The 56,817-nt window shown below is 70.7% G+C and carries 50 protein-coding genes, 1 tRNA gene and 2 pseudogenes (1 of these 53 running past the window's edge); 30 read left to right on the top strand and 23 right to left on the bottom strand.

All coding sequences use genetic code 11. From position 1 onward, the window contains the following. Positions 1-105, top strand: partial view of a TIGR03668 family PPOX class F420-dependent oxidoreductase gene (locus IEY93_RS18730; protein WP_268241568.1) — the 3' portion only. Its footprint begins 399 nt before the window's first position; only the last 105 of its 504 coding nucleotides appear in the window; the start codon falls outside the window, past its left edge; it ends in the stop codon at positions 103-105. Positions 106-129: 24 nt separating this feature from the next. Here the strand turns inward: IEY93_RS18730 and IEY93_RS18725 are convergent, their stop codons facing one another. Together IEY93_RS18725 and IEY93_RS18720 are read right to left on the bottom strand one after the other, a co-directional pair. Further along, on the bottom strand, positions 130-762 hold the full coding sequence (locus IEY93_RS18725; RefSeq protein ID WP_189164379.1) for a response regulator: 633 nt from the start codon (positions 760-762) through the stop codon (positions 130-132). Continuing rightward, positions 759-1,931 (bottom strand): sensor histidine kinase, encoded by a 1,173-nt coding sequence (locus IEY93_RS18720; RefSeq protein ID WP_189164378.1) that lies wholly within the window; start codon positions 1,929-1,931, stop codon positions 759-761. The genes IEY93_RS18725 and IEY93_RS18720 overlap by 4 nt, the downstream gene beginning before the upstream one ends. Positions 1,932-2,056: 125 nt before the next feature. On the opposite strand from IEY93_RS18720, the gene IEY93_RS18715 reads away from it, so the two are divergent. Then, a complete protein-coding gene (locus tag IEY93_RS18715) occupies positions 2,057-2,596 on the top strand; it encodes a hypothetical protein (protein ID WP_189164377.1) in 540 nt (179 codons plus the stop codon). 73 nt (positions 2,597-2,669) lie between these two features. Here IEY93_RS18715 and IEY93_RS18710 read toward each other — a convergent pair whose 3' ends face one another. Then, positions 2,670-3,242, bottom strand: coding sequence for a sensor histidine kinase (locus IEY93_RS18710; RefSeq protein ID WP_189164376.1), 573 nt, complete (start codon positions 3,240-3,242; stop codon positions 2,670-2,672). A gap of 327 nt (positions 3,243-3,569) precedes the next feature. Between IEY93_RS18710 and IEY93_RS18705 the strand changes: the two genes are divergently transcribed. Continuing rightward, positions 3,570-3,803, top strand: a complete 234-nt coding sequence (locus tag IEY93_RS18705) for an RNA-binding S4 domain-containing protein (protein ID WP_229691251.1) — start codon at positions 3,570-3,572, stop codon at positions 3,801-3,803. A gap of 140 nt (positions 3,804-3,943) precedes the next feature. Continuing rightward, a tRNA-Arg gene (locus IEY93_RS18700) sits at positions 3,944-4,019 on the top strand. Between the two features lie 611 nt (positions 4,020-4,630). On the opposite strand, the gene kilB is transcribed toward IEY93_RS18700, so the two are convergent. The 3 genes from kilB to IEY93_RS18685 form a co-directional block, all read right to left on the bottom strand. Further along, positions 4,631-5,035, bottom strand: a complete 405-nt coding sequence (gene kilB, locus IEY93_RS18695; RefSeq protein ID WP_189164375.1) for a plasmid transfer protein KilB — start codon at positions 5,033-5,035, stop codon at positions 4,631-4,633. A gap of 113 nt (positions 5,036-5,148) precedes the next feature. Then, on the bottom strand, positions 5,149-5,499 hold the full coding sequence (locus tag IEY93_RS18690; protein WP_229691250.1) for a helix-turn-helix domain-containing protein: 351 nt from the start codon (positions 5,497-5,499) through the stop codon (positions 5,149-5,151). Then, positions 5,496-5,804: a putative quinol monooxygenase gene (locus tag IEY93_RS18685; protein WP_189164374.1), complete on the bottom strand. Its 309-nt coding sequence runs from the start codon at positions 5,802-5,804 to the stop codon at positions 5,496-5,498. Before IEY93_RS18685 ends, IEY93_RS18690 begins: the two co-directional genes overlap by 4 nt. Positions 5,805-5,815: 11 nt before the next feature. Here IEY93_RS18685 and IEY93_RS18680 point away from each other — a divergent pair. The 4 genes and pseudogenes from IEY93_RS18680 to IEY93_RS18665 form a co-directional block, all read left to right on the top strand. After that, a pseudogene (locus IEY93_RS18680) lies at positions 5,816-6,355 on the top strand (IS30 family transposase); the annotation flags it as partial. A 59-nt stretch (positions 6,356-6,414) separates the two neighbouring features. Then, a complete protein-coding gene (locus tag IEY93_RS18675) occupies positions 6,415-7,110 on the top strand; it encodes an NUDIX hydrolase (RefSeq protein WP_189164461.1) in 696 nt (231 codons plus the stop codon). Between the two features lie 7 nt (positions 7,111-7,117). Further along, complete coding sequence (locus tag IEY93_RS18670) at positions 7,118-8,257, top strand: 5'-methylthioadenosine/S-adenosylhomocysteine nucleosidase family protein (RefSeq protein ID WP_189164373.1); 1,140 nt, start codon at positions 7,118-7,120, stop codon at positions 8,255-8,257. Beyond that, a complete protein-coding gene (locus tag IEY93_RS18665) occupies positions 8,254-10,245 on the top strand; it encodes a hypothetical protein (protein ID WP_189164372.1) in 1,992 nt (663 codons plus the stop codon). The genes IEY93_RS18670 and IEY93_RS18665 overlap by 4 nt, the downstream gene beginning before the upstream one ends. 98 nt (positions 10,246-10,343) lie before the next feature. On the opposite strand, the gene IEY93_RS18660 is transcribed toward IEY93_RS18665, so the two are convergent. Both IEY93_RS18660 and IEY93_RS18655 read right to left on the bottom strand, forming a co-directional pair. Then, positions 10,344-10,601, bottom strand: coding sequence for a hypothetical protein (locus tag IEY93_RS18660; RefSeq protein WP_229691249.1), 258 nt, complete (start codon positions 10,599-10,601; stop codon positions 10,344-10,346). A 28-nt stretch (positions 10,602-10,629) separates the two neighbouring features. Continuing rightward, positions 10,630-11,058, bottom strand: a complete 429-nt coding sequence (locus IEY93_RS18655; RefSeq protein WP_189164371.1) for an NUDIX hydrolase — start codon at positions 11,056-11,058, stop codon at positions 10,630-10,632. Between the two features lie 73 nt (positions 11,059-11,131). Here IEY93_RS18655 and IEY93_RS18650 point away from each other — a divergent pair, with 73 nt between their 5' ends. The 3 genes from IEY93_RS18650 to IEY93_RS39365 all read left to right on the top strand — a co-directional run bounded on the left by IEY93_RS18650 (position 11,132) and on the right by IEY93_RS39365 (position 13,518). After that, on the top strand, positions 11,132-11,917 hold the full coding sequence (locus tag IEY93_RS18650; RefSeq protein ID WP_203968698.1) for a GntR family transcriptional regulator: 786 nt from the start codon (positions 11,132-11,134) through the stop codon (positions 11,915-11,917). 598 nt (positions 11,918-12,515) lie between these two features. After that, complete coding sequence (locus IEY93_RS18645; protein ID WP_189164369.1) at positions 12,516-13,025, top strand: hypothetical protein; 510 nt, start codon at positions 12,516-12,518, stop codon at positions 13,023-13,025. Between the two features lie 358 nt (positions 13,026-13,383). After that, a complete protein-coding gene (locus IEY93_RS39365; protein ID WP_268241567.1) occupies positions 13,384-13,518 on the top strand; it encodes a hypothetical protein in 135 nt (44 codons plus the stop codon). A 237-nt stretch (positions 13,519-13,755) separates the two neighbouring features. On the opposite strand, the gene IEY93_RS18640 is transcribed toward IEY93_RS39365, so the two are convergent. From IEY93_RS18640 to IEY93_RS18630, 3 genes are read right to left on the bottom strand one after another with little or no spacing between them, the layout of a single operon-like run. Beyond that, entirely contained in the window at positions 13,756-16,632 is a 2,877-nt protein-coding gene (locus IEY93_RS18640) for a type 2 lanthipeptide synthetase LanM family protein (protein WP_189164368.1), read from the bottom strand. Between the two features lie 19 nt (positions 16,633-16,651). Next, on the bottom strand, positions 16,652-16,837 hold the full coding sequence (locus IEY93_RS18635) for a DUF6229 family protein (protein WP_189164367.1): 186 nt from the start codon (positions 16,835-16,837) through the stop codon (positions 16,652-16,654). A gap of 43 nt (positions 16,838-16,880) precedes the next feature. Continuing rightward, positions 16,881-17,072 (bottom strand): DUF6229 family protein, encoded by a 192-nt coding sequence (locus IEY93_RS18630; protein WP_189164366.1) that lies wholly within the window; start codon positions 17,070-17,072, stop codon positions 16,881-16,883. Between the two features lie 906 nt (positions 17,073-17,978). On the opposite strand from IEY93_RS18630, the gene IEY93_RS18625 reads away from it, so the two are divergent. Together IEY93_RS18625 and ybiA are read left to right on the top strand one after the other, a co-directional pair. Then, positions 17,979-19,679, top strand: a complete 1,701-nt coding sequence (locus IEY93_RS18625; RefSeq protein WP_189164365.1) for a glycoside hydrolase family 6 protein — start codon at positions 17,979-17,981, stop codon at positions 19,677-19,679. Positions 19,680-19,882: 203 nt separating this feature from the next. Next, positions 19,883-20,386: a riboflavin biosynthesis intermediates N-glycosidase gene (ybiA, locus tag IEY93_RS18620; protein ID WP_229691268.1), complete on the top strand. Its 504-nt coding sequence runs from the start codon at positions 19,883-19,885 to the stop codon at positions 20,384-20,386. 143 nt (positions 20,387-20,529) lie between these two features. Here the strand turns inward: ybiA and IEY93_RS18615 are convergent, their stop codons facing one another. Continuing rightward, positions 20,530-21,039: a hypothetical protein gene (locus IEY93_RS18615; RefSeq protein ID WP_189164363.1), complete on the bottom strand. Its 510-nt coding sequence runs from the start codon at positions 21,037-21,039 to the stop codon at positions 20,530-20,532. Positions 21,040-21,414: 375 nt separating this feature from the next. Further along, the gene (locus IEY93_RS18610) at positions 21,415-21,810 is read right to left on the bottom strand and encodes an OsmC family protein (protein WP_189164362.1); all 396 of its coding nucleotides are present in this window, start codon (positions 21,808-21,810) and stop codon (positions 21,415-21,417) included. A gap of 451 nt (positions 21,811-22,261) precedes the next feature. On the opposite strand from IEY93_RS18610, the gene IEY93_RS18605 reads away from it, so the two are divergent. Together IEY93_RS18605 and IEY93_RS18600 are read left to right on the top strand one after the other, a co-directional pair. Beyond that, entirely contained in the window at positions 22,262-23,077 is an 816-nt protein-coding gene (locus tag IEY93_RS18605; RefSeq protein ID WP_189164361.1) for a hypothetical protein, read from the top strand. Continuing rightward, positions 23,074-23,451: a GntR family transcriptional regulator gene (locus tag IEY93_RS18600; RefSeq protein WP_189164360.1), complete on the top strand. Its 378-nt coding sequence runs from the start codon at positions 23,074-23,076 to the stop codon at positions 23,449-23,451. The genes IEY93_RS18605 and IEY93_RS18600 overlap by 4 nt, the downstream gene beginning before the upstream one ends. Before the next feature lie 124 nt (positions 23,452-23,575). Here the strand turns inward: IEY93_RS18600 and IEY93_RS18595 are convergent, their stop codons facing one another. Continuing rightward, positions 23,576-25,156 (bottom strand): PQQ-dependent sugar dehydrogenase, encoded by a 1,581-nt coding sequence (locus tag IEY93_RS18595; RefSeq protein WP_189164359.1) that lies wholly within the window; start codon positions 25,154-25,156, stop codon positions 23,576-23,578. Positions 25,157-25,733: 577 nt separating this feature from the next. Between IEY93_RS18595 and IEY93_RS18590 the strand changes: the two genes are divergently transcribed. From IEY93_RS18590 to IEY93_RS18565, 6 genes are all read left to right on the top strand, one after another. Continuing rightward, entirely contained in the window at positions 25,734-26,984 is a 1,251-nt protein-coding gene (locus IEY93_RS18590; RefSeq protein WP_203968697.1) for a glycoside hydrolase family 11 protein, read from the top strand. A gap of 174 nt (positions 26,985-27,158) precedes the next feature. Next, complete coding sequence (locus tag IEY93_RS18585) at positions 27,159-28,097, top strand: cyclase family protein (RefSeq protein ID WP_189164358.1); 939 nt, start codon at positions 27,159-27,161, stop codon at positions 28,095-28,097. A 108-nt stretch (positions 28,098-28,205) separates the two neighbouring features. Then, positions 28,206-29,315 carry a winged helix DNA-binding domain-containing protein gene (locus IEY93_RS18580; RefSeq protein WP_203968696.1) on the top strand — a complete coding sequence of 370 codons (1,110 nt, stop codon included), beginning with the start codon at positions 28,206-28,208 and terminating at the stop codon, positions 29,313-29,315. A gap of 481 nt (positions 29,316-29,796) precedes the next feature. After that, positions 29,797-30,642, top strand: coding sequence for a peptidoglycan-binding domain-containing protein (locus IEY93_RS18575; protein WP_189164357.1), 846 nt, complete (start codon positions 29,797-29,799; stop codon positions 30,640-30,642). Between the two features lie 66 nt (positions 30,643-30,708). Further along, positions 30,709-31,602, top strand: a complete 894-nt coding sequence (locus tag IEY93_RS18570; protein WP_189164356.1) for a peptidase inhibitor family I36 protein — start codon at positions 30,709-30,711, stop codon at positions 31,600-31,602. 34 nt (positions 31,603-31,636) lie between these two features. Continuing rightward, positions 31,637-32,584 carry a SpoIID/LytB domain-containing protein gene (locus tag IEY93_RS18565; RefSeq protein ID WP_189164355.1) on the top strand — a complete coding sequence of 316 codons (948 nt, stop codon included), beginning with the start codon at positions 31,637-31,639 and terminating at the stop codon, positions 32,582-32,584. 62 nt (positions 32,585-32,646) lie between these two features. Here IEY93_RS18565 and IEY93_RS18560 read toward each other — a convergent pair whose 3' ends face one another. Next, a complete protein-coding gene (locus IEY93_RS18560) occupies positions 32,647-33,678 on the bottom strand; it encodes an NBR1-Ig-like domain-containing protein (protein WP_189164354.1) in 1,032 nt (343 codons plus the stop codon). Positions 33,679-33,865: 187 nt separating this feature from the next. Here IEY93_RS18560 and IEY93_RS18555 point away from each other — a divergent pair, with 187 nt between their 5' ends. Both IEY93_RS18555 and IEY93_RS18550 read left to right on the top strand, forming a co-directional pair. Then, entirely contained in the window at positions 33,866-34,600 is a 735-nt protein-coding gene (locus IEY93_RS18555; RefSeq protein ID WP_189164353.1) for a Type 1 glutamine amidotransferase-like domain-containing protein, read from the top strand. A gap of 52 nt (positions 34,601-34,652) precedes the next feature. After that, the gene (locus IEY93_RS18550) at positions 34,653-35,453 is read left to right on the top strand and encodes a GNAT family N-acetyltransferase (protein WP_189164352.1); all 801 of its coding nucleotides are present in this window, start codon (positions 34,653-34,655) and stop codon (positions 35,451-35,453) included. 63 nt (positions 35,454-35,516) lie between these two features. On the opposite strand, the gene IEY93_RS18545 is transcribed toward IEY93_RS18550, so the two are convergent. Next, entirely contained in the window at positions 35,517-35,879 is a 363-nt protein-coding gene (locus tag IEY93_RS18545; RefSeq protein ID WP_189164351.1) for a nuclear transport factor 2 family protein, read from the bottom strand. Positions 35,880-36,265: 386 nt separating this feature from the next. On the opposite strand from IEY93_RS18545, the pseudogene IEY93_RS39930 reads away from it, so the two are divergent. Continuing rightward, positions 36,266-37,309: pseudogene (locus IEY93_RS39930) on the top strand (AfsR/SARP family transcriptional regulator); the annotation flags it as partial. A gap of 2,016 nt (positions 37,310-39,325) precedes the next feature. On the opposite strand, the gene IEY93_RS18535 reads toward IEY93_RS39930, so the two are convergent. Both IEY93_RS18535 and IEY93_RS18530 read right to left on the bottom strand, forming a co-directional pair. After that, a complete protein-coding gene (locus tag IEY93_RS18535; RefSeq protein ID WP_189164350.1) occupies positions 39,326-40,162 on the bottom strand; it encodes an ABC transporter permease in 837 nt (278 codons plus the stop codon). Further along, positions 40,159-41,184 (bottom strand): ATP-binding cassette domain-containing protein, encoded by a 1,026-nt coding sequence (locus IEY93_RS18530; protein ID WP_189164349.1) that lies wholly within the window; start codon positions 41,182-41,184, stop codon positions 40,159-40,161. The genes IEY93_RS18535 and IEY93_RS18530 overlap by 4 nt, the downstream gene beginning before the upstream one ends. An 84-nt stretch (positions 41,185-41,268) precedes the next feature. Here IEY93_RS18530 and IEY93_RS18525 point away from each other — a divergent pair, with 84 nt between their 5' ends. The 3 genes from IEY93_RS18525 to IEY93_RS18515 all read left to right on the top strand — a co-directional run bounded on the left by IEY93_RS18525 (position 41,269) and on the right by IEY93_RS18515 (position 44,281). Further along, the gene (locus IEY93_RS18525) at positions 41,269-41,940 is read left to right on the top strand and encodes a hypothetical protein (protein WP_189164348.1); all 672 of its coding nucleotides are present in this window, start codon (positions 41,269-41,271) and stop codon (positions 41,938-41,940) included. Positions 41,941-41,961: 21 nt separating this feature from the next. Continuing rightward, positions 41,962-42,444 (top strand): hypothetical protein, encoded by a 483-nt coding sequence (locus IEY93_RS18520; protein ID WP_189164347.1) that lies wholly within the window; start codon positions 41,962-41,964, stop codon positions 42,442-42,444. Between the two features lie 445 nt (positions 42,445-42,889). Further along, complete coding sequence (locus tag IEY93_RS18515) at positions 42,890-44,281, top strand: MDR family MFS transporter (protein WP_203968694.1); 1,392 nt, start codon at positions 42,890-42,892, stop codon at positions 44,279-44,281. A 106-nt stretch (positions 44,282-44,387) separates the two neighbouring features. On the opposite strand, the gene IEY93_RS18510 is transcribed toward IEY93_RS18515, so the two are convergent. After that, the gene (locus tag IEY93_RS18510) at positions 44,388-44,822 is read right to left on the bottom strand and encodes an Rrf2 family transcriptional regulator (RefSeq protein ID WP_189164345.1); all 435 of its coding nucleotides are present in this window, start codon (positions 44,820-44,822) and stop codon (positions 44,388-44,390) included. Between the two features lie 130 nt (positions 44,823-44,952). Between IEY93_RS18510 and IEY93_RS18505 the strand changes: the two genes are divergently transcribed. The 3 genes from IEY93_RS18505 (at position 44,953) to IEY93_RS18495 (ending at position 47,756) form a co-directional block, all read left to right on the top strand. Then, positions 44,953-45,708 carry an SDR family NAD(P)-dependent oxidoreductase gene (locus IEY93_RS18505; RefSeq protein WP_189164344.1) on the top strand — a complete coding sequence of 252 codons (756 nt, stop codon included), beginning with the start codon at positions 44,953-44,955 and terminating at the stop codon, positions 45,706-45,708. A gap of 320 nt (positions 45,709-46,028) precedes the next feature. After that, positions 46,029-46,892 carry a cellulose-binding domain-containing protein gene (locus IEY93_RS18500; protein WP_189164343.1) on the top strand — a complete coding sequence of 288 codons (864 nt, stop codon included), beginning with the start codon at positions 46,029-46,031 and terminating at the stop codon, positions 46,890-46,892. A 99-nt stretch (positions 46,893-46,991) separates the two neighbouring features. Next, the gene (locus tag IEY93_RS18495; RefSeq protein WP_189164342.1) at positions 46,992-47,756 is read left to right on the top strand and encodes a hypothetical protein; all 765 of its coding nucleotides are present in this window, start codon (positions 46,992-46,994) and stop codon (positions 47,754-47,756) included. A gap of 446 nt (positions 47,757-48,202) precedes the next feature. Here the strand turns inward: IEY93_RS18495 and IEY93_RS18490 are convergent, their stop codons facing one another. From IEY93_RS18490 to IEY93_RS18475, 4 genes are read right to left on the bottom strand one after another with little or no spacing between them, the layout of a single operon-like run. Then, the gene (locus IEY93_RS18490; RefSeq protein ID WP_203968693.1) at positions 48,203-51,058 is read right to left on the bottom strand and encodes an FtsX-like permease family protein; all 2,856 of its coding nucleotides are present in this window, start codon (positions 51,056-51,058) and stop codon (positions 48,203-48,205) included. Beyond that, complete coding sequence (locus IEY93_RS18485) at positions 51,055-54,744, bottom strand: FtsX-like permease family protein (protein WP_203968692.1); 3,690 nt, start codon at positions 54,742-54,744, stop codon at positions 51,055-51,057. Before IEY93_RS18485 ends, IEY93_RS18490 begins: the two co-directional genes overlap by 4 nt. Further along, a complete protein-coding gene (locus IEY93_RS18480; RefSeq protein WP_229691248.1) occupies positions 54,689-55,549 on the bottom strand; it encodes an ABC transporter ATP-binding protein in 861 nt (286 codons plus the stop codon). The genes IEY93_RS18485 and IEY93_RS18480 overlap by 56 nt, the downstream gene beginning before the upstream one ends. Positions 55,550-55,605: 56 nt before the next feature. Further along, positions 55,606-56,577: an ABC transporter ATP-binding protein gene (locus IEY93_RS18475; RefSeq protein ID WP_189164340.1), complete on the bottom strand. Its 972-nt coding sequence runs from the start codon at positions 56,575-56,577 to the stop codon at positions 55,606-55,608. Positions 56,578-56,817 lie beyond the last annotated feature (240 nt).

Raw genomic sequence — 56,817 nt, 5'->3', positions numbered from 1 at the left:
GCGAAATATCCGCAATATCGTCCTCAGCCGCCCACCGGCCCACTGATCGTGGTCCAGGTGACCCACTACTCCACCTGGTCCGCCCTGCCCACCTCCCCCACCTGAACCCGCGTCGGATTCCGGCGGCGGTCATGGCTCGTGGACGCCCCTCCCCGCGTACAGAATGGCCGCCTGGACGCGGCTGCGCAGGCCGAGCTTGCCCAGCATCCGGCTGACATGGGTCTTCGCCGTCGCCTCGGTCATGTCCAGCTCGCGGGCGATCTCGGCGTTCGACAACCCCCGCGCCACGCAGGCCAGCACCTCACGCTCGCGCGGTGTCAGCACCCCGAGATCGGACGGCTTACGCTCGCTCGTCTCGGCGAACGCGGCGATCAGCCGCCGGGTCACCGAGGGCGCGATCAGCCCGTCGCCGCGCGCCACCAGCCGTACGGCCTGGACGAGGGAATCCGCGTCGGTGTTCTTGAGCAGGAAACCGGCGGCACCGGCGCGCAGCGCCCCGAAGACGTACTCGTCCAGGTCGAAGGTCGTCAGGATCAGCACGTCGGCGATGCCGCTCAGCTCGCGGGTGGCCGAGATGCCGTCCAGGCGAGGCATCCGAATGTCCATCAGGACGACGTCGGGCCGCAACTCGCGGGCCGTCTCGACGGCGGCACGCCCGTCGGCCGCCTCCGCGACCACCTCGATGTCCGGCTGACCCTGCAGGATCAGGACGACGCCCGCGCGCACCGCCGCGTGGTCATCGGCGACGAGGACCCTGATCATTCGCGGCCCCCGCCGTCCCGAGCCTGGCCGCCGTCCGCCGGGAGCGTGGCCGACACCGCCCACCCGTCCCCCTCGGCGCCCGCGCTGAACGAGCCGCCCACCAGCGCCGCGCGTTCTTCCAGACCGACCAGCCCGGTGCCGGACCCCGGCAGACCGGTCGGCGTGGACGACACGGGATTGCGTACGGACAAAACCACCTCGCCGGCCCGCCCGTAGTCGACCGTCACCCTCGCCTCGCCCGTGCCGTGCCTGAGCGCGTTCGTCAGCGCCTCCCGCAGGATGCGGTAACCCGCCAGCTCGACCGAGGGCGCGAGATCGCGGGGCGTGCCGGAGACGTTCAGCTCGATGCGCATGCCGGCCCGGCGTGAGCGTTCGACCAGGTCGGCGAGGTCCTTCAGCCGATGTTCCACCAGTCCGGGATCGTCGCCCTCGGCGCGCAGCAGCCCGATCATCGTCCGCATCTCGGCCATCCCCCGCACGCTGTTCTCCCGGATGGACGCGAGGACGCTTCGCACCGTCCGATCGTCCAGGTCGTTCCGGGCCATGACCGCGGCCGCCTGGATCGCGACGGCGCTGAAGTGGTTGGCGACCAGGTCGTGCAGCTCACGCGCCATGCGGGCACGCTCCGCCGCGACCGCCGCCTGACGGTCCAGTCCGGCGAGCCGGGCCGTCTGGTCCGCACGGGCGCGCTCGGCGATCGCCTGATCCCGATGCTGCCGGACGATCACGGCGGTGATGGCGGGAGTGGTCAGGACCAGCCCTCCCTGGACGGCACCGATCGCCAGGGCGGCCCAGTTCCTGGCGGCGAACCCGCTCACGGCGCCGACCACGACGGCCAGCACGGACGTGACGCCGAGGAGCCAGGTGGCCAGCCGCCGTGGACCGTACAGCGCCGCCGCGTAGATGTTGTCGGTGAACACCAGGACGGTGCCGAGCGAGGGGCCGAGCAAGACGTCCGCCGTGATCGCGACCACGCCGAGGACCAGCGCTGTCACCGGTGCCCGCCGCCGCACCGCGACCCCGATCGAGGCGACCGCCAGCGGCGGCGCCAGCAGGACGGCCGGCGTGCCACGGTGGACGTAGGCGCCGCCCGCGAGCAGGACCAGACCGCCGCCGAACACCACCGCGGCCATCAATGCGTCCTGCCGGAACGGCTGCATGCCCGCCATCCCATCACGCGGCTCCTACCGCCCGACACCGCCTCGGGTACGGTCCGCCCTACACACAAAGGTGTAGTCCGAACTCGTCAACGCCGCCGACGACAGACCTCGCCATCCTGTCCACCCTGGAAAGCGTGATCCTGGCTGTCATCATCGGTTGCGAGATCGGCTTCTGGGTGCTGCTCGGCCTCGGCCTGCTCGCACGGTACGTCATGCGCGCCCGCCGGCTCAGCGCCGTACTGCTGCTCTGCGTGCCGCTCGTGGACGTCGTCCTGCTCGTCGCCACCGTGGCCGACCTGCGCGCGGGCGGCACGGCGAACTGGACGCACGGGCTGGCCGCGGCCTACATCGCCTACTCGGTCGTCTTCGGGCACCGGACGCTCCGCTGGGCGGACCAGGTGGCAGCGCACCGGCTCTCCGATGGCCCGCCGCCGCGCAAGCCGCCCGCCGGCCGCACGGCCAGAGCCCGCTACGAGTGGGGCATCTGGGCACGCATCGTGCTCGCGTACGGCATCGCCTGCGCGCTGCTGGTCCTGGCGATCTGGGCGATCGGCGATCCGGCCCGCACGGAGGAGCTCTGGACGTTCATGCTGGGCCTGGGACGGGTGCCGCTGATCGCCCTGATCTGGCCGCTCAGCTACACGATCTTCCCCAAGAAGCCCCGCCCGCAGTGACGGCCGCGCTTATAGAGGTCTGGTGCGGCGGGGCACGCTGATCAGTGCGTGGCCGTGGCGAGGGCGGATCAGGTCACCGACGGCACGGCAACTCGGCGTGGACGCGCCACCCTCCCTGGTACGGCCCGGCCGTCAGCCATCCGCCGACCTTCTCCGCGCGGCGCCGGGCCGCTTCCAGCCCCCCATGCTCCGTACGGCCGGCGTGCGTCCTGCCGCTCAGCGCACTGTCCACGGTCACGGTGAGCAGGTTCGGCTTGTACCCCAGCACCACAGAGGCATGTGGCGTGCCGTGTTTGAGGGCGTTGGTCAGGGACTCGTGGATGATCCGCATACCGGCGAGGTCCACCGGATCGGGCAGCATGCGCGGCGATCCGGCCACGTGAAGTCGCACCGCCAGGCCGCCCTTGCGGGACGCGTGGACGAGGTCGGCGAGACTGGGACGCGGATAGTCGTACTGGGCGCGCAGCAGGAGACGGGTCAGCTCGCGGACATGCTGCGAGTGCGCCTTCGCCACGGCCGCCTTGTGGCGCCGTCGCGTCAGCAGCACGGCCGCGATGACCACGGCTCCCAGGAAGGTCAGCGCGACGGCCGCGGCGACCTGCGCCGAGTGACCGACCGTACCGAGAAAACCCGGGTGCTGGTTCATACTTCAACCCCGCAGGTCCTGATCTTGAGAGCCACCTCTGGTGGTCGAGTGGTTCATTGCCCCCCCACCCGCCGCCACGCCCACACCCGCGAAACTTTGCGGAGGTATTGACCCCTTTGAACCCTTTAGCCCCGCCTCCCGAGCCTCGCTGAGCGGAGTTTCGACGCGGCCTATCCCCCGGCGCGGCCGGCTACGGCAGCCCGGCACGACCCCGCGCAGGGGAGGTGCCCAAGCCGCCCCGCACTTCATGCCTGAACCTCAGACCAGCCCTCACACGCAGACCTGGGACACGTGGAGCAGTCTCCTGGTCCTGCCTATGCTGAAGCCGTGAACGCGAACTTCCTGGAAGGCACCTTCCAGCTGCGCAGCGACTACATCCCGCTCTGCGACCTGCTCAAGATCTGCGACATCGCCGAGACCGGCGGTGAGGCCGGGTTGCTGATCATCGACGGCGAGGTCATGGTGGACGGCGAGGTGGAGCTCCGCAAGCGCGCCAAGATCCGCGCCGGCCAGGTCGTCAGCGGCGACGGCTTCCGCATCCACATCGCCCCCGCCCCCTGACCACCCCGGGCGCCGCACCCGGTCCGAGCCCTTTCGCCTCACCCCGCCACCCCCGGTCAGAGCCGGACCCCGGACTCGCTTCCCGTATCGGTTCGGCACACCCCCAAAGACCCGCTATGCTTATCGAGGCAGTGAGGCAAGCGGCCGTAGCTCAATGGATAGAGCATCTGACTACGGATCAGAAGGTTGGGGGTTCGAGTCCTCCCGGCCGCGCCACAGAAAAGCCCAGGTCATCCCCGTGATGACCTGGGCTCTTTCGTGTCTCGATCAGTGGTTGCCGTCCGGCTGTGTCCGGTTGCCATCGGGCGCGTCCGGCTGACTCTTCCCAATGCTTTCCCGCGGGGGTGGGGCGTAGGACTTCGCTGATCAGGCGCATGGATCGCTCGTCTTGGCCAACGAGGCACTTGGCATAGGTGCGCAGAAGTACCTCCACGCTGTTGCCGGCCCAGCCGGCCACCCGCTGCGCGGATACCCCTGCGTTGAGCCAGGTGGACAGGCAGGCATGCCCCAGGCCGTAAGGGCGCTTCGCGAGCGGTGAGCGGTGAGCGGTTGTGTCCACGGAGGTGGTGTGCGGGTTTCCGCTGGTAGTTGGCGTGGCGAGGGACATCTCGTGATCATTGTGGCCCTGGCGCGCGCTGGTGGAGTAGATCGAACAGGAGGATCCGGATCTGTTGTGATCCTTTGGTGAAGACCATGGCCGAGACGTTGATGTGGGTCGAAGCCGACGGAATGTGCAACGCCTCCTACGGCACTCCCAGCCGCGAGCGGACCAACCGGCATAACGGCGACCGGACGGCGGCAAGGGTTCTCTTGGCAGTTCGAGATCGCTAGATGTGGAGCTGCTGGACATCAACTGCGGCTGCCTGAGTGAAGTCGAGAAGGGCTCGGCGGGCCTTCCGACCTCGACCAGTACGATCTTGCTCATCTGTGGCGTCGTGGATTTCTTCGGTCAGCTTCAACGCCAACGATGCCAAGCTATCGAGTTCTGGGTTTGTTGTGACCAGCCGGAGCCTGTAAAGCGCGGCCGTCGCGTTGGCGCGCTGGCGATAGGACTCATCTCGTGCCGTAGCGTACGCGGCGCTCTGGGAGTTTTCCTGTTCCCTGTGCCATCGGTCGTTCTGGCTCTTTCGGAAATCCGTAAGCGCGCTGGCGAAGGTGCTGTACGTTGCCAGACGTTCTTGCCACAGTCGTTCTTCCCGCGCGGACTGTCGCGCCTGCTTGGCAGTCCGCATCTGGAAAATGTATGTGGCGGTGGCGCCCAATAGTGTCCCCAAGATTGCTACGAGACTCGTTACCATGCTCTCCATTTGACCAGTGGATCACGCGCACGTGCCGCCGTCATGCGCTATCGCGGTCCGGTACTACTCGGCCGGCGGGACGGGCGCCGGGCGTAGCCCCACCCGCAGCGAGTGCGCCTCGACAGCACCAGCCGAAGGCCGACCGTCCCAGGGATCTCATCGGCGGCCGCGGCGACCACCGGCGCTTCGGCGGCCAGCTCCGACAGCGGTACGTCCAGCGCTTCGGCCAGCTTCTCCAGCACCGACATGCGGTCGACCTTGCGGACCTCGCGCTCGACCTGGGATACCCAGGCCACCGACCGGTCGATCAGCCGGGCCAGCTCCGGCTGCGAGAGGCCGCGCCGCTTGCGCTCCTGGGCGATGCGCTGGCCAAGCGCGCGCTGGTACTCGATGCTCACGCGCCCGTTCCCTTACCGCTCTGCAATTGCAACCAGTCGACCTCGGTGGAGGACAGGAACTCGCCCCGAGCGCTGAGGAAGTGCTTGGTGTGGGCCTGCTCCTCGTGGGCGTCGAAGGCCGCCCGGTCACGGTACAGCTCATAGAAGATCCGCAGGAGTGGCCGGCCGTCGACCCGATGCGAGGCGTACACCAGCGTCCCCGGCTCCCTGTCGCGGATCTTCTCGATCGTCTCGGCGACGAGCTGATCGAACGCCTCCGCGCTCGCCTCGTCCTTGCAGGTGAACCGGACAACTAGACCGAACACGCACACCCTCCCTTGATCGCAGGCCCGTCCAGGCCGCGGTGACCGGTACTCGACTACGAGATCTCATCATCGGCATCGTCCGCTCGGCGATCGGCACCCTGGTCGAGCGCACGACCCGGTTCACCCTGCTGTTGCACCTGCCCCGGATGGAGGACTACGGCACACAGGAACGCGTGAAGAACGGCCCGGCGCCGGTCGGCTGCGGTGCCGAAGCCGTGCGGGACGCGATCACCAAAGAGATCACCGGGTTGCCCGGACAGCTACTCCGCTCGCTGACCTGGGACCGGGGGACAGAACTGACCCAGCACGCGCAACTGCGCATCGACACAGGTGTACGGGTCTATTTCGCCGACCCGCACAGCCCCTGGCAGCGAGGCACCAACGAGAACACGAACGGACTGCTACGCCAGTACTTTCCCAAAGGCACCGACCTACTCGCAGCATCATCGCCACCTTGCCCCTTTGTAGCGTCCGTCCTTGATCGGGATGTCTCCTCGATCGGCGCATCGGCCGGTTCCACGATTTGGGCGAGCGGGGCGAGGCTGGCATGAGTACCCTCGTACTCGACGAAGGACTTCCTGTCGATCTGACAAAAAGCTATGGTGTGCTCATGCCCGACGACCCATGGCAGCCGCCGCGCATCCTGCTGGCGGTCGACCTGGTGATCCTGACCCTGCGCGATGCGCGCCTGCACGTCCTGCTGGTGGAACGTGGTATCGACCCTTTCCGTGGGGCCCTCGCTCTGCCAGGCGGCTTCCTGGGCGACGAGCACGAGGAGATCGAGGCGGCGGCGCGGCGCGAGCTGTCAGAGGAGGTGGGCCTGTCCGACATGCACCTGGAGCTCCTCGCCGTCTACGGCGAGCCGGGCCGCGATCCGCGCGGCCGCGTCGTATCCATCGCCTACCTGGCCATTGCGCCCCGCCTGCCGGAGCCGATCGCCGGCACCGACGCTGCCAACGCCTCCTGGACATCGGTGGACGAGGCCCTGGGCCCGGGCACGAAACTGGCGTTCGATCATCGCCGCATCCTCATTGACGGGGTCGAGCGCGCGCGTACCAAGCTGGAGCACACCGCCTTGGCCACCGCGTTCTGTACCGAGACCTTCACTATCTCGGAGCTCCAGCAGGTGTACGAAGCGGTCTGGGGTGTGCGCCTCGATCCCCGCAACTTCTACCGCAAGGTCCAGGGTGCCCGCGGCTTCATCGTCGCCGACGGCCCGATGCGCAAGACCTCGAACGGGAGGCCCGCCCGGCTCTTCAAGGCGGGTCCGGTCCACGTCCTCAATCCCCCGATGACTCGGCCTTAGGAGGTCGATGGTCGTGATCGTGATTCTCACCGCGCTGGATCTGGAGTATCAGGCCGTCCGCGAGCACCTGACCGACCCGCGCGTGCACCGCCACACCGCCGGCACGCGCTTCGAGCTCGGCCGCCTGACGGGCGACGGGCGCCGGGTAGCCCTGGGCCTGGTCGGCAAGGGCAACCATCCGTCGGCGGTGATCGCCGAGCGGGCGATCGCCGAGTTCTCACCGTCGGCGCTGCTGTTCGTGGGGATCGCTGGGGCCCTGTGGCCCGGCATCGGCCTGGGCGACGTGGTGGTGGCCACGCATGTGTACGCCTACCACGGCGGCACCAGCGAGGACGACAGCCTCAAAGCCCGCCCGCGCGTCTGGGAGATCGACCACGAGACCGACCAGATCGCCCGCCACCTGTACCGCACCGAGACCTGGACCCGCCGCCTGCCCGCGGGCGCGGCCGTGCCCGCGGTGCGCTTCGGCCCGATCGCGGCCGGCGAGGTCGTACAGGACTCCGCGGTCTCCGCGCACGCCCAGTGGGTGCGGCAGACCTACAACGACGCACTCGCGATCGAGATGGAGTCAGCCGGCGTGGCGCAGGCCGCCCATCACAACAGGTCGCTGCCCATGGCCGTGATACGCGGCATCAGCGACCGCGCCGACGGCACCAAGACCGCGACCGACGGCCTGAACTGGCAGCCGAAGGCTGCGGCCAGCGCCGCGGCCTTCGCCATGGCCCTCGCTCAGGAACTGGCGGCGGAGCACGAGAACCATCCGGCGAGAGAGGCGAAAGGCATGACCGACAGCGTGAAGAACATCGCCCGCGACAACGCCCGGGTGGGCGTGCAGGCCGGACACATCCACGGCAACGTCACCATCGGCCACCCGCTCCAGACCCAGACAACAGACCCGGCCGCCCAGCTCGCCGAGCTGCGCGAACGGCTTGCCAGGGCGCGCAAGGCACAGGAAGTGGACGAGGACACGTTCACCGCGGCGGAAGAGGAGATCGCCGTCGCCGCCGAGTCGCTGTCCGAGAGCACCGAGCAGGGCAGGAGCAAGGCGATGATCGCACTGAAGAGACTCCGCGGGCTCCTGGCGGACGTGGCGGAACTGGCGGCGCACGTGGCGGCCGTCATCGCGGCCATACGGGGCGTCCTGTGAACGATTCCCGCTCCGGCCCGACCAACCTAGCCACCGACTCGGCGTACGTCGCCGTCCAGGCGGAGGCCATCCACGGACCTGTCAATGTCTACCAGGTCACGGCCGCCCCTTCACCCGAGGAGACCTTCAAGGCGGGGCTCAACTCCCTGCGCGCGGGGATGGCTCCGGAGGCCCGCAAATACATTCGCGACGCCGTGGTCCTGTGCAACTACGTCAACGGTCAGTCCTGCTTCTACCTGCTGCTGGCCCTGCTCAGCGGACGCACCCTGCAGCAGGTGCCGCCGAAGGAGATCGCCGTACTGCGCTCCGTGCGCGGCGCCGTCAAGAACGACGACGAATGGGCCGACGCGATCAAGCTGGTCGACCACCTCCTGACGTCCCGATCTACGGAGGGTGGAGCCGCCGACGTAGAGCAGGAGCTCCAGAAACTGACCGACGGGCAACGCAACGACGTCCTGCAGCACATGGAGATGTTCCTGGACAGCTCCGCCGAGGACACCCTCTGGGCACGCGCCTTCGACGCGGCCAGGAGCGACCGCTACGCGAAGGATCGGCTGCGCCGGGCCTGGAAATTCTTCCAACCGGAACCCATCGGCGCACGGGTACGGCCGGCGGATCCCGTCCTCATCCGACCCGGCATCTGGACCGGAGCCGCGGCGACCACCGCGCTGGCCCTGGTGACCGTCGGCTTCATCGGCGCCACGGCATGGCAGCACAACGGGACAGCGACGGTGCCCGCCCTGCTGGCTCTCGCGGCCGGCTGCTACGCGAGCGTGCGCAGCGGCGTGGAGTGGCGGTGCAGAAAGCAGCGCCGCCAGGCAAAGGACCGCGAGTATCTGCGCCGGTCGGTCACCACGCGCGGCGATGGTTTCGCGAGCAAGATCGACCGGCAGTTCGACCACTATTTCGCGCTGTACACCCCGCGCGATGCGGACAGGGCTCGTTGGCTCTCGGAGACGGCGGGCGTCCGCCGGGCCTTGCGTGACGAGGTCGTCACCATCTACCGGGAGAGCACGGTCAACGCCAAGCGAGTCGCCTGGCTCACCAGATACCTGGTCGCCGACGTCGCGCGGCGCTGGCAGGCGGGCAAGCTGTGGGACTACCGCAAGGAGTTACGCGTCCCCTTGCTGGTGAAAGCGATGTGCGTGCTCGGGGCGATCGCGGCGGCCACGGCAGGCGCCTTTCTGATCTGGAGCGGCGCGCACGTGAGGCCGCTCATCGTGCCGCTGTCCGCATTCGTCGCCCTGGCTTCAGTCTGGCTCGCGGCTCGCATCTGGTTGCCCATCGCCACGGAGTACAAGCGCCACTCCGCCGACAAGGCGGAAAAGGAGAGTCTGCTGGCCGGCCGCCAGGCGGCTTTCGACCGGTGGAAGCGCAAACTCGCCGACAGACCAGATGATCTGGAGATGGCCCGCTGGCTGGAGTGTGACCGCAAGGCGCTGATGGAGGAGGCGATGGGCTTCTACAGGCTGAAGCGGCAGGACGTCCTCGCCCACGCCTTCATCGAGGCGCCCGCCACACCCTCCTACGACAGGGCGCGCATTGAGAACGGGCCATGGCGCTATTCGAAATACAAGATCCTGCTCTTCCTGCTCACCAAGGACGGCGTGCGGCAGTTAACCGTGCACCTCGACTTCCAGAAGGCCATATTTCGCAGCCGGGCACGCACCAACTACCGCTATGACGCGTTCACCTCCGTCCAGGTGGCCGAGACCGACAACGGAGAGAACGTCTTCGAGCTGACGCTGACCAACGGCGACCCGATCAAGGTCAAGGTGACCGATCCGCCCACAGATGTCACCCAGAAAGAGGACAAGGATCCGCAAGGCGCGTCACAGGTGACCCTCAGCACGGCAGGGCTCGGCAACGCCCTACACGTCCTGGAGGGCGTCGCCGCGGAGGGCAAGGAGTGGATGGCCTTGGAACGTCAACGTGAGAAAGTCCCCCTCGCGGAGATGAGTAAGGCCGTGAACGCCATCTTCGTCTGACGAAGCATGATCCATCGGTGAACAACTTCCGATGATCGTTAGTTCGGAAGACATGAGGTGTGTGCGACAGGGGTGGCCATGTGGCCATGTGCGAGGCGTCATCGGGGCCTTGATTTGCCAGCCTGGTTGTGGATCTGCTCGGAGGTGATGGACTCGGCTTCCAGCAGCGCCGCGACCGCCTCGTCCACCTGGCGGCGCTGGGCGTGCGCGCGGGCCAGGTTGACGTGCAACCGGGCGCGGCGCTCGCTGGACAGCGACGATATGTCCGCTGCGGCCCCGACGCGCAGCGCGTGGCCTGCGTCGCCCAGCTCGACGGGCACCGCCACCTCGTACAGGGCTCCGTTGTCGGGGCCCAACTCCGTGCTCTTCAAACCGCACGGTGCCCTAGAGCAGGTGGGTGCCATCGTGGTGGCGGATGGTCGGCGCACCGTCGTCTCGCATGGCGTCCAGGACGCGGACGGCGAACGCTTCGGATGCGAGGGCTTGGACCTCGGCTGCGGTGACCCAGCGGAAGGATCGGGTCTCGTCGGTTTCAGTGAGGTGGCCGCCGATGACTTTGCAGCGGAAGACCAAGGCGACGATGCCGCGGGTCATGTTCTTGTAGACGCCGGTGAGGGTGAGGGGTTCGACGTCGAGGCCGGTTTCCTCGCGGACTTCGCGGAGTAGGCCCGTGGTGATGTCCTCGTGGCGTTCGAGGACGCCGCCGGGTGCTTCCCAGTGGCCGTTGTCGCGGCGTTGGGTGAGGAGGGCCCGGCCTTGGTCGTCGATGATCACGCCTGCCACGCTGACGGAGTGCGTGTTCTGGTGATCCATCGGGATTACCTCCGGCGTGCGGGTCGCTATCCTCGACCGTAGTACATGTATGTACGAGTTGAGGAGTTGGGTCGTGGCCGAGCTGTCGTTGCCGGATCTGGACCCGACCAGCGATCGCGCGGTGTTTCGACAGATCGCCGATCACATCCGTGACGCGATCGAGCAAGGCAGTCTGGCCGAGGGTGAGAAAGTGCCCTCGGAAGCTCGGCTGATGCAACATTACGGCGTCGCGAGAATGACCATCCGCAACGCTCTTCAGGTCCTCCAGGGTGAAGGGCTGACAGTCGCGGAGCATGGGCGCGGGGTCTTCGTCCGGTCGCATCCTCCGGTGCGGCGGTTGGCTTTGGATCGGTTCGCCCGTCGTCATCGCGAGCAGGGCAAGGCCGCCTTCATCGCGGAGACCGAAGGAGCCGGCGGCAGGCCGACCGTGGACTTGATAAAGATCACGGAGGAGGCACCTCCGGCGAGCGTGGCCGAGTTGCTTGGGCTCACAGCGACGGACTCGGTGATTCGTCGCTCTCGGCGGTATCTGATCAACGGTCAGCCGGTGGAGACAGCCGTGTCTTACGTCCCGGCTGAGATCGCTCGGGGTACGCGGATCGCTGAACCGGACAGCGGACCCGGCGGGATCTATGCCCGGCTGGAGGAGTTGGGGCACCGCCTCGATCACTTCGTGGAGGAGATCCGGTCGCGGATGCCGTTGCGCGAGGAGACGCGGGCGCTCAAGCTCGCGCCCGGCGTTCCGGTGTTTCACCTGGTCAGGACGGCATACACGACGGTTGGCAGAGCGGTGGAGGTGTGCGACACCGTGATGTCGAGTGACGCGTACGTGTTGTCGTACGAACTACCTGCGCGATAGCGCTTGACGAACTCCTCTAGAGGAGTCATAAATAGCTAGGCGATACTCCTCTAGGCGAGTAGACGCCTAGGTGGCTGGAGAGTCAACGCATCTGATCGGGCGGAGTCCTGTCTTATGGCAACTGACGTTTGCCAGTCGTGCGTAGGACGCGGCTGGACGTACCTCACCTCTCGGCGTGGCCTGACGGCCGGACCTGGTGGCACCGTCACCTTCCCTCGGCAGACCGGTGAGTCCTGCTCCACGGACGGGCTCACCAGGGCCTCGGCTTCCGGAAGGTGGACGTCGTGAAGGCGTGGCGACTCCTCGGGCGACGCAACGGCGGCCGGTCGACTCGGCGGACGCGAGGACGGCACAGTGAGGGGTACCGGTCACCAGCCGTGTCCCGGCGAGTGTTCGATCCGGCGGCCAGAGCACAAGCGGCACAACTCGACCAGCTCGAACCTGGGTGGTTGATCTGGTACGCCGTTTATGACCGGCTGTACTACGCGATCTCCCACACCGGTATAACCACCCCCGCCTGCGTTGCGGGTCCTACTCCGGACGCGTTGTGCGCGCTGATGCGCGAGGCGGAGAGCATGACAAGGATCGGGTGGGTGGCATGACCGCGGCGACGGCCGCCGAAGGCTTCCCTCCGGCTGCGGGGTGGATCGTCTGGCAATCCGACACGGGCAGGTGGTGGGCCACACGATCACACCCGTTCGAGCCGGAGGCCGAACTGGCCGGTGCCTGTCGGACGGTCGATGCCGACGACCACATCAGGGTGATGCTCTCCGTCTGGGACCAGGAGATCATCGCCCACGACCAGCGGCTCACCGACATGGCACGGCGACTGGCCACCGCGCTGGAGCAGATTCACCCGGCCTGGCGGATCCAGCCGACATTCCACCCCGAGAATGTACAAGGCCGCGCCGGAGGCTGGACCGGTGGATGGACCGCCACCCGTCACGCGCCGCTCACCCACACCCAGCGCGCCGCCGGCCTGCTTCCCGAGATCACCCGCAGCGACACCCCCGGCCTGCGCATGGCCCTGGCCGTACAAGACGAGATCGCCCACCGGCACGGCCACGGACCCGCACCCCCGAATCCCGCATGGATCAGCAGCCCATGAGCTGGTGCGACGGCGGCGACCTTCCCACCCGTCGTCGCACCATGGCGGCGGCACGAGTCGACGCGCTTTCCCGGGTCTCCTCGTGCCGCCGCCTCGAACAAAGGGCAGAGTGCGCTGGCCTTTCGCCCGTGATCGGCTGCAGTGATAGCGCTTCCTTGCGGCGGCGCTCGTCGCGCAGGGCGATCACCGGTGGTGGTCACTCGAACGGCACCAACCCGGAGATGCCCCGCACCGACGCCCTACGCCCGGATGCCGATGGGCTGGGGGAGCAGACCCCGCTCGGATGTGTCCGATGGACGCACGGCGAGTCCGAGCCTGGAGGAACGGCCCCGCCACCTCCCCCAGAAGGGAGTCACCCATGTCCACGAACGATGTCGTGGCGCTGGCCCTGGCCGGCACGTTCACCGTTGTTTGCCTGGTGCTGGCCTGGGTCGAGCACCGGCGCCCTTCGACCTCCACCAGCCCCATCGAGAAGAACGGAGACACCCTATGACAACCTCGCTGCTCCAACAGGTCGCCTGCGCTGACACCCTCAACCCTGACCTACTGGAGCGCATCCGCCATGAGGCGCTGACCATCCCCGATGGATGGGTGACCGAGTACGGCGAATACGGTGCTGGTGGCGAGCACGCCACCGTGAGCGCCGTAGAAGACTCGCCCGTCCGGACCGGCGCCGAAGGTCTTGAGGTGCTCGCGCAGGATGGCGACGAGTGGAGAGGGGGCGGGGCGGTCAGGTCTTTGGGTCGGGGAGGAGGACGGAGGGGAGGGGGGTGTGGGGGTGCAGGCGTAGGAGTTGGTAGAGCATGCCGCCCACTCCCGGCATCAGACCGGGGCTGAAGGCGTCACGTGAGAGGCCGCTCACCGGGCCGTGCTCGTCCATGCTGCCGATCATGTACGCGGCGAGGTACTCCGGAGTCAGCTCTTCGGGCCCGACACCCACATCGATCGCTTGGCGCACGACTTCCCAGTTGCCGAGGTCTCCGTGGCAGAGCGTGTGGTTCCAGCCGATGCCCCTCGACCAGGACGACGCGGCGGCCCGGCGCAGCACGTCCGCCCAGCGTGGGTCACCTTCGCGGGCCAGCCGGTCGGCCGCGACGAGGCCGATGCCGGTGGCTCCGTGGCACCATGCGCTGGAGGTCACGCGACGGTCGCCCATTTCGCGCAGGTCACGCCAGCCCTTCTCCGCCGGGTCGTACAGTGACTCCTCGTACAGAAAGGCGCTGTCCGCCAGGGCGCGGAAGTCCGCAGTGCCGGCCGTGGCGCTGTCGGCGAGGCGGGCCAGCGCCCAGGCGATCCCGGTGGCGCCGTGTGAGACCCCGCCTAACCCTTGTGGGAACGCTGTGCTGGGCCAGCGTGCTCCCCGGTCGTCGATGTGGGCCAGTGAGAGCAGGCGTTCTCCGATGCGGTCGGCCTGCGTGGACCACTGCTGGTCACCGGTCTGTTCCGACAGGCGGAGCAACGGCACGATGGCGCCTGCCATGCCGGTGAGCAGGTCGTACACCCCGTCGGCGGCCACCGCCTCGGGCAGTTGCCCCGCCAGGGCGCCGGCCCGGGCGACCGCCTCCTCCGAGCCGACGGTGCCCAGCCTGTGCAGCAGCAGCCAGCTCCAGATCTGCGAGCCGATGCCGACATAGCCGCCCGGGGTAGCGGGGCGGCGCCGTGGCCCGGTGCGGCGTGCCTCGGCGTCGCGCTCCTCGGCCAGCCTGATCGTATGGAGGAGATCGGCGAGCAGCCCGTCCAGCCCCGGCACCTCGTCGGCCCTGCCCTGCCCGGTCTCACTCACGTAGGCGGCCAGGGTGATGGCGACCCCGTACGCCCCGCCGTACACGTCGGGAGACAGCGACTGTACGAACCAGCCGTCGGAGGTGAGCACCGGCGCGGTCCAGGTGACGGTGCCGTCGTCGCCCCGGACGGCCGTGTCGAGCATGGTGCGGGCGATCCCGGCCGCGATCCGGCGCCGGCGCCGCTCGAGGTCCTGGTGCCGGATGAGAGGCGCGGTCATCCGTTTGTTGGCGGGCATCCACCCTTCGTTGAGGTAGGCGCTGACCAGAGCGGACCGGATCACCTCGCGGTCCAGGGCCGCGTCGCGGTCGCGCCAGCGCCGCAGCGCGTCCGCGATGAGGTCCTGCTCGTCTCCGTACGAGGTTTCGCCAGGGCCGTCCAGCCGGCCGCGAGCAGGGGTCGTGGCGAAGAAGGGGATGTCGCCGACCAGCAACTCGGCCACCTCGGCGTCGATCACCTTGGGGTCCGATGGCGCGCCGGGCAGGTTCTCGGCATGCTGGGCCAGCAACTCCGCCGCCTTGCGCATCGCGGCCGGCTCGTCGTGCAGGGAGGCCGGGTGCCACAACATGCGGGCCAGCTCGGCGTACGCCTCGGTGGCGCGAGGCACGACCCGGATCGGATGGTCGGCGAAGTTCGTGAGCAGCCCGGCGAGCTCATCCCGCCGATCCAGCGTGTCGAGGTGCTCGACCAGCTCGGTGAATCCGGACAGCACCAGGTCCCAGTAGTGGACGAGGATCGGATCGGGGCTCGGGTGGTTGCTCAGCGCTGCCAGTTCGACCCGTTCCATCCCCAATCTCGCCGTGTCCGTGCCCCCGTCGACGACGACCGGCACCTGCGTGTACGGCTGCTGGCCGGGCAGGCCTCCGGCGGCGGACATGTCGACGCCGCGCCAGGCGAGCGAGACGCCGCGTCCGGGAAGGAGTCCGGTGCGCAGCACCGATCCGCTGAGCAGGTCGGTCGCCTGGTCGACGGCGTCGCCGTATCCGGACGGTTTGGCCGGGACGTGCGGGGTGAACAGCGTCTCGCAGTCGACGACGACGGGCGCGGGGCCGGCCGCGATGAGGTTCTCCATGTGCAGGTCGCTGCCGCCGATCAGCCGCATCAGCGCCAGCCAGTGCCCGACACCGCGGTAGAAGGACCGCAGCTCCGTCTCGTCGGCGCAGTAGCGGTGCTGGATGTGCTCCGCCCAGCCGTACCCCTGGCGAATCAGCACGTCGGGTACGCGGATGCGGCTGCCGGCGGGCAGCTGGGGCGCCAGGCGTTCGATCAGCCGCGCCAGCGCCTGGTCCACGGCGAGGGACCGGGGCTTGTAGACCACCTTGCCCTGCGAGCCGTGCAGGACGGCGACGCTGTGCCCTCCGCGGTGGCTGTCTCCCGCCCCGAAGTCGACGCAGGCCAGCTCGCCTTGGAGACCGCCGGGCAGTGCGGTGAGCGCCGCGCGGTCGGCGGCGAACCTGCGGGCCAGTTCCACGGCCGCGGCGCACCTGTTGTCGATGATCGTGCCGAGCCTGGACGGCATCGTGGGGTAGTGCCCGGTCAGGGACAGCCAGAACTCGGGCGTCGAGGCCGTCGCCTTCCACTCCTGCCATCGCAGTTGCGGTGTCTCGGCGGTCAGCCTTCCGCTGATCCTGGCGGCGTTGAGTTCCAGCAGCAGGACCCTGTTGACCTTGAGGCGGAGGGTCTCCTCCAGCGCTTCGGCGGTGCTCTGGCAGATCAGCCGGGCCTCCGCCTCCGTGAGGCCGGGGATCGATCCCAGCGTGGCCGACAGCCCGGCCAGCGCCGGTGCGGTCAAGAAGTCCAGCGACGGGTCGAAGTCCCCGGCCATTCGGATCATCCTTCCTTGATCAGCAGCAGAAGCGGCTGCAGGTGCACGAGCTCGCCATCCGGGTGTCCAGGGCGGTCAGCGTGATCTCCGACTCGGCGTAGTCACCGATGAACAGCGGACCGGCCGGGTTGTCCCAGCCCTCGACGTCGGCGCCGCTGCGCCACGCGGCGACGATCTCCTCAGAGCGATCCAGGGTGAGAGGCATTGCTACTCCTTTCATGACCGGGTGATTGACCGGGTGGGGGCGATCAGCAGCAGGCGATGGTGCGGGCGCCTGTGCACGAGCTCGGCCGCTGTGTGTCCATGGCCGTCAGCGTGATCTCCGACTCGGCGTACTCGTCGATGAACAGCGGGCCGGCCGGGTTGTCCCAGCCCTCGACGTCGGCGCCGCTGCGCCAGGCGGCGACGATCTCCTCAGAGCGTTCCAGGGTGACAGGCATTCTTACTCCCTCCATGACCGGGCATCCCGATCAGCGTTAGTCAGCCGATGGAAAAAATCAATACATAGCGGGGGAAACGTAGACTTGTCAGCATTCAGCAGAAATGGCGAAAGCTGCCGTTGCACTGTGACGGAGCTCGCCCAGACGCCGACGGGATGTCCGGAACGCGCGAGCGAGGCCGGCCACCCTCCACACCACCGGCCCACACCCATCAAAGGGATGATGGCGCACGTCAGAGGCTTGGTCCCGCACATGACCACCACCTCGGCGATGGCGCTCATGTGCGGGACGACCCAGCGCACCGCTTTCATAGGGAAGGGGAGGGCGGGAGAAGGTTTCCGCTGTTCGGGAGCGCGGCAGACGTCGGTGAACAGCCTCGACCACGGGCCGTCCGGCGACATTTCCCACCAATGTGCCGGAGATTATCCATGTATTGCGGGCGACAATTATCGCGATTTGTGAATACAGCCCTCCGGCGGCGCACCCGCCGCCCCCGGCCCGAGCACCCCTCCCTCCACGCGCACCACTGCCGGCGCCATGCGGCCGTTCACTCATGTTCGCTGGACGACGCGCATCGGGTCCGCCGCGTGGTCGGCGCGGTTCACCGGTTCCGCCACGCCGGCCCGCAGGACCACCTCGCCGGCCGGTCGGAGGACTGAAGCTTTCAGGAGGGCAGGCGGGTGACGGGTCCGGTAACGGGGTCCTTTGCCGAGCTAGGAGGGCTGATCGCGGCCGGGGGACCGGTCGTGGGGGCTTCGTGACCGGGTGCGCCATGTACAGGTGTGCGGGATAGGCGAATCGTGGTGGTCGTCCCCCTTCTCTTCCTCGGGGGTTTTCCGTGGCCCGATCTTGAGGAGGCACAGCGTGGTGGTGCGGTGGAGGACGCGGTACCGAGGGATCGTGGCGATGGTCGCGGGAATGGTGGCGTGCGCGGTGGTGGCGGTGGCCGTGCCCGCGCTGGCGGCGATGCCGCCGGCCACGTGCCGGGTTACGTACGTGAAGACCTGGGACAGCAGCGGACGGTTCGGGGCGAACATCACCATCGACAACATGGCCCCGCGGATCACTTCGTGGCGGCTGACGTTCACCTGGCCGGGGACCCAGCGGGTGGACAACGGCTGGTACGCCACGTGGAGCCAGTCGGGCAGGAACGTGACGGCGGTGAACCTGCCGTACAACGGGACGCTGGACCAGGGGCAGCGGATCACGATCGGCTTCAACGGGTCGTACACCGGCACGAACGCGCCGCCCGCGCTGTTCCTGCTCAACGGCGTCGGCTGCCTCGGCCCCAACCCGCCCGTGACCCCGACGCCCACGCCCAGTCCCACCCCCACACCGGATCCCGCGCGGGTCGACAACCCCTACGCCGGGGCGGACGGGTACGTCGACCCCACGTGGTCGGCCGCGGCGGCGGGTGAGCCCGGCGGGGCGGCGGTGGCGCGAACCTCGACCGGTGTGTGGCTGGACCGGGTGTCCCGCATCGCGGGCACCTCCTCGGTACCGGGGCTGCGGGCGCACCTCGACGAGGCGGTGCGGCAGGACGCCGCGAACGGCGCGACGCCGCTCACCATCCAGATCGTGCTGAACGACCTGCCCGACCGCAACTGCCTGCGGTACGTCAGCACCGGCGACTTCGCCATCGCGGCGGACGGCCTCGACCAGTACCGCACCCGGTACGTCGACCCGATCGCCTCGATCCTCGCCGACCCGGCCTACCGGCGGTTGCGCATCGTCGCGGTGGTCGAGCCGGACTTTCTGCCGGGCCTGGTGATGCCGACCGGCACCATGTACACCATCCACTGCGAACCGGTCCGCGCCAGTGGCGTCTACCCGCTGGCCGTGCGGTACGCCCTGAACCGCCTGTACGGCATCCCCAACGTGTACACCTACCTCGACGCATCGAACCACGGGCGGATCGGCTGGGCGGACAACTTCGGCCCGGCCGCCGAACTGCTGGCGAGCATCGGCAACGCCACCGGCGATGGCCTGCCGCTCGTGCACGGCTTCACGGTGAACACCGCCGAGTGGGCCGCGCTCACCGAGCCGTTCTTCACCGCCTCCACGGTGATCTCCGGGACGCCGGTGAAGTGGACCCGCTGGGTGGACTGGAACGACTACGTGGACGAGCTGTCGTTCGCCCAGGCGTTCCGGAACCGGCTGATCGCCGCCGGGTTCCCGCCCACCATCGGCATGGTGATCGACACCTCGCGCAACGGCTGGGGCGGTCCGGCCCGGCCGAGGGCGCCGAGCACCTCCACCGACGTGAACACGTTCGTCGATCAGTCCCGGATGGACCGCCGCGTCACCGTCGCCAACTGGTGCAACCAGACCGGCACCGGGCTCGGCGAGCGGCCGCGGGCCGATCCCGCGCCCGGCATCGACGCCTACGCCTGGATCAAGCCGCCCGGTGTCTCCGACGGGGCCGCCGCGGCGGACGTCGTGCCCAACCCGGAGAACATCCCGTACGACCAGCGGTGCAACCCACTGTTCCAGGAGCCGCGCGGCGCGTACGTGCCGGGCCAGGCACTGCCGAACGCCCCGGTGGAAGGGCAGTGGTTCCCCGCGCTGTTCCGGCAGCTCCTGGCCAACGCCTACCCGCCGCTGTAGCCGTCAGGCCGGCCGCCCTCTGCGACGGCCGGTCGCCGCATGGGTTCCGTCCACTGCTCGTGTCAGTGCAGCGGTCACCGAAAAGGGGTTGGCACCGAACCGTGGTGGTTTGGGAGGGTGCGTGCATGGCGGAGGCGGTCGATGTTCGTGATGTGGCCGGGCTGGTCGAGGTGGCGAAGCGACGTGAGCGGATCAAGTACGTGATGTTCTGGGGGCATCGGCCGCCGCGTTCTGGCGGGGTCGGGGCCGGGTGTCTGTCGCAGTGGTGGCCGGCGGAGTTCGTTGTGGACGGCATCGCCTATCCCACTGCGGAGCACTTCATGATGGCGGGGAAGGCGCGGTTGTTCGGTGATGAAGAGACCGCGGCGGCGATCGTGGCGGCCGGTCATCCCAAGCAGGCCAAGGATCTCGGGCGGCGCGTACGCGGCTTCGATGAGGAAAGGTGGGTGGCGACCCGCTTCGGCCTGGTGGTGCGCGGCAATCTCGCGAAGTTCGGGCAGCATGCCGATCTGCGGGAGTTCCTGCTGGGCACTGGTGAGCGGGTGCTGGTGGAGGCGAGCCCGGTGGACCGTGTCTGGGGGATCGGACTTGCGGCCGACGACGAGCGAGCTGAGAACCCGGAGCAGTGGCAGGGGCTGAACCTGCTGGGGTTCGCTCTGATGGAGGTAAGGCGATTGCTTCGGCGGTCGTCACCGTCCATGGCCTGATTTCACGGGACGGCCCGGTCATCACCGCGCGGGCGTCGACGAAAGCCCAGGTCACCCTGCGATGACCTGGGCTGCTTCGCGGTTCGCTCCGTGCTGTCGCCCGCGCTGTCCGGGTTCGTCGCCGGCGAGTGTCCGTGGGGCGGTCAGCCCCGCCAGATCTTGACCGTGAGCACGTTGTCGTTCATCAGGTCGCCGACGTAGGCGGTCGGTAGCGAGTGGAACACGTAGTTGCCGGCCGGGTCGCCGAGCATGGCCTGCGTGCAGTTGTTGTAGCCGCGCATGGAGCTGACCCGGCCCGCCACGGTGACGTAGTTGCGCAAGGAGTAGCCCTCGGAGTCGCAGGGACCGGAGGCGCCGTAGAAGTTGTAGATCGCGGTGTCGTAGTTCGCGTGCTCGTACTCCTGGAGGAGCAAGGTGTCGGCCCGCATCGCGGCGCCACCGGCGGCCTTGGACTTCTGGTGGGCGTCCTGCACCGACACCGTGGAGCACTGCTCCGAGAGCACCTTGGAGAACCCGTCGGCGTCCCGCTCCTTGCCGACGATCACGGCGCAGTACTGGTCAGCGGCGGCGTGTGCCGGCGCGGACGCGACCCCCGTGCCGGCCGCGGCCAGCATCGCCATGCTCGTCAGTGCGGTCCGGATGTTTCGTCGCATGCTCTCTCCCCGTTCGGGCTGGGTGATCCACCCAGACGTCGTCCTTGACATCGCCAGTACGGCCGGCATGACTCCGATTGTGGTACGTGGATGGTCCGTGGCCCGGGTTTTCGCACGATCCGGACGCTCGCGGTCGGTGGACGCGAACGCGCGCACCAGAGCGCCATCACTGGCGGCAGGCACTGGCGCTCTATCGGGCGCTCGACGTTCCCGAGGCGGACGAGGTCACCGCTCACCTGAACGGAGACCGCGGCCCTGCCCCTGCGCAGCGATCAAGTGCGGGGCTCATGTCCTCGACTTCGGCCACCGCCACGCCGCGTGTTCATGCGGCGTGGCGGTGCGGGAGTCCTCGCTGGTCGTGTTCCCGTATGGTCGTCAGCCGATCCGCTGCACGGTGGCACCCTGCCGGATGGCGCGGGGGATCTCGGCGACGGAGTCCACGATGTCGATCAGGTGGGCGATGCTCTCGGCCGGAGCACTGGAGCTGACGTCGACGGTGTAGGTGATCCCGGTCGACCGCCAGCTCTCGATGTCAAAGCCGCCGGCTGCGGAAACGCGCACTCCGAGGAGTTCGATGCTCAGTGCGGCCGCCTCCCGGTAAAGGTCGTTGAGAACGCATCCTGCCGCCGCGAGGTGAAGGAGATGTCCTCCGGTGAAATCCGCCTGGACGCTCACGCCCTCGGGCGTCCACCGATGAGGGAAATGCACCGTGGGCTCGTCCGTCGCCTTCAGTGATCCTGCGCTCACGATCACGTTGAAACGATCATCCATGATTCGGGCTCCCGGCACCTCAGGCGTACGGACGTGACGACAAGAGATCGTCCTACACGTCTCAGCCGTTAACGGCAATACAGCACTCCCCTACGCTCCGGAGGATGGGTCGGCCGGCTGGACTCGGCCCGGCGAGCCGCTGGGCGATCGTCCGGGCGAGGGCCAGGTGCCGTCGGCGGTGTTGACCTCGTTCGGCCTTAACCGCGGCGAACGCCACCCGCGGGGTTCACGATCTCGGCCGCGTCCGGCCACGCACCAGGTACGCCTGCTACCGCGACGGCGTCGGTCTCGTGGCACCCTGCGTGGGATCTTTCTTCGCGGTCGTAGGCCGCCGGTCCCGCGAGGGCTGGGAAGGCGTGGACGGCCGTCCTTCGTCCGGCACCCGTTGGTTGACTATGTCGCAACCTATGACGCATGCTGTTGAGACAAGCTTTGCGACAAAGGAGGCGCTATGACCCGTGACCCGTTATCGGACGTGGATCCGCCGGCGCGTGCGGTCGATCTGCGACTGGCGGGGGAGTGGCTGGCCCAGCACGGCCTGGCCGAAGCCCGCCCGACCCCGCTGCTGGCCAATCGGCTGGCGGTCCGCAGACGCGCCCGCCTCGCCGCCCAGGTCATCGTCGCCGTGCTGATCGTCGCGAGCGCGCTCGTCGCCGTTTCCGCCTTCGGCAGCTCCCAGCCGCATCGCCCGCTGCCGCTGCTCGCCCTGACCGCGCTGGTGGCCGGGCTGCTGCTGGCACAGTCGCTGCTCGACTTGTGGGTGCGACGTGTCGACCAGCGGGCGGGCGCGACGCTGTCCCGCCGGGCCGCCCATCTGGTCCAGCCCGGCTGGCCGACCGTGCTCGGCAGGGCGTACGCCGTCTTCGCCGTGGTCACGTTCGCCGGCGCGATGGCGCTGGCCGGGAGCGCCCTGGCCGTTCCCGACCCCATCGTGCGGCAGCTGGCCGTCGTCCTGCTGATCGGCCTGCTCGGCGTGACGGCCATCATCGTCATGCAGCTGCGCTACCTGCTGCGGCGCCCGGTCGTGGCGGAGGACGAGGAGTCGCTGACCGCCGACGTCATCATGCGCGTCGAGGACGCCCGCGACCTCACCATGCCGAGCGTGCAGTGGTCGCTGCCCATGGTGCTGCTGTTCGGCACCGCGCCCGGCTGGTGGAACGCCGCAGCGGTCGCCTACCTGGTCCTGAGCCTGGCCGTGTGCGTCGCGCTCTCGGCCAGGATGCCGTCGAGCGCGACGGTGGCCCGGCGGGTCATGAGCGTTCGATGATCGTCATCGATGCGGGCTCGCCCGTGCCGCCGTTCGAGCAGCTGCGGGCCCAGCTCGCCCGGCAGATCCAGGACCGTACGCTGGCCGTGGGCGCCCGGCTGCCGACCATCCGCCACCTCGCGGCCGACCTCGGCCTGGCGGTCAACACGGTCGGCCGGGCCTACCGGGAGCTGGAGGAGGCGGGGCTGATCGAGACGCGCGGGCGGGCGGGCTCGTTCGTGTCGGCCGCGGGTGAGGAGGGCCGGGAGCGGGCTCGCCGGGCCGCCGCCGACTACGCGGCCGTGATCGCCAGCGTCGGCATCGACGCGGGCGAGGCGATCCGCATCGTACAGGCGGCTCTGGCGTCCGGTACGGCGGCACCGGCCTCGTCCTGAACCCAGACGACCGGTTCTACCGCCGCGCATCGTCGCGCCGATCGGACGTGTACGGCACATCCGATCGGCGCGAGGGACCATTCGCGGACCCGGCGGTCATCTCCGGATCCAGATACGGCGCCGGTCAGCCCTCCACGGCGCAGGTGTCTCTGTTGAGGGAGAACCGGGCCGGCGTGGACGCGTCACCGGTGTGACTGGCCAGGTAGCCCATGGTGACGCTGCGGCCAGGGGCGATGGACCCGTTGTAGTTCGCGTTCACCGCGGTGACGATGTCGCCGCCCTGGGTGAGGTCGGTGTTCCAGTCCGAGATGACGGTCTGGCCGCGGGACAGCGGGAAGACCAGGGTCCAGCCGTCGATCGGTGTGGTGCCGGTGTTGGTGATGGTGAGGTCGACGGTCATGCCGGTGCCCCAGGCCTGCTTGACCACCTTGATCCGGCAGGTCGGCGCGGCCCGCTCGAACGACACCTGGTGCAGCATGCCGGGGAGGTCGTTGACGACGTAGAGCTCGCCCTTCGGGGTGGCGCCGAACGCGGTGACCTGGGTGGGCATTTTGCCGATCTCGGCCTGGAGATAGCCGCCCTGGCCGTCCTCGCGCAGCGCCCACGCGGTGGAGGAGCAGTAGTCGGTGGCGATGTAGGTGCCCCCGACCAGGTCGGCGAACTTCTGGCCGCGGTACACCTGTCCGCCGATGACCGCGCAGCCGCCGGTCCACGGCGAGTAGGTGAAGACCGGCTTGGTGTACTGGACGTCGGTCCGGCACTGGGTCTGGTCGAACACCTCGAGTCCCTCGTAGCAGGACCAGCCGAGGTTCGCGCCGGCCTGCCGTCCGGCCTTGACGTGGTCGATCTCCTCCCACTTGCCCTGGCCGACGTCGCCGATCCACATCGAGCCGTCCGCGCGGTCGATGGAGAAGCGCCAGGGGTTGCGCGCGCCGTACATCCAGATCTCCCCGCGGGCGCCCGCGCGGCCGACGAACGGGTTGTCGGCGGGAATGCAGTAGGCCAGGGAGCCGCACTTCCGGTTCACGTCGACGCGCAGGATCTTGCCCAGCAGGGTGTCCAGGCGCTGCCCGGAGTCGAAGGGGTCTCCGGCGTTGCCGCCGTCACCGATGCTCATGTACAGGTAGCCGTCGGTGCCGAAGGTGAGCTGGCCGCCGTTGTGGTTGCCGAACTCGGCGTGCTCCTGGGAGAGCAGCGGTTCGAGGCGCGCGTTGCCCAGGTTGTATCGGGCCAGGGTCACCGCGCCGTCCGGCAGCGCGGTGTAGGCGAGGTACAGGTTCTGGCTCTGGGCGAAGTCGGCGGGGAGGGCGATGCCGAGCAAGCCCCGCTCGTTGTCGGAGGTGTCCACCGACGCCGTGATGTCGATCAACGGGGTCTGCGCGAGGCCGGTGGTCGGGTGGTAGACCCGCACGGTGCCGCGCTTCTCGACGATGAACAGCCTGTCGGTCCCGTCATCGGGTGCGGCCAGGGCGACGGGGCGTTGCAACCCGAAGGCGACCTGGGTGGTGACCACGTTGATCTCTTCGAGCGGCACCGTGGAGGCCTGCGGCGCCCTCGCGCCACCGGCGGATACGGACGAGGACGCGGCGGCCGGGGCGGATCGTGAGGTCGCCGCGGACGCTGATGGAGTGAGCGCGATCGCGGGGGCGAGCAGTGGCAGGGACAAGGCGAGCAGCGCGCGGGCTGCCCAGCGATTTCCTGGCATGTCGGGCTCCAGAGGCGGGCTTCGTCGGAGGGCGGAGCGCGTCCGACCCGATCGCATTCCGCCGCGAAACGACCGGAGTACGACGGCGACCAAACAGACTCCATGCTCTGACGCGCCCGACCGGACGGTATCGGCATAGCCGTCGTCACATCCAGGTCCGCGACCGCGACTTACCTTCTGAGAAGGGACGACAGGCCCTTGTAGCCGCTATTTCCGCTCCTGACCAGGGGAGATACGTGATCCCTCCGGCGTGACCCGCCATCGGCCGCATGAAACGTACATCGCCGGGGGCCGGGCAGGGGCTGGAGTCCTCTCGCCCGCGCCGGGCGAACGGTGCCTGGCGACCTCGCGGGCGCGGGCCGGGTATGGGCCTCGTACCGCCGGGACGCCGCTACCGCCGACCGAAAGTTTCAGCCGTCGATCTGGGACGTTGATCAGGCCGGGCGGGCCAGGGGCAGGTCCGATGCCGGTTCGGGGAGGGTCGGTCGGCATCCGGCTTCCGCGATCACTCCCGCTCGTTGACAGCGCGCCGCAATCAGTTCGACGCTTTTCGTCGTGGGCCCGATACTTTCGGGCCTTGGCCACTGCCGATCTGAGGCACCGGCCGCGGCACGGTGCCCGGGCCGTCGAGTACGGCGGCCCGCCGACCTTCGCCGCGTCGTGCGGCATCGACGTGGCGGTGGCCGCCACCCTGGCCCTCGGCAGAGTCCCCCGCCAGGCCTTAGGAGGAAGCACGCACATGACCGACGTTCCCACCCGCCCGCCGTACCACGACCTCCGCAGCGGCATGCTGCTCATCGGACGTGCCTGCGTGCTGGCCCTGGTCGCCTTCACGATGATGCTGCCCGGCACCGCCGACGCGGCGGTGACCACCAACCAGACCGGGACGAACAACGGCTACTTCTTCTCGTTCTGGACCGACACCCAGGGCTCCGTCTCCATGGAGCTCGGTTCCGGCGGCAACTACAGCACCTCGTGGCGCAACACCAACAACTTCGTCGCCGGCAAGGGCTGGAAGCCCGGCGCGCGCAGAACGGTGACGTACTCGGGCAGCTTCAACCCCTCCGGCAACGCGTACCTGACCCTCTACGGCTGGACGCGTAGCCCGCTCGTCGAGTACTACATCGTGGACAGCTGGGGCAGCTGGCGGCCCACCGGTACGTACAAGGGCACCGTCACCAGCGACGGCGGCACGTACGACATCTACCTGACCACCCGGTACAACGCCCCCTCCATCGAGGGCAACAGCAGCACGTTCAACCAGTACTGGAGCGTCCGGCAGCAGAAGCGCGTCGGCGGCACCATCACGGCGGGCAACCACTTCGACGCCTGGGCCCGGAACGGGATGAGCCTCGGCAACCACGACTACCAGATCCTCGCCACCGAGGGCTACCAGAGCAGCGGAAGCTCGAACGTGACGGTGGACAGCTCCACCAACCCGTCTCCCTCGCCGTCGCCCTCTCCCTCGGCGTCGCCCTCGCCTTCTCCCTCGCCCAGCGGCGGCACCGGCGGCCCGTGCCGCGTCGCCTACGTGAAGAACGAGTGGAACAACGGCTTCACCGCCAACATCACGGTCACCAACACCGGCAGCAGCCCGATCAACGGCTGGACGCTCGCCTGGTCCTTCGCGGCCGGCCAGCAGATCACCAGCTCCTGGAACGCCGAGGTGACCCAGAACGGCTCGTCGGCCTCCGCCCGCAACGTCTCCTACAACGGCTCCCTGGCTCCCGGAGCGAACACCACGTTCGGCTTCCAGGGCACCTACTCCGGCAACAACCCCAACCCCACGGCCTTCACGCTGAACGGCTCCGCCTGCACCAACGGCTGACGCTCCGCGGAAGCCCCAGCGAGATCACGAAACGCCGCCGCCCCGACCGGGCGGCGGCGTTTCGTCACGAGCGAGGTTTCTCCGTCATGGCAAAGGAGAGGGCGGATACCCTGCCTGCGGTACTTCGACCACGTGACCGGAGGAGTCGATGCTGGTATGACGGCAGGGCGGCCGATGCCCACACAGGACGACGTGCTCGGGTACTTCGAGACGCTGTCGAACTGGGGACGGTGGGGCGACGACGACGAGCTCGGCACGCTGAACCACATCACCGACGACGTCCGGCTGGCGGCGGCGCGGGCCGTGCGCCACGGCAGGAGCGTGTCGTGCGCGTGGGAGGTCGCCGTACCGGAGGACATGGAGCGGTCGACGACGACGTGCCCGTGCGCCGCCGACATGCCGGGTGCCGAGAACATGCCGGTGCCCGCGTTCCACAAGGACCGGCGCTGGGGCTTCTCGTCCGAGCGGCTCGGCGTCACGTTCCACGGCAACACCCTCACCCACCTCGACTCGCCGTGCCACATCTTCTGGGACGGCACGATGTACAACGGGCGGTCGCACGCGCTGGTCGACGCCGCGACGGGATCGGCGTGGGCGGCCGTCACGGCGGCGGCGAACGGGATCATCACGCGTGGTGTCCTGCTGGACGTCGCGAGCGCGCGCGATGTGCCGTGGCTGGAACCGGGGCAGGGTGTGTTCCCCGACGATCTCGAGGAGGCCGAGCGCCGCCAGGGTGTGCGGGTGCGATCCGGCGATGCGGTGCTCCTGCGGACCGGCTATGGCCGCGCCCGGCACGAGACCGGTGCGGCCACCGGTTTCACGCAGTCCGGCTGGCACGCGTCCTGCCTGCCGTGGCTGCATGAGCGACAGGTCGCGCTGATCGGCGCCGACACCCCCCAGGACGTTCAGCCGTCCGGGTACGAAGACGTGTTGATGCCGGTGCACGCCGTGAGCCTCGTCGCGATGGGTCTGTGGATGCTCGACAACTGCGACCTGGAGGCGTGCGCCACGACGGCCGCCGAGCTCGGCCAGTGGGACTTCCATCTCGCGGTCGCGCCGGTCCGCTTCGCCGGTACGTCCGGTAGCCCGGTCAACCCGATCGCCACATTCTGACCGCGCTTCACGAGAAGGCGTGCCTGGGGCCGCGCGGCGTCCGGAACACCGCCTCGGGGATTGTCGGTGGCGAGGGCTACGGTGGCGCCATTGGAGGTGCGATCGTCAGTGGAACTCACTCCCCGGCAGGTGCTCGGCCTGCGGATGTCCAGCCTGCTGCTGGGAGCGTCGTCCGGCGGCGCGGGCCGGGCGACGGGCGTGGCCGAGGTGGTGACCTGGCTCGGCGCGATGCAGGCGCAAGATCTGGCCAGCGGTCTGTGGTCGTTCGGCGCGCGACTGGCCGGACACACCGTCGCCGACGTCACCGCCGCGCTGGAGCGGCGTGAAGCGCTGCGCACCTGGCCGATGCGCGGCACCATCCATTTCGTCCCGTCCCGCGATGCCCGATGGATGCTCGACCTGATGGCCGTCCGGGTGCTGAACGCCGCCGCGCGGCGGCGCGAGCAGCTCGGCCTCCCAGAGGAGACCGTCGCCGAGGCCATGGAGGTGCTGGGCGGGGCGCTGGCCGGCGGCGGGCGGCTGAGCCGGTCGCAGTGCCTGGCCGTGCTCGGCGCCAAGGGCATCGACACCGGTGGCCAGCGCGGCTACCACCTGCTGTGTCACGCGAGCCAGCTTGGGCTGCTGTGCATCGCCCCCAACATCGGCAACGAGCAGAGCTTCGTGCTGCTCGACGAGTGGGTCCCCGACCCGCACCGGCCGGAGCGTGACGAGGCGCTGGGCACCATCGCGCTGCGCTACTTCCGCGGCCGCGGGCCGGCCACCCGGCACGACTTCGCGGGCTGGACCGGCCTGACCGCCGCCGACGCCAAACGCGGCATCGCCGTGGCAGGCGAAGCTCTGGCCCGCGTGACCGTCGACGGACTGGAGACGTACCTCGACGCCGCGCTCCTCGACGCTCCTCTCCCGGCCGAGGACGACGAGGTGCTCGTGCTGCCCGGGTTCGACGAATACCTGCTGGGCTACAAGGACCGCTCGTTCATGGTCGCCGACGAGCACAAGGCGGCCATCATCCCCGGCGGCAACGGGGTCTTCCGGTCCACCGTGGTACGCGGCGGCCGGGTCGTGGCCACCTGGACGCGCATCCTCGCGAAGAGCCGGGTGCTGATCTCCGTCCAGCCGCTCGTACCGCTCCACGGCGGCGACCGGGCGGAGGTCGAGCGGGCGTTCGAGCAGTACGCACGGTTCGTGGAACGCACCCCGGAGGTGCGCTGGCCGTGAGCCGTCGCGAGTTCGGTCGCGCCGGCCGCTGACCTACCCGCTCGCAGAGGTCTGCCCCAGTGCCGGAGCCGTGGTCAAGGCCGAGGCCGCTGAAGAGAACCGGGAGATGCGGGAGTGGGAAGCCGACGCGCAGCGCATGTGCGACTCGACCGCATGGCAGGGGCCAGCGTCTGCTGATCATGGCGTTCCCCGGGAAGGGCGACAAGCCGGTCACCTACCGCCGGCCGCCCAAGCGGTGACACTGCCGCACGCCCGACCGTCCGCTTGACGCCACGCTGCGAGCCGGCGGCCACGCGCTTACGCGGCTGTGCGGAAGTACGTCTCACCGGCCATCGAAGCACCTGTCAGACGGCGCGTACGCCTGTACGGAGCGCCTGCCGGACAGGCTGACAACACGATCTCGTTGTGGACAGCGTCAGCGATTCGGAACCGTGGTCTCCGCCGCAGGAACCCCCCTCAGCGCCGGAGACCAGGAGAGACGATGAAGCTGCCTTCCTACGCCGCAGCCCCCGTGGCGGCCGCCCTGCTCACTTCCTTCACCGGAGTGCCGGGGCTGCCGGCGGCACAGGCGGCCGACGCCAGGGCCCTGCCGAGCCTGAACATGGAGGCGACGGTCAAGGCGGCCCAGATCGACCCGCGGCGGCCGGACGACAAGCTGACCCCCGGAGCCAAGGCAAGCGTGCTCCTCGTCGAACGGGCGCTGCGCGACCGGCACCTGCTCGACGCGAAGTGGGTGGACGGGTACTTCGGCACCACGACGGTCACCGCCTTCGCGAAGTACCAGAAGTCGCTCGGCCTCACCGGGCTCGCCGCCAACGGCCTGCCGGGCAAGACGTCGCTCACCAAGCTCGGCGCCGGCCGCTTCCAGGTCACCCATCCCATCGTCCCGGGCGCCAAGGTGGCCGTCGACGGCGGCGTCGTCAACACCCGCACGCGGAGCATGCTGGCCGAGGCGAAGCGGCTGCTCGGCCGCGACCTCGTGCTGTTGCAGGGTTCGTACAACCCCGGCGGCGACCCCACGTCCGCGGGCACCCACGACGGCGGCGGCGTCGTCGACATCTCGGTCAAGGGCATGAACGCCGCCACCCGCACCGCGGCCGTCCGCGCGCTGCGAAGTGTCGGGTTCGCGGCATGGGTGCGCAACCCCGATCAGGCCGACTGGCCGTGGCACATCCACGCCGCCGCGATCAGCGACACCGATCTCGCCGGCCAGGCACAGCACCAGGTCGGTGACTACTACCTCGGCCTGAACGGGCTCTCCGGCCGCGGCCCGGACGACGGCCCGAAGGTGACCATCCGCACCTGGGAGGAGTACCGGCGCCGCTGACGATCGCACGACCCGAAACCCAGGACGCACGGAAACCACGGAAACCACGGAAACAAGGAGAACACGATGAGCACGTTCAACAAGATCCTCGCCGCGACCGCCGCGATGGTGGCCGGTGGGGCGATGCTCGCCACCGCCTCGCCGGCCTCGGCGGCCGTCCGCAACGGCGTGTGCGAGGCGGGCGAGTTCTGTTACTACTTCAACAGCGACAACAAGGGATCGGTCTCGGACTTCGCCGGGTCGGTCGCCGACTACGGCACCAAGCAGCCGTCCTGTTTCGATTTCAAGGGCGCCGGCGCCGGCAAGGGCAAGTGCATCAAGAACTCCGCCGCTTCCGTGTGGAACCGCAGCGCCAAGACCGTCCGGGTCTACTACAACAGCAACTACGGCGGCAGCGTCTACCAGGACTTCAAGCCCGGCGCCAAGGGCAACCTCAAGGCGGGCCTGAAGAACCAGAACGCCTCGCACCAGTTCGGCCCGTCGTCCGCGCCGCGTGCCAACATGTCGTACGCGCTGTACAAGACCGGCGGCGGCGGGATCAGCTGCGGCTTCGACGGCTACACCCACACCTCCGGCCGGCATGAGGGCATCGACATCGCCCGCAGCGTGGGCTCGGACGTCCACGCGCTGGTGAGCGGTCAGCTCATCTACCTCGCGCGGGGGCACAACGGCGGCTCCGGGCTCTCCACGATCTCCATCTACAACGCCTCGCTGAACAAGACGATCATCTACCTGCACTCCGCGCCGCTGTCCTCGCTGCGCGTGGGCCAGCAGATCTCGCGCGGGCAGCGCATCGCGGACGAGGCGTGGCACGGGGTGTCGTCCAGTGGTGCCGCGCACACCCACGTCGAGATGCGTCCCGGACGCCAGACGCTCGCCGCCAAGAGCGTCGGCGACCCGACGCTGAGCAACCCGAACCCGAACGCGTTCTGGGTCTCCCAGGGCTACAACGTCCGCTAGGGCGCCGAGGCCTGCGATGAAGAGGAAGGCGATCATGTCTCCACGAACCGCACGGCTGATCTCGCGGCTCGCCGGGGCCGCCGCGATGGTGGTCGGCGGGATGGTGTTCGTCACCGCCCCGCCGGCCTCGGCGGCGGTGCGCAACGGCGTGTGCGAGGCGGGCGAGTTCTGTTACTACTTCAACAGCGACAACAAGGGGTCGGTCTCGGATTTCGCCGGATCCGCCGGCGACTACGGCACCAAGCAGCCGTCCTGTTTCGATTTCAAGGGGCCCGGCAACGGCAAGGGCAAGTGCGTCAAGAACTCCGCCGCGTCGGTGTGGAACCGCAGCGGCAAGACCGTCCGGGTCTACTACAACAGCAACTACGGCGGCAGCGTCTACCAGGACTTCAAGGCGGGCGCCAAGGGCAACCTCAAGGCGGGCCTGAAGAACCAGAACGCCTCGCACCGGTTCATGGGCTCCGGGTCGCCGGCCGAATGCAAGACCGACGGCACGCAGACCAAGCTGCCCACGACGATCCTCGTCTACCGGAAATCCCTCGATCGCGTGGAACGGGTGCCGTTCAAGACCTACATCAAGAACGTCCTGCCCAACGAGTGGCGGTCGCACTGGCCGAAGGAGTCACTCAAGGCCGGGGCGATCGCCGTGAAGAACTTCGGCTGGTACTGGGCGCTGAACTCGGCGAGCAGGACGCCGAGCGGCCAGTGCTACGACGTCACCGACCACACCTCCAGCCAGATGTACAAGCCGGGCTCGGCGACGGCGGCGACGAACGCCGCGGTGGACGCGACGTGGGGCACCCGGATGACGCGCGGCGGGAAGATCTTCAAGGCGCAGTACTGCTCCACGACCACGGCGTGCGGCCATTGGGTCACCGGCGACTGGATGTCGCAGAACGGCACCCGTGACAAGGCCGAGGCGGGCTGGAGCCACTCCAGGATCGTCAAGTACTACTACAAGGGAATCGTTCTGACCTCCTGAGCCGCGCGGAGACGCTCCGCTCGTGGGTTCCCCGCCGCGTGTCACGCGGCGGGGAACTCGCGTCACTCGACGATGACCTGGAAGTTGAGCGGCCGGCCGCCGGGGAAGGCCACCTGTCCCGAACCGTCCATCATCTTGAACCGCACGTAGCACAGGCCGGAGTTCCTCGGCGTGGTGATGAGGGTCCGGATGTCGACGATCTCCCCGGGGGCCGTGTCCTTGATCGGCACATCGGAGATGGTCTGGCACTGGTCTTGCCGCTGCGGGAGGTCGAGGCGGTGCAGTGAATATCCCTTCCACGGCACTCTTCCGGCGTTCTTGAGCCGCCACACCTTGGCCTTGGTCTGGCCCGGGCCGACGCGCGTGCAGTCGGGCAGCGTGATGTCCCCGATGAACGCGGCCGAGTCACCCTGGTGGGCGGGCGGGGCGTACGGCGGGTTGGTCGGGCGCACCGGGCAGTCGGCCGCCGACAGCGCGGTACTCGACGGGCCGCCGGACGGGGGCAGGCCGCCTCCGTCGGTCCCGCGGCCGGCGTTGACCGCGACGAAGACCGCTGTCGCGGTGCCCACGGCCGCCGTCGCGAGCGCGGCCATGGCGGGGCGGGACAGCCGCCGTCCGCGGCCCCTCGGCGCGGACAGGACCGGGCGGGCCTCGCCGTGCGGTGGCGGCGGCACGGACGCCGATGGCTCACCGGCCGGCCATGGCGCCGGTGACCCGGTGGCGGTGTGCACGGCAGCAGGACCTTCCGCGGCGTCAGAGGCGGAGGCCGCGAGTTCACCGGGCGGACGGGCCGCCGAGGGGTCCGTGCGGGCCGGAGGATCTCCGGCGCTCGCCGATCTGACCGTGAGGTTCGCCTGCTCCCAGCGTTCGCGGTACGCGTCCGGGGTCGCGCCGCACGCCCTGACGAACTCGACGGTGGTCTCCCAGCTCGGGAGCCGGTTGCCCTTCGTGGCTTCGTGCAAGGTGGTGTGCGAGATGGCACCTGACCGGCCGGACATCTCACGGAAAGGCGGGTTGCCGACAGAGTTGCGAAGTTCGCGGAGCGCCGCCGCGAAGTCCTCGATCGCCTCCGCCCGTGCACGTATGTCGTCCACCGGGGTGACGCTAACAGCGCGGACAGTATTCACTCAAGCTGAAACCCGTAGTGGCGGGCGAAGTCAGATGATTCCCCACTACCGGCCCAGATCCAGGTCATCTTCCGGTGTAGCCGTCGCCTCGGCCTGGCATGGCCCGAGCGGCCGGGCTGTTGCGCGGGCGCTCCGATCGTTCGACGATGTGATCATGGGGCGAGAACGGCAGATCCTGGCGTGTTCCGGCGTGTTGTATCCGCCCGGGGGTTTCCCTCCCGAACGCATGGGCGCCCAGCTGTGGCAGGCCATGCGGCTCGCCGGCGTGCGCGGGCCGCGCGTGTGCATCATCGCCACGGCCGTCGGCGACGCGCGGGAGTACATCGATCGCTGGTACGCGCGAGCCGCGTCGTTCGGCGAGGCCGAGGTATCACACCTGGAGTTGTTCGTCAGACCGAACGTGGCGGACGTGCGAGCCCATCTGCTGGCGCAAGACGTGATCTTCGTGACCGGTGGAAGCGTGGTCAACCTGCTGGCGGTGTGGCGCGCTCATCGTCTCGACGAGATCTTGCGGGAGTGCTGGGAGGCCGGAGTCGTGCTGGCCGGCCAGAGCGCGGGAAGCCTGTGCTGGCATTCGGGCGGCGTCACCGACTCCTTCGGCGACGCGCTCGATGCCATCGACGACGGCCTGGGCCTCCTGCCGTTCAGCAACGGCGTGCACGACGACCTCGGCGACCAGCCCAGGCGTGAGCGGTACCGCTACTTCGTCGCGCAGGGCGGACTGCCGGCGGGTCACGCGACCGAGGACGGCGTCGCTCTGCACTACGTGGGCACGCGACTCCATGAAGCGCTCGGCGTGCTCCCTGACCGGAATGCCTGGCTGGTCGAACCGGACGGTCCCGGACGGTACCGCGAGAAAGCCATACCCGCTCGCTATTGGGTGCCATGAGCGTAGGGTCACAACGGCCTCACGCGTGATGACGTCAACCTGGAGAGACGCTGTGACTGATCTTGGAGAGCCGGTCGAGTCGATGGAGCAGCTCGCGCTGGTCTGGCGGGCCATGGTGCTCGACCGGACGTCGAACGCGGATGTACGGGACCTTCCCGGCATCGCGGTTCGTTGGGCGGACTCCAGGTTCGCCTTCTGGAACGCCGTCACATTGACCGAGGCCGGGGTGGACGCGCAGCTTCTCGAACGGCGCCTCGGCCAGGTCGTGGACATCATGCGGTCCAAGACGCGACCGGGCTTCCTGTGGCTCTTCGAGGACCTTCTCGGCAGCGAGGCGCGCGCGACGCTCGCGACGGCGGCGGAGCGCGCGGGCCTCGAGTTCGCCTTTTCCGGCACCGGCATGGCCGGGGATCTGCTCCCGATTCCCGAGCCGGTCCACCCGGACCTGACGTTCGTGCGCGTGACCAGCGACGAGCAGCTGCGCGACTACGCGGACCTCAACTCGCGTGCCTACGGGTTCGACCTGGAGGACGGACGCGACGGGCTCGTCGGTTCGACCTTGTGGAAAGAGCAGGTGTACGCGTACCTGGGCCTGCGGGACGGAGTTCCGGTGACCTGTGCGGGGGCCGTGGCGGCGGACGGCCGGCTCTTCGTCGTGCTGGTCGCCACGGACCCTGAGTGGCAGCGCAGAGGTTACGGCGAGGCGGTCACGCGGAAGGCACTGTACGAGGGCGCCCAGGCTACCGGACTGACTCGGGCCACCCTGCACGCGACCGCCGACGGGGCCAAGGTGTACCCGCGTATCGGCTTCCGCTCGAACTCGCCGATCGGGTTCTACGGGTTGAAGGGCTGATCTCACCGCCGTCGCGGGCCCAGACCAGCCTCGCCGGGCGGTCGCTGGAGCGCTTTTTGGGCGCTAGGCCTCGTAGATGGGGGCGAGATCGGCGAAGATGCGGTAGTCGGTGATCAGGCCGTCGTCGCGGGTGTGCCAGATCGATACGGCCACGGCGCTGACGTCCTTACCGTCGAGCCGGCGGTAGGTCACCTCGGTCTCGGCGATGATGTCGGCGTCCACCTGCCAGTTCCGGATGATCCGGTGCCGCAGGCCGCCGATGGTCGCGTAGAAGTCCCGCAACCCGGCGACGATCGTCGCACGTCCGATCAGCGGTTCGGCGTTGCCGAACACGAAGGTGGCGTCGTCGGCCAGTAGCCGCCCGAACGCGTCGGCGTCGGAGGTGTCGACCATCTGGAAGACGCGTCGCACCACTTCGTCGGTCATGCCGGTCCTCTCCTGCGCAGCCGAGATCACTGGTGGGGACGATACGGGTCGGGGGACGTCGTACAACTATCGCAAGGGTAGGGATTTCCTGCCGGTAAGACGCGTCGAAGTTCCCGGCGGGTCCGTGGATCGCGAGCCGGAGCCGCCGCGACGCCGCGCCCGGATACGCCGTTACGGCGACCGCGCGTCCCCGGAGCCTCCAAGGTCAGGGAGTCGGGGACGCTCAGGAGCAACTTGGCCACGCTGACGCGCGGACGCGCTCGCCGGTGGGGACTCGTCCGTAAGCTGGGGATGTGTCCCCCGCGTTGGTGCTGCTCGATGGCGTTCGCTGGCAGGGTGCGCGTGTGGTCGGCGATCGCGCGCACACCCTGCTGGCCGTGCTCGTCATGCACGCGCGTGCCGGAGTCGGTGACGAGCGCCTGATCGAGGAGCTGTGGCCCGACGGGGCGCCGGTCAACCCGACCAAGTCGCTGCAGGTGGTCGTCTCGCGCACCAGAGCGGCGACCTGCGCCGAGGCCGTGGTGCGGATGCCGCATGGTTATCGGCTCGGGCTGCCCGCGGGCCAGGTGGACGCACTGCTGCTCGGTGCGCTGGTGGAGCAGGCGCGGGCCGCGCTGGGCGAAGGCGACATGGTGCTCGCGTGCCGCCGCGCCGAGGAGGCCATGGGGCTGGTGCCCGGCGGCCTGGACGGCGCCACGGGCCCGCTGGCCGAGCTGAGGGAATCCGCCGCTGAGTGGGTGGCCGAGGCGCGGCGGGTGGTGGCGATCGCGCGCAGCCGCAGCGGCGCGCACGAGGGCGCGCTGCCGCTGCTGGAGCGGGCTTTCGGTGATCGGCCGCACGACGAGGAGCTGCTCGCCTGCCTGCTGCGCAGCGAGGCCGCCGTGCGGGGAGGGGCCGCGGCTCTGGAGCGCTACGAGCGTTATCGCGTGGGCCTGGTCGCGCGCCTCGGCACCGAGCCGGGGCCTGAGCTCGCCCGCGTGTACGCCGAGCTCCTCGTGGCCGACCGGCCGGTGCGTGAGGGCATCCTGTTCGACGGTTCCTCGCTGCTCGGCCGCGACCACGACATCCGGGCGGTGCACGCCCTGTTGCAGACCGGCCGGGTGGTCTCCATCATCGGCCCCGGCGGGCTGGGGAAGACGCGACTGGCGCATGTCGTGGGCAGGAACGCCGCGCAGCCCGTCGCCCATTTCGTGGAACTGGTCGGCGTGTCCTCGCCGGAGGGCGTGGTGGCCGAGGTGGGGTCGGCGCTCGGGGTCCGGGACTCCGTCAGGGGCCGTCGTGCCCTGACCGCCGAGCAGCGCTCCGACGTTCGCGCCCGGATCGCCCGGCATCTCGACCAGGCTCCGGTGCTGCTGATCCTGGACAACTGCGAGCACGTGATCGAGGCCGTCGCCGATCTGGTGGCGTTCCTGACCGTGACGACCCGCGACCTCCGGGTGCTGATCACCTCGCGCGCCCCCCTGTCGATCCCCGCCGAGCGCGTCTACCTGCTCGGCGAGCTGCCCAGGGAAGACGCGGTCGAGCTGTTCCGCCAGCGCGCCACCGCCGCCCGGCCCGGGGTGCGGGTGGACGAGGGAGCGGTCGGGGAGATCGTCGCCCGCCTGGACGGCCTGCCGCTCGCGATCGAGCTGGCCGCGGCCAAGGCGCGGGTGATGTCGGTGGAGGAGATCGCGCGGCGCCTGGCGGACCGGTTCGCCCTGTTGCGCGGCGGGAACCGCACGGCCCCCGACCGGCACCAGACGCTGCTCGCGGTGATCGACTGGTCGTGGAACCTGCTGGACGAGCCGGAACGGCGGGCGCTGGGGTGGTTGTCGCTGTTCGGTGACGGTTTCACGCTGGCGGCGGCCGAGCACGTGCTCGGCCCGGACGCCCTGCCCGTCGTGGACGCGCTGTCCGAGCAGTCGATGCTGAGCGTCCGCGAGACGGGGTACGGCCTGCGGTACCGAATGCTGGAGACCGTCCGGGAGTTCGGGCGGATGCGGCTGACGGAGGCCGGCGAGGAGGCGCCCGCCCGTGCGGCGCAGCGGGCCTGGGCCACGGAGTACGCCCTCGAACACGCCTTCGCGGTGTTCAGTCCGGCACAGTTCGCGGCGGTCGACGCGTTGCGCTTCGAGGAGAGCAACCTCGCCGACCTGCTCCGGCAGGCGCTCGCGGAGTCCGATCCCGGCACGACGGTCCAGTTGCTGCTCGGCGTGGGGTCGCTGTGGTCGATCCGTGGCGACCATTCCCGGATCCTCGTGCACTGGAACGCGATCAACCAGGTGGTCGGGGGGTGGACGCCGCCACCGGAGCTCGTCGAGGTCACCCGGGGCGCGATGCTGATCGCGATGATGAACGCCGTCATCGTCCCCGATCGCAGCGTCGACCCGGTGCGCGATCTCCTGCTCGGGCTGCCCACCAGTGACAGGACCGAACCCCGCGTGGCGGCGATGGTCGAGGTGCTGCTCGCGTGCTACGTGCCGGACAATGCCGAGGTGCGCCGCCGGCTGACCGAGTTGCGGCGCAGTGAGGACCGCGCGGTGGTCGTGGCCGCGACGCAGATGAGCGTCCACGTCCTGGAGAACGCCGGTGAGGTGACCGAGGCGATCGAGGCCGCCGAATACCTGCTGACGATGCTCGGCGAGGACGAAGGGCCGTGGTACGCGGCGATCATGCGCACCGTGCTGGCGCACCTGCTCATGCGGCACGGCGACCGCGGGCGGGCGGTCGAACACGCGCGGGTCGCCCTGCCGGTGCTGAGCAGGCTCGGCGCCACCGACGACGAGACCCAGCTTCGCGCGCTGCTGCTGACCGCCGCGCTCGCCGACGGCGATGTCGACGCCGCCGACGCGGAGTTCGCCGAGATCATCCGGATCAACGACAACGAGGCGGTGCTGAGCGGGGTGGCGATCGTCTCGCTGTGCGCGGCCGAGCTGGCCCTCGCCCGCGGTGAGACGGCCGCCGCGCTCGCGCAATATCGCCTGGCGGTGCAGCGGGCGCGCGATCTGCGCCTGCCCGGGGTGCCGCACGTGGAGTTCACGCCCTGGACGCTCGTCGCGGTGACGATCACTTTGACGGCGTACGCGTATCACGCCGCGCCGGAGGACGTCCGGTACGGCGATGAGCTGTTCGCCACCATCCTGGACCACGACCTGCTGAACGTGCGGAATCCCGCCCTGGACTACCCGCTGTGCGGCTCGGTGCTCTTCGCGCTCGGTGTCTGGGGGTTGCTGCGGGGCGCCATGCCCGCCGGCGACGCGATCGGGTTGCTGGTGCTGGCCGAGCGGTTCTCGTACAACAGCAGGATGCCCAGCATGGCCTTCGAGCGCATCGAGCCGTACGCGGAGCGTGCGGCGCCCGGGATGATCGCCGCCCTGCGGGCGGGGTACGGCGATCGGCGCGGCGCCGATCTGCTCGACGAGGCGCGCGGGCTCGTCGAGCAGATCTCCGGCCGGGCCGGACGGAGTTCACATGTGCCGCTTGTAGCTGCGCACCGACAGCGGCGCGAAGATCGCCATGACGATCAGGCACGCCGCGATCGTCCAGGCCACCTCCCCGCTGACCACGGCTCGGTTGGCGAGGTCGCGGGCCGCCGTGACCAGGTGTGAGACCGGGTTGACCCGGACGAAGGCCGCCAGCCAGCCCGGCAGCGTCTCGACCGGGACGAACGCGTTCGACAGGAACGTCAACGGGAACAAGATCATCATGGAGATGCCCTGCACGGCCTGGGCACTGCGGGCGATCGTGCCGACCCAGGTGAACACCCACGCCAGCGACCAGCCCGTGAAGATCGCCAGCAGGATCGCGGCGAGCACACCGCCCGGCCCGCCCTCCGGGCGATATCCCATGATCAGGCCCATGGTGAAGGTCAGGGTGGCCGCGATCGTGTAGCGCAGCAGGTCGGCCACCATCGGGCCGGCGAGCGGCGCGATGCGGGCGATCGGCAACGACTTGAACCGGTCGAAGACCCCCTTCTCCATGTCCTCCCGCAGTTGGGTGCCCGTGGCCATGCACGTCGTCAGCACGGTCTGCGCGAGGATGCCGGGAATCATCGCGGGCAGATAGCTCGCCACGTCGCCGGCGATGGCGCCGCCGAAGATGAAGGCGAACATCGCGGTGAACAGGATCGGCTGCAGCGCCACGTCGAAGAACTGCTCCGGGTTGCGGAGCATCTTCTTGAGCGCCCGCCACGCCATCATCAGGGTCTGACCGAGCGTCTCGCTCAGCGAGACCCGCCGCCGGGCGGCCGCCACGCGGTCGGCGGCCCGGACCCTCTCACGGACGGGTGCGATCATCGTGCTCATCGGTTCTCCTTGGTGCCGGTCCCGCGGTCCTCGTCCGTCTCGTGGCCGGTGAGGGCGAGGAACACCTCGTCCAGGCTGGGCTTGGCCACGCTCACCGAGGAGATCGACACTCCGGCGGTGCGCAGCGCGATCAGTACGTCCGCGGCCAGGTCGGCCTGGTCGAGGGCGACGTTGAGGCGGCCCTGCTCGGGGCTGAGGATCGGGTCGGAGCCGAGGACGCGCCGTACGACCTCCGCGGCGGTGGGAGTCTCTCCCGGGTCGGCGAGCCGCACCTGGAGGGTGGAGTTGCCGACGGCGGTCTTCAACTCGTCAGGAGTGCCCTCGGCGACCTTGCGGCCGTGGTCGATGACGGCGACCCGATCGGCGAGCTGGTCGGCCTCGTCCAGGTACTGCGTGGTCAGCAGCACCGTGCAGCCGTCGGTGACCAGACCGCGGATGGTGTCCCACATCTGGCCGCGGGTGCGGGGGTCGAGACCGGTGGTCGGCTCGTCCAGGAAGATCAACGGTGGTCTGGTGATCAGGCTGGCCGCCAGGTCGAGGCGGCGGCGCATGCCGCCGGAGAAGTGCGCGATCGGTTTGTTCGCGGCGTCCTCCAGGCCGAACTGGCTCAGCAGCTCGGCGGCGATGCGCCGGGCGCGCGGCGGAGCGATGCCCTGCAGGCGGCTGAACAGCCAGAGATTCTCGCGGGCGGTCAGGTTCTCGTCGACCGACGCGTACTGTCCGGTGACGCCGACGAGCTGGCGGATCACGTGCGGGTTGCCGGCCACGTCGACTCCGAAGATCTCGGCGCGACCCGCGTCGATCTTCAACAGGGTGGCCAGCATCCGCAGGGTGGTGGTCTTGCCGGCGCCGTTCGGGCCGAGGACGCCGAAGATCTCGCCCGGGCGTACGGCCAGGTCGATCCCGTCGACGGCACGGTGCTCGCCGAACGTCTTCACCAGCCCTTCCGCACGTACGGCCAGATCGACGCCCCCCGAGGGGGCCGGGCCGCCCCCGGTACGTCCGAGTTCAGTGATGCTCATGGCTCCACTGTCGGTGCCGCCGGTTTCACGGCACCCTCGACCGGGTTTCACCGATCGCCCGCGGGCTGTCAGACTTTCTCGCGTATGAAGCGAGTCCTGCTCCTGGCGCTGCTCGTCGCCGGCTGCGGCGCCGGTCCGGCACCGGTGCGGTCCACCGCCACGCCGGTTCCGCCGGCCACGGCCGATCCCCTGGAGGCGACGGGCTCCTGCCCCAGCCCGCTTCAGCGGGTGGACCGGTTCCGCGCGCAGGAGGCGGCTTCCGGCTGGGAACTGGCATGGAGCGCGCCCGGTGAAGGGCTGAACGCCGGCACGGCAGCCGACGGCTCGCTGTGGGCCATGCACACTCCACCGGGCGAGGACGCCAAGACCGGACTCATGCGGTGGGACGGCCGGGCCTGGACCGAACTGCCGGTCATGCCGGGCGACAGCGCCCTGTGGCCGTACTCGGTGGCCGACGCCCGGCATGTATGGGTCTTCGCCGACTCCGTGCGGTTCTGGGACGGCGCGACCTGGCAACGGCGGCCTTCCCCGCTGGACCAGGCGGACGGCTCCGTGCGCGCCGCCCGCGGTCGCTGGGTGATCGGCACCACCGCGTCGGCCTACTGGAACGGCACGACCTGGCAACTCGCCCCGGTACCCGTCGAGAGCGTCAGCGGGATGAGCGGGACCGACCGTTCGCCCTGGCTGCTGGGCGTCTTCTTCGCCCGGGAGGACGAACCGGTCGCGGAGCCGGTCAGATGGACCGGTACGGCGTGACAGCGGGTTCGGCTCCCCGCCGTGACACCGCCGCGCGATGCCAGGCCGGTGCCCTCGGACAAGGGCCGGCTGCGCCTCGGCGGCGTCGTGCCGACGGGCGACGGCGAATTCTGGGTGCTCGGCGACCACCGCTGGCAGGAGTACCCGCCGGACGGCGATGAGCCGGTGACCCGGTCCAGGCCCGTCGCGCTCCACCTCGCGGGCGGCAGGTGGACGTGCACGTGGGGACCGGCGTCGCGCGGGAACCGCGGCTTTTCGGACGCCGAACCCGACGGCTCCGGCGGCCTGTGGGCGATCCGCCATCCGAGTCACGGCTTCGACGGGCAGGGCGAGGTGTGGCACCTGGCCGGCGGCCGCTGGACCAGGGAACTCCTCCCGGTCGACGGCGGCCTGCCGTACGAGATCAGCGACCTCGCCGTCGTCGGCACCACCGTCTACGCGCTGGGTGTCATCAGAGATCCCCGCGGGGTCCGGCTCTCGGCCCTGTGGCGGCTCGGCCCGTGAGCCCCTCCACTCGTCCCACGGGCAGGCTCTCCACTCGGTGTGCCGGTCGAGGCGACATCCTGTTCTCTGTGACGGGATGACCGAGGCGTCCGCCGTGCCCACTCGCCGACAAGTGCCTGCGACTTGGTGAAGTCGGTAACAGATCGACGAGCGGGTTTCGTATCTCCGCAGGTCAGATGGGTCGCAAGCGGTCGATGTCACCGAAAACCGGGTGACGCCCCGCACGGACTGCCGGAATGCTGGACGCACCCGCCGAGTTTTGTCGGTGGCATCCGTCAGTCTTTGCCTTATCGCGACTTCTCGCAAGCCCGTTCGAGGCTGGAACGCCAGCCATGATCACGTTATGTCCGACAACCCCGATCGAGGTCCCGTGCCCATCTCACAGCTCGACTCACCCGCCGAGTCCGCGACTTCTCGTAAAGCCGTACGAGGTCGCACGCCGCCCGTGATCCCGCTGTTGGTGCTCGCCACCTTCGTCGTGATCTTGAACGAGACCATCATGATCAACGCGATCCCGAAGCTGATGGGCGCGCTGCAGATCACCGAGCAGACCGCGCAGTGGCTGTCGACCGCGTTCATGCTGACCATGGCCGCCGTCATCCCGATCACCGGGTGGTTCCTGCAACGGGTGTCCACCCGCGGGGCGTACGCCACCGCGATGGGTCTGTTCCTGGCCGGCACGGCGCTGGCGACCATCGCGCCGTCGTTCGGCATCCTGCTCGGCGCCCGCATCGTCCAGGCGTCCGGGACCGCCGTGATGATGCCGCTGCTGATGACCACGCTGATGCAGGTGGTTCCCGAGGAAGATCGAGGCCGGGTGATGGGCAACGTCACCCTGGCCATGTCGGTCGCCCCCGCGATGGGCCCGGCGGTCTCCGGAGTGATCCTCCAGTTCGGGTCCTGGCGGCTGCTGTTCGCCGTGGTGCTCCCCATCGCCGCCGTGATCACCTGGCGTGGCCTGAAGCAGCTTGAGAACGTCGGAGAGCCCCAGGCCGGCACCATCGACTGGTTCAGCGTGGTGACCGCCGCCACCGGGTTCGGCGGCCTGGTCTACGGGCTCAGCCGGTTCGAGGGCGGTGACGTCGCCGTCGCGTCCACGATCGTCGCGGTCGGCCTGGCGGCGATCGCCGTCTTCGTCCTGCGCCAGATGTCGTTGCAGAAGCGCGGCGTGCCGCTGATGGACCTTCGTACGCTCCGCAACCGCACCTACACGGTCGCGCTGATCCTGCTGTCGGTGTCGTTCATGGCGATGCTCGGCTCGATGATCCTGCTTCCGCTGTACCTGCAGAACCTCCGCGGGCTCAGCGCCCTGGAGACCGGGCTCCTCGTGATGCCCGGCGGCCTGGCGATGGGGCTGCTCGGCCCGACCGTGGGCCGCCTGTTCGACCGGTTCGGCGGCCGGGTCCTGGTCATCCCCGGCGCGATCGGGATCATGCTCTCGCTCGCCGGCTTCACCCAGGTCACGATGACCATGCCGTTCTGGCAGCTCCTCGGTCTGCACGCGCTGCTGATGGTGAGCCTGGCCGCGACCTTCACCCCCGTGTTCACCCTCGGGCTCGGCGCGGTTCCCCCGCACCTCTACTCCCACGGCAGCTCGATCCTGAGCACGCTGCAGCAGGTCTCCGCGGCCATCGGCACCGCGCTCGTGATCACCGTGATGGGCGCGCGAGCCGACGTCCTGCGCGCCGAGGGAGTCGGCGAGACGCTCGCCACTCTCGGCGGCATGCGGCTGGCCTTCATCATCGGCGCGGTGCTGTCCGTGGTGGTGGTCATCGCCGCCCTGCTCCTGCCGGCCCGTTCCCAGAGCACCGGCGAGTTCCAGGCACCCGCCCACTGAAGCGGGGGTGACACGGTGAAGTGTGATGCCGTGGTCATCGGGCGGGCCGCGCCCGCCCGATGACCACGGGCCGGTTCACCGCTCTCTGGGCTAGCGACTCTCTGGGCTAGCGACGTGCCGCGAGGATGTCCCGGAGTACATCCTCTAGTGTGACGCGGGCCAACTCGCGCCTCAGGGTCTCCTCGATGCCCTCGTAGATGCTCTGCATCGCCGGCTGGATGCCATAGCCCACTACGCACCCCTGGTCAGGGGTGGCTCGGTGCATCGCGAAGAGCGGGCCGGTTTCCACCGACTCGTACACATCGAGCAAAGTGATCGATTCCAGTTCGCGGGCCAGTGTCCAGCCTGCGCCCACGCCCCTCCGGGACTCCACAAGCCCTGCCCTGCGCAGGTCGCCGAGCAGCCGTCTGATCACCACGGGATTGGTGTTCGCGCTGGTCGCGATCTGCTCGGAGGTGGCGACCTCATGTCCCTGGCGCTGGTACAGGCTGATCCAGGCCAGCGCGTGGGCGGCGATGGTCAACCTGCTGTTGGCGCTCATGAAGCCACTCCTCTTGTCGCAACGGTCCATGTTACGACGGAGCCTGTCGTAACAGAAATTGTTGCGATCAGGATGTCGTAACCATTAGTGTTACGACGTCGGAAACGATCAATCCAGTGGAGTGAGAAGAATGAACAAGCCGCTCACGGGCAAGGTCGCCCTGGTCACCGGAGGGTCCCGCGGCCTCGGAGCCGCGACCGTACGGCTGCTGGCCGAGCAGGGCGCTGACATCGCGTTCACCTATGTCAGCTCCGAGCAGCGAGCACAGGCGGTCGTCGACGAGGTGCGGGGCAAGGGAGCGAAGGTCGTCGCCTTCAGGTCCGACCAGGCGGACATGAGCGGGGCGCCGGCGCTGATGGACGACGTGGTCGCGCACTTCGGCGGCCTGGACATCCTCGTCAACAACGCGGCCATCGCGGCCGGGGAGGGCCGCACGGTGGATGATCCGGACGCGGACACCGCCGCGCTGGATCGCATGCACGCCACCAACTACCTCGGCGTGATCGCCGTCATCCGGGCCGCCTCCCGAGTGCTGCGCGCGGACGGCCGCATCATCACGGTGAGCTCCGGACTGGGCTCCAGGGTCGGAGTCCCGGGCGTCGCGGACTACGCGGCGACCAAGGCGGGGATCGAGAGGTACACCATGGGCGTCGCGCGGGACCTCGGGTCCCGAGGCATCACGGCCAACGTCGTGGAGGCCGGACTGATGGAGAGCGGAATGGAACCGCCGGACCCGGAGACCCTCAAGACCTTGCTCGGCTCGCTGTCCCTGCAGCGCATGGGCCACCCCGACGAGATCGCCGCGGCGATCGCCTTCCTGGCCGGTCCCGCCGCGTCGTACGTGACGGGTGCGGTGCTGGACGCCCACGGCGGCTACAACGCCTGAACCGGCACCTTGCCGGCGATCCCGGGCCGTGGATTCGACAAGACCGTCACCGAGGAACGAAGGACGGACACGGCCCGCACCCCTCCAGGGCGCTGAGTGCGGCCCGACGATCTCCAGGGACACTCGCGCCGGGACCGGTATCCGCGGGCGGTGATGTGAAAGGTTCATCGCGTGTGGACGACCGGGTTCCTCGCCGAGGTCCGCCACCTGCTCACCCTCGCCGGTGCCGCCGGGCCGCTCCGCCGCTGGTTGACCGGGTGCGCACCCGCTCTCATGCTCGTGGTCAGACGGCGATCCGGGCTCGCGGGAAGGGCAAAGCCATGACGGGACGATGGGCGGTCTCCTGGGGGGTCGCGATGCTGGTCGCCGCGGCCTTCCTGATCCCGGCGGTGGCGAGCGCCTCCGCGAGTGGGGCGATGTCGGCACAGGTCAGGCCGGCGACCACGGTGCCTCCGTCCCCCTCGCCGTCGCTGCTGTGGCCGTGCTACGACCCCCGGACCCTGCCGCCCAGCACCCCCCCGCTGACGCCGCCGACCGCGCCCGGCGCCCCCACGGTCGTGCAGACCGCCAACAACTACGTGACCCTGCGCTGGGGCGCCGCCTCGGACCCGGACGGGCTCGCCTGCTACCAGGTGTACGAGGACCGCAACGGCACTCAGGCCAAGGTCGCCACCTTCGGGCCCGACGTCACCCAGGGCACGTTCACCGTGTCCTGGCCGCCGACCGGCACGCCGTCGCGCATCGCCACTCTCTACGTGGTGGCCGTCGACCGGTGGGGCGCCGACAGCCCCCCGTCGCCGACCGTTCAGGCCACGATCTACAACGACCTCCCTCCGTCCCCCACCCCGTCTCCGACCCCGACGTACCTGGACGCCTGTCACGTCTCGTACCACACCTACAACTGGTTCGGCGGTATGACGGCGTACGTGACGATCAGTAACACCGGCTCCATCCCGATCACCTGGTGGCGGCTGACCTTCGCCTTCCCCGACTCCCGGCAGCGCCTGACCAACGGCTGGGAGGCCGAGTGGTCACAGAGCGGTCAGATGGTCAACGCCGCGCCGCTCGCGTACAACCGGAACATCGCTCCCGGTGGGGCCGTCACCCTCGGCTTCAACGGTACGAACGGAGGCGTCGACCCCGCTCCCACGGTCTTCCAGCTCAACGGCCTCATCTGCCGGTGACCCCCTCGCCGCGGAGACGCGTGGCCGTGCGGGAAGGTGCTCCCGGAGCCGTCTGAACCGAATGCCCCAAAAGTGCGTTTTGAGGGCGTGAGACTACGAATGACGCTGCTCCTGGGACTGCTGTCGCTGACCGCGGCCTGCGGAGGGGCGGAGAAGGATATGACGGCGACCTCGGCCGAGGCCGGGCCTGCCCAGCCGGTCGCGGTGTGGCGCGCGGAAGGCGGGTTCGTGACCGCGACCACGAACGCACTGCGACCGCCGAGGGTGGTGCTGTACAGCGACGGGCTGGTGATCGCCGACGCGAGCAAGCAGATCAAGCTGACCGACGCCGAGACGCGCCAGACGGTCGCGTCCATGGAGAAGTACCTGGCGGGGCGTCCGCCGACCGCGGAGCCCAAGCCCGGCGCGCCGATGGTGACGGACCTTCCCGACACCGTCCTCGGGGTGCGGGGGAAGGACGGCAAGCTGCTGGAGGTCCGGGTGCCGGCTCTGGACCAGCTCGCGGCCTTCTACCCCAAGGAGATCGTGGACGCGAAGAAGCTGATGGACGGCCTCGCGACCCGGGCCACCGAGAAGGGCACGGACTACGTCGCCACCCGCGTCCGCGTGGTCGCCGAGGGGGCGGAGTCGGCGGAGGGTAAGCCGGCGCCGTGGCCCGCCGGCGTCCCGGAGCCCACGGGCACGCTGGACCCGGTCTGGCAGCAGGACCTGGAGGGGGCGGCGGTGAGCGCGATCACCAAGGCCGTTCCCACCGGGGAGCAGTACGGCCGCTCGCTGTTCAAGACCGGTTCGGGGAAGCTCTTCGTGCTCTCCTGGCGATACCTGCTGCCTGACGAGCAGCCGAAGGGCGAAGCACAGGGATAGCCAAGGGGCCGGGCCCGGGCACCTCCGCGCGAAGGCGTCCCGTCGTACCAGGCCCGCTCGGGTTGACGATGCTCGGGCCCCTCCGCGCGCGAAGGCGGCCCCGGCCGCGGCCACCACATCGGCGGGCCGCGACCGCCCTCCGCGCGAAGGCGGCACGTCGTACCAGGCCCGATCGGGGTTGATGATGCTCGGGAACCTCCGCGCGCGAAGGCGGCCGGCCGCGGCACCACATCGGCCGGGCCACGACCGCCCTCCGCGCGGCGGCCCCGGCCTCACCCAGACCTGCTCTCCGCGCGGCGGCCCCCGGGCCTCGCCCAGCCAAGTGGGGGTCGCTCTGGTGCACCCCGCTGGGCGGGACAGCCGGTCCACCCGCACATCGAGCTGCTCTCCGCCTCTGGCGGGCCCGCGCCGGCGCGGGGCACCTGCCTGCCCGGTTGCCGGTGCGGTCAGCCCTCGCCCGCGCGGAGCACCTCGCTCAGCCGCCGGCGGCGCCGCAGCGCCGACTCGATGGGCACCAGCGCGGCGACCGCCGCCGGCAACGCGACGACGAGCAGACCGAGGCCCCACCACGGCAACGCCAGGGCCGGGTCGCCGGCCTGCCCGGTGAGCAGGCGCAACGCGAGCGAGTCGAAGGTCAGGCGGGCGAGCAGCACGCCGAGCAGCGGGCCGCACACGGCGGCGACCAGCACCGGCGGCAGCAACTCCCCGGCCGCGACCCAGCGGGCGTCCCGTGGCCGCAGGCCCAGGGTGCGCAGCCTGGTCAGGGTCTGCCACCGTTCGGGTGCGCTCGCGGCCGCGCCGAGCGCGAGCCCGAGCAGTCCCAGGGCCACCAGGGTCGCGGTCGAGATCCAGGCCAGCCACAGCAACCCCGAGGTCAGCGGTGCCGCGCTGCTCGCGCGCAGCACGTCCGCGCGGAGCACGGCCTTGCCCGCGGCGGCGTTCGCGCTGACCGCGCGCGCCGCGCCGGGGCCGGCCACCCACAGCGTGTTGGGCGCGGCGGGCCGGCCGGCGGCGGCGAGGGTCGAGGCGTCCACCAGGACGACCTCCTCGGCGTCGCCGACGGCGGGCGCCGTGCCGACGGCGACGAGCCGGATGGCCGGGGCGGCGTTCCGGAGCAGCCGCAGCCGCATGCCCGGACGCAGGCTGCCGTCACCGGAGCGCACCAGCACGGGGACGTCGCCGCCACCGGCCGCGGTGAGCCGGGTGAGCGCCGGCACGTCCGGTAGCGGAGTGGCGCCCAGCAGCCTCCGGTAAGCCGCCGCGTCCGCGACGACCAGGCGCGCGGTGACGGCCACGGAGTCGGTGACGACGCGCGTTCCGTCGTTCACCTCTGCCGGGACGACCTGGCGGACACCGGGTGCGGCGGCGATGTGCCGGGCGAGCTCCGGCGTGGAGGACGCGGCGGCGGGTGAGAGATCGAGGCGGGCGTCGGCGCCGACCGCGCGCCAGGCGCCGTCCGTCAGGCCCCGGCCGGCGGTGGCGTCGAAGGTGAGCGTGAACGACGCCAGAGCGGTGGCGGTGGCCAGCGCCAGAAGCGGCAGCACCCGCGCGGACGTCTCGGCCGCCCGTGCGCTGCCGAACACCGCGAGCGGGCGGCGCGAGCGCAGCGCCTGCCTCAGCGCGAGCCGCGTCCCGGCGGGCAGCAGCCGCAGCAGGACGATCGCGCCGGCGAGGACGCCGAGGGCGGGCGCGCTCGCGGGCAGCGCCCCGCCACCGCCCGGTCCGGTCCCGAGCGGCGATCCTGGGCCGGTCGTGCCGCCGGAGGAGCCGGCCGGCACGATCCCGCGCTGGTACAGCGCGACCAGGGCGGCGACCGCGGCGACGAGCACCGCGGCCTCCAGGGTGAGGCGGCGCAGCCGGCCGGTGCCGCGGATCCGGCGGCGCGCGGCCCGGTTGGCCGGGACCCGCCGGTCGCGGGTGGCACGGGCGGCGGCGAGCGTGCCGAACGCCGGGCCGGCCGCCGCGGCGGCGAGGACCACCGGAAGCGCCCACTCCCACGTGGCGTCCGGAGCGAGCGTGCGGGCCAGCGCCAGCCCGGCCGCGGCGGCCGTCAGGGCCACCGCGGCGGACTCCAGCAGCAACTCGCAGGTGAGGCCGGGCAGCGCCGCCCCCCGTTGCCGGGCGGCGGCCAGCGCCGGGGCGCGCCGGCGGGTCAGCAGGTCGGCGGCGAGCAGCAGGACCAGTACCGCGTCGAGCAGCACGCTGATGAGCAGCACCGATGCCTGTGCGGACGCGGCGCCGACCTGGGCCTGGACCTTTCGCAGCACGCCGTCGAGTGCCGTCTCCCACTTCAGTGAACCGTCGAGGGCGCCGGAGGAGCCGGAGTTCGCCTTGAGCGCGACCACGGTCGTGGCGATCGCCTGGGCGGCGTCCCAGGTGAGCCTGCCCGGGTCGGGGGTGAAGGTGACGGTGCGGCGGAGCCCGTCCCGGTCGAAGGCGAGCCGGGCGTCGGGCAGTGACTCGGCGGACAGCAGGCCGCCGAGCCGGGTGGTGCCCACGCCGTCCGCGCCGGAGACGGGACGCAACAGCCAGGGGGCCAGGCGCCAGGCGGGATCGGTGGCGTCCGCGGGCCGGAAGATGCCGCTGATCTGGACGTTCTTGTCGCGCCCCTGGTCGTCCATGAGCGGGATGCGCGCGCCGGGACGCAGGCCGAGTGCCGCGGCGTCCGCTTCCGACAGCCCGATCTGCACCTGCCACGCCGCGCCATCGGGGACCGTGACCGCCGCGCCGTGCATCGAGGCTTCGGCGGGCCGGGGCGGACCTCCCGAGATCCAGGTCACGCGTGGTCCGCTGCCGGTCGTGAGGTAGGTGAGCTGGAAGGTGCGCAGCACGCTGCCATCGGTGAGCTTGAGGATGGGGCTGGTGACACTGGCGACGGGTGGGCGTACGGCGGCGCGCAGGCCGGGGCCGAGCCCGTCGGTGGCCCTGGTGCGCAGACCGTCGACGTCCTCGGCGAGGTGGGGGGCGCGCACGCGGCCGCCAAGGGCCCCGTCGTCGGGTTCCAGGCTCGCGTGGACCAGGATGTCGGCGTCGTCGCCGGCGCGGCGTACCGCGTCCTGGACGGCCGCGTCGGCGGTGGCGCGCAGCAGTGGCGGCACGGCGCCGGCGAGCAGGGTGACGACCGCGACGACGACGGCGACCAGCAGCAGCGGCCCGGCGTCGGCCACGGCCCGGCCGCGGACGCTGGGCCAGTGCAGGGTGGGCGGCCGCCACCGGACGGGCGCGTGCCGCTGCTCCGGCGCCTGTCCAGGCCCTGCTGCTCGCCTGCGGTCCAGCAGCCGCAGGGGCGAGCGCCCGCTCACGACGTCACCCGCAGGTGGGCGGCGTCGGCGCGACGGGCCTGGACGGTGACCACGACCGTCACCGCGACCGCGCACCCGGCCAGGAGCAGGGCGAGCAGCACGATCTCGGCGGCCCATGGCCAGACGGGCAGGACGGGCGGTACGGGCGCGGCGCCGGTGTCGGAGCGGACGAGCAGAGGCGCGACGAGCCGGGTGGCGAGCGCGCCGACGGCCGCACCCGCCGCGAGCAGGGGCAGCAGGACGCCGACGTGCTGGCCGAGCAGCACCTTGCGAATCTCGCGCCGGGTCATCCCCAGGCCTCGAAGCCGCGCCACTTCGAGCGCGCGGACCTGCACGTCGAACGTCACGTGCAGGACGACACCGGCGAGCAGCAGCAGGACGGCGGCCGGGACGAGCAGCCGCAGCGCGGCCGGCAGTCCGGCGCGCAGGGGACCGCCGGTGAGCCGGGCGGCCTCGGCGGCGCGGGTGGTGACCGGGCCGAGGCGGAGCGCGGTGGCACGCGCGGCCGCGTCGGGGTGGGTGGGGTGCCCGACCCACCAGGCGTCCACCGGGAAGTCCAGGTCGGCGTTGACGACGAGGGCCCGGGAAAGGGCGTCCAGGTCGGCCAGGACGGTCGCGGCGCCGGGCGCGGACGGGACGGTGGGCAGCACCTCGGTCACCCGTACCGTGACGGGCGTGGTGCCGACGGTGAGGCTGAGCCGGGAGCCGGGCCGGGCGCCGGTCTCGCCGGCGAAGCGGGCCGAGACGGCGGCGGGCACCGGTCCGGGGACCGGGAAGGCGGTCGCGACCAGGGTCCGGGCGGCGTCCGGGTGGCCTCTGCGTTCGACGCTCGTCGTCATGCGCAGCGTGGTGCCCGCGGAGCCGGCGCTGAGGGCGACGGCTGGAGTGGCGAGCGCCCCGGGAAAGGGCGCGGCGGAGGTGGCGGTCCAGGACGACCCGGGCTCAGAACCGGCGGAGGCGGCCCCGGCCACCGTGAGCGTGACGGCGACCCCGATGCCGCTCCCGCCGGACGGCGGCACGTCGAGGGCGTCGCCGGAGCCGTCGCCCTCTGTGGCGGCGTCACTGGTGTCGCTTGATTCGTTCGCGGTGTCGGCCGGTGGGGTGGGCCTGTCGCCGGAGTCGTCTCCGGTGTTCTTCGGCGCGGTGACGGTGCCGCTGATGCCGGTGCGCTCCTGTGCGGCTTCGTCCGCCTTGAACGGGAGGGACACCGCGACCAGCCGCAGCCCTTTCGCCGTCGCGCACGCCGGCAGCGGGTGCGCCCTGCCGTCGAGCCGGGTCGGCGCGCCGGTGCAGGGAGTCCGCAGGCCCGTGGCGTCCTGCAGCAGCAGCCGGGGCGTCACGGTGAGAGGTGTGCCGCCGCTGGTCCTCCCGGTCAGGGTGAGCGCGGCACCGGCCGGGACGGGGACCCCGACGGCGGGGGCCGGCGGCGCGAGCGCGGCGCCCACGTCCGTCCAGTCGCGGTCGGCGTCCAGCCGGCCGCGCAGCAGGGTGCCGGCGTGGGCGGCGTCGAAGGCGACCAGTCGCGGTGCCTCGCCGCCGTTGCCGAGCCACTGCCCGACCGCGATGCCGCGGTCGGTGGCCGGGGTCGCCGTGCCGCCGGTGGCCGCGCGGACCGCAGCCCCCTGCCCGGCGACCGGCAGGGCGTCCAGGGTGATGGCGAGGTCGGTGCCGACCGACAGGTCGGCCTGGTCCTGCTGCGAGCGCTGCCACGTGGCGTCGAAACCCGTTCCGAACGTGCTCGCCGCGCAGGCCAGGCCGATCAGCAGCCCCGCGGCGACCGCCTGCGGCCGGCGGGCGGCGTCGAACACGGCCAGGGGGAGCACCAGCCCGCGGGCACGGCGGGCAAGACGCTCGGCGCCGCGCAGCGCGGGCAGCACCAGGCGCAGCGCCAGCGCGGCACCCGCGGTGAGCAGCAACGCGGGAGCGAGCACGCGGACGGCGTCGGCGCCGGTGTCGGACCCGGCGGGCTGCGCGTACAGCTGCCACCAGCCGGCGGCGGCGAAGGCCACGAGCAGCAGGTCGGCGCCGGAGCGGGCCAGCAGCTCGCGCCGCTGGCGACGCTCGCCGGGCGCGACGGCGGGTCGTACGGCGGGGATGACGAGCACGGCCGCGAGCGCCAGCGCGCCGGCGGCGACGGCGGCCACCTGCGCGGCGGTCACCTCCGGCCGGGCGGCGAGCCCGGCGCCCGCCAGCGGCGGCAGGTGGGTCAGGCCGGCGTGCAGGGCCGACGAGGCCGGGATGGCGAGCGCGGTCGCCAGGACGGCGAGCGTGCCGGCCTCGACGGTCGCGACGGCGGCGAGCTGGCCACGGCTGGTGCCCAGAGCGGACAGCAGCGCGGTCTCCTCGGCGCGGACCCCGGTGGTGAGCCGGCCGGCGAGGGCGAGGGCCGTCGCGGTCAGGACGATGCCGAGGACGGCGACGGTGAGCACGACGGCGGCGGTGACCTGCTGCTGGGCGCGGGCGGCCAGCAGGGTGGCCGGCAGCCGGGAGAAGACGCGTTCGATCTGCACGCGGTCGCCGAGGGTTCGTGCCAGCCGGCGGTCGGCGCCGCGCACGGCCCCGGTGACGGTGTCGAGGTCACGCACGGTGGCGGTGGTGAGGTCGGGCCGGGCGATGATCTCCAGCCGGTCGATCGTGGAGCCGCCGGCGAGCAGGTCGGCGAGATCGACGATGAAGGGCCCGTAGGCGTGCACCGGCTGCTGCGAGCGGCCGTCGCGGTAGGCGAGGTCGTAGCCGGCGGCGGCGAGCGGGTCGCGGTCCCAGCCGGAGCCCGGTAGCGGGCGGACGATACCGACGACGGTCACGTCGACATCAGGGGCGGACCGCGCGGACAGCTCAGCGCCGAGGTGGACGCGGCTGCCTGGGGTGAGGCCGAGCAGCCGCGCCGTGGGCTCCAGCACGACCGCCTCCAGCGGCCCCCCACCGGACCGGCCCCCACCTGCTGCCGCGGCGGCCCCATCGCCCCCGCTCCCGGTCGTCCCGCTCCCGGTCGTCCCGCTCCCGGTCCCGGTCCCGGTCCCGCTTTCGGTCCCGGGCTCGCGCCCGCGCCCGGTTGTGTCAGCCTCCGTCCCGGTCCCGGTCGTTTCGGCCTTCTGCTCAGTCGTGCCGGTCGTTGGCCCGGTCTCGGTCGTGCCGGTGCCGGTTGTGGCCGTCCCGGTTCCGGGCGCCGTGCCGGTCGCGGTCTTGTCCGTTGTGGGCTGTGGCCAGCGTCCGGCGGTCAGCCGGGCGCGGGCCGGCAGGTCCTGTACGGCGGACAGGTAGCTCTCGGCCGGGACGCCGTTCTTCCCGGCGCGGGCCGCGGGCAGCCACCGCATCGCCGACGACACGCGCGTGGACGTCGTCGAGGGGAACGGTGCGAGCGCCGAGGTCAGCACGGTACGGGTGTCCGCGGCGACGGATCGGGCGTCGGGGCCGCGGACGGTGACGGTGTAGGCGGTGACCTCGATCTCGCCGGTGGTGGCGCGGGCCGCGGCGGTCTCCAGCGCCCGATCGGCGGTACGGGTGACGAGAAGGACGCAGGCGCCCAGCAGGGTCGGGCCGACGAGCACGACCGTCAGGAGGGCCGCCAGCAGTGGCCACTGCGCGCGGGCGCGGCGGGCGAGCAGCTTCAGCATGGCCGGCACCGGAAGGTCACGAGATGTCCCCGCCGCGGAGCCGTTCGCCGGACTGCTCGTGGGTCTGCTCATCGGAGCGGTCGTGGGACCGTTCGCCGGATCCCGAGTGGATCTGCTCGTCAGACCGATCGTAGGACCGTTCGCCGGATCGCTCGGGGGTCTGTTCGCCGGGGTGCTCTGCGGGCTGCTCCTCGATCCGTCCGTCGCTGATCCGGATGACCCGGTCGGCCAGGGCGATCATCACCGGGTCGTGTGTGGACACCAGCGCCGTGACCCCCTCGGACTCGACCACCCCGCGCAGCAGCGCCATCACCGCCAGACCGGTCTCGGCGTCCAACTGCCCGGTCGGTTCGTCGGCGATCAGCAGCCGGGGCGAGGCGGCCAGGGCCCGGGCGATCGCGACCCGCTGCTGCTGCCCGCCGGACATCTCGCCCGGACGCTGCTGAGCGTGGTCGGCCAGGCCGACCAGTTCCAGCAGCAGTTCGACCCGGCGCTCGCGTTCCTGCGCCGCGACGCGGGCCAGCCGGAGCGGCGCGCCCACGTTCTCCGCGGCCGACAGCACCGGGATCAGGCCGAACGTCTGGAACACGTAGGAGACCTTCTCGCGCCGCAGCAGGGACAGGCCGTCCTCGTCGAGGGCGGTCACGTCGGTGCCGTCGACGAGGACGCTGCCGGCGTCCGGGCGGTCCAGGCCGCCGATGATGTTGAGCAGCGTGGTCTTTCCCGAGCCGGACCGGCCGACGAGGGCGACCATGGTGCCGGCGGCGACGTCGAACGACACGTCCCGCAGGGCATGGACGGCGGTCGCCCCGGTGCCGAAGCGCCGGTGGACGCCGCGCACCGTGAGCAGCGGCGCGCCGGCCGTATCGGCGCTCACGCGCGCCGGGCCGTCGGTGGTCACACGGGCCGGATCGCGATCTGGCAGGTCGGAGTTCATTCGTGGCCCGCGGGGTCGGAGAGGTCAGGGTTCACACGCGGCCGCTCATCCAGGTCGGGGCGGATCGAGACATGGTCGGCCTCCAGCGTCAGCCGTACGCGCCTGGTCAGTGCCAGCGCCTCGCGGTAGTCGTGCGGCACCTGCACCCGCCCCGCGCGGTCCATCACGGCGTACTCCTCGGCGATCACCTGGGTGTCGCCGTCGGTTCCGGTGGCGGTGCGGCGTACCACCTCGCTGCTGGTGCGCCCGTCGCGGATCGCCACCGTCCGCTCGACCTGGCCGCTGACCTCGGGGTCGTGGGTCACGATGACGACGGTGACCCCGAGCTCCCGGTTGACGTCCCGCAACGCGGAGAAGACCTCGGCGGAGGTGGTGGTGTCCAGCTCGCCGGTCGGCTCGTCGGCCAGCAGGACGCGCGGGTCGTTGGCGAGCGCCACCGCGATGGCGACCCGCATCTGCTGCCCGCCGGACAGCTGCGCGGGACGCCGGTCGGCGCAGTGGCCGACGCCGAGCGTGTCCAGCAGTTCGGTGGCGCGGGCGCGGCGGGTGCGGGCCGGTGTACGGGCCGCCGTCATCGGCAGGTCGACCATCTGCCGCGCGGTCAGGTAGGGCACGAGGTTGCTCGCCGTCTGCTGCCGGACGTACCCGACGGTGTGCCGCCGGTAGTGCACCCGGTCGGCGCGGGACATCGCGAGCAGGTTCCACCGGTCGACGCGCGCCCGCCCGGCGGTAGGGGCGTCGATGCCGGCGAGGATGGACAGCAGCGTCGACTTGCCCGACCCGGACGCCCCGACGACGGCGACCATCTCGCCGCTGTCCACGACGAGGTCGAGCCCCTGCAGCGCCTGCACTTCGACCGACCCGGACTGGTAGATCCGCACCAGGCTCTCGCAGACGATCAGCGCGTCCTGTCCGAACTCCGGAGGGCGTGGCGGGGGCTGCGGCAGGGACAGCGGCGTGGTGGACATCCCCCTCCTCCGATCCGACATCGCCCCGATCTCAGGCCAGAAGACTCTATAGGTGTCATACCGCCACGCCAACGCCCCCTGACAACCTTCTGTGAGCCGTTCGGAGAATCTCAGTGATCCTCGTTCCTGCTTCGTTGGCATCTGCCTCGATTGCTGGGGTCTTACGTCGCCTCCACAGGCGTTTTGCGTCTCCGGGGAACTGCCCGGCGACGTGGAGCGAGGCCGCTTGCCGCTCGAGTC

The organism is Sphaerisporangium melleum (genome assembly GCF_014646695.1).
Taxonomy (GTDB): Bacteria; Actinomycetota; Actinomycetes; order Streptosporangiales; family Streptosporangiaceae; genus Sphaerisporangium; species Sphaerisporangium melleum.
The sequence above is the reverse complement of the archived record's forward strand: the minus strand, read 5'-3'. Positions and strand labels throughout refer to the sequence as shown.

Excerpts from the sequence above, each read along its gene's own strand:
- IEY93_RS18625 (WP_189164365.1), top strand. The coding sequence starts at position 17,979 with ATGGTCGCGGGAATGGTGGCGTGCGCGGTGGTGGCGGTGGCCGTGCCC.
- IEY93_RS18495 (WP_189164342.1), top strand. The coding sequence starts at position 46,992 with ATGACGCTGCTCCTGGGACTGCTGTCGCTGACCGCGGCCTGCGGAGGG.
- IEY93_RS18640 (WP_189164368.1), bottom strand. The coding sequence starts at position 16,632 with ATGGCCGGGGACTTCGACCCGTCGCTGGACTTCTTGACCGCACCGGCG.
- IEY93_RS18485 (WP_203968692.1), bottom strand. The coding sequence starts at position 54,744 with ATGAGCAGACCCACGAGCAGTCCGGCGAACGGCTCCGCGGCGGGGACA.
- IEY93_RS18675 (WP_189164461.1), top strand. The coding sequence starts at position 6,415 with ATGCCCGACGACCCATGGCAGCCGCCGCGCATCCTGCTGGCGGTCGAC.
- kilB (WP_189164375.1), bottom strand. The coding sequence starts at position 5,035 with ATGCGGACTGCCAAGCAGGCGCGACAGTCCGCGCGGGAAGAACGACTG.
- IEY93_RS18615 (WP_189164363.1), bottom strand. The coding sequence starts at position 21,039 with ATGCGACGAAACATCCGGACCGCACTGACGAGCATGGCGATGCTGGCC.
- IEY93_RS18630 (WP_189164366.1), bottom strand. The coding sequence starts at position 17,072 with ATGCCTGTCACCCTGGAACGCTCTGAGGAGATCGTCGCCGCCTGGCGC.
- IEY93_RS18610 (WP_189164362.1), bottom strand. The coding sequence starts at position 21,810 with ATGGATGATCGTTTCAACGTGATCGTGAGCGCAGGATCACTGAAGGCG.
- IEY93_RS18605 (WP_189164361.1), top strand. The coding sequence starts at position 22,262 with ATGACCCGTGACCCGTTATCGGACGTGGATCCGCCGGCGCGTGCGGTC.
- IEY93_RS18595 (WP_189164359.1), bottom strand. The coding sequence starts at position 25,156 with ATGCCAGGAAATCGCTGGGCAGCCCGCGCGCTGCTCGCCTTGTCCCTG.
- IEY93_RS18645 (WP_189164369.1), top strand. The coding sequence starts at position 12,516 with ATGACCGCGGCGACGGCCGCCGAAGGCTTCCCTCCGGCTGCGGGGTGG.
- IEY93_RS18710 (WP_189164376.1), bottom strand. The coding sequence starts at position 3,242 with ATGAACCAGCACCCGGGTTTTCTCGGTACGGTCGGTCACTCGGCGCAG.
- IEY93_RS18500 (WP_189164343.1), top strand. The coding sequence starts at position 46,029 with ATGACGGGACGATGGGCGGTCTCCTGGGGGGTCGCGATGCTGGTCGCC.
- IEY93_RS18525 (WP_189164348.1), top strand. The coding sequence starts at position 41,269 with ATGAAGCGAGTCCTGCTCCTGGCGCTGCTCGTCGCCGGCTGCGGCGCC.
- IEY93_RS18505 (WP_189164344.1), top strand. The coding sequence starts at position 44,953 with ATGAACAAGCCGCTCACGGGCAAGGTCGCCCTGGTCACCGGAGGGTCC.
- IEY93_RS18510 (WP_189164345.1), bottom strand. The coding sequence starts at position 44,822 with ATGAGCGCCAACAGCAGGTTGACCATCGCCGCCCACGCGCTGGCCTGG.
- IEY93_RS18670 (WP_189164373.1), top strand. The coding sequence starts at position 7,118 with ATGGTCGTGATCGTGATTCTCACCGCGCTGGATCTGGAGTATCAGGCC.
- IEY93_RS39365 (WP_268241567.1), top strand. The coding sequence starts at position 13,384 with ATGTCCACGAACGATGTCGTGGCGCTGGCCCTGGCCGGCACGTTCACC.
- ybiA (WP_229691268.1), top strand. The coding sequence starts at position 19,883 with ATGTTCTGGGGGCATCGGCCGCCGCGTTCTGGCGGGGTCGGGGCCGGG.
- IEY93_RS18555 (WP_189164353.1), top strand. The coding sequence starts at position 33,866 with ATGGGGCGAGAACGGCAGATCCTGGCGTGTTCCGGCGTGTTGTATCCG.
- IEY93_RS18600 (WP_189164360.1), top strand. The coding sequence starts at position 23,074 with ATGATCGTCATCGATGCGGGCTCGCCCGTGCCGCCGTTCGAGCAGCTG.
- IEY93_RS18570 (WP_189164356.1), top strand. The coding sequence starts at position 30,709 with ATGAGCACGTTCAACAAGATCCTCGCCGCGACCGCCGCGATGGTGGCC.
- IEY93_RS18575 (WP_189164357.1), top strand. The coding sequence starts at position 29,797 with ATGAAGCTGCCTTCCTACGCCGCAGCCCCCGTGGCGGCCGCCCTGCTC.
- IEY93_RS18530 (WP_189164349.1), bottom strand. The coding sequence starts at position 41,184 with ATGAGCATCACTGAACTCGGACGTACCGGGGGCGGCCCGGCCCCCTCG.
- IEY93_RS18655 (WP_189164371.1), bottom strand. The coding sequence starts at position 11,058 with ATGGATCACCAGAACACGCACTCCGTCAGCGTGGCAGGCGTGATCATC.
- IEY93_RS18535 (WP_189164350.1), bottom strand. The coding sequence starts at position 40,162 with ATGAGCACGATGATCGCACCCGTCCGTGAGAGGGTCCGGGCCGCCGAC.
- IEY93_RS18635 (WP_189164367.1), bottom strand. The coding sequence starts at position 16,837 with ATGCCTCTCACCCTGGATCGCTCTGAGGAGATCGTCGCCGCGTGGCGC.
- IEY93_RS18720 (WP_189164378.1), bottom strand. The coding sequence starts at position 1,931 with ATGGCGGGCATGCAGCCGTTCCGGCAGGACGCATTGATGGCCGCGGTG.
- IEY93_RS18565 (WP_189164355.1), top strand. The coding sequence starts at position 31,637 with ATGTCTCCACGAACCGCACGGCTGATCTCGCGGCTCGCCGGGGCCGCC.
- IEY93_RS18475 (WP_189164340.1), bottom strand. The coding sequence starts at position 56,577 with ATGTCCACCACGCCGCTGTCCCTGCCGCAGCCCCCGCCACGCCCTCCG.
- IEY93_RS18585 (WP_189164358.1), top strand. The coding sequence starts at position 27,159 with ATGCCCACACAGGACGACGTGCTCGGGTACTTCGAGACGCTGTCGAAC.
- IEY93_RS18545 (WP_189164351.1), bottom strand. The coding sequence starts at position 35,879 with ATGACCGACGAAGTGGTGCGACGCGTCTTCCAGATGGTCGACACCTCC.
- IEY93_RS18725 (WP_189164379.1), bottom strand. The coding sequence starts at position 762 with ATGATCAGGGTCCTCGTCGCCGATGACCACGCGGCGGTGCGCGCGGGC.